Source organism: Microbacterium sp. CH-015, from assembly GCF_049707015.1.
In the GTDB taxonomy this organism is placed as follows: Bacteria; Actinomycetota; Actinomycetes; order Actinomycetales; family Microbacteriaceae; genus Microbacterium; species Microbacterium aurum.
The window spans coordinates 1-55779 of record NZ_JBNAFJ010000007.1; the positions used below are offsets into that span (position 1 = coordinate 1).

Annotated in this window: 54 protein-coding genes, 2 tRNA genes and 2 pseudogenes (1 of these 58 only partly in view); 36 read left to right on the forward strand and 22 right to left on the reverse strand. The window is 70.5% G+C overall.

Going from position 1 to position 55779, the window contains the following annotated elements; translation table 11 throughout:
* From ACPYN4_RS11005 to ACPYN4_RS11015, 3 genes and pseudogenes are all read left to right on the forward strand, one after another.
* Positions 1-1104, forward strand: a pseudogene (locus tag ACPYN4_RS11005) (DNA polymerase III subunit gamma and tau); the annotation flags it as partial.
* A gap of 14 nt (positions 1105-1118) precedes the next feature.
* Positions 1119-1712 carry a recombination mediator RecR gene (recR, locus tag ACPYN4_RS11010; protein ID WP_424446376.1) on the forward strand — a complete coding sequence of 198 codons (594 nt, stop codon included), beginning with the start codon at positions 1119-1121 and terminating at the stop codon, positions 1710-1712.
* Positions 1712-2641, forward strand: coding sequence for a DMT family transporter (locus tag ACPYN4_RS11015; protein ID WP_281653288.1), 930 nt, complete (start codon positions 1712-1714; stop codon positions 2639-2641). Before recR ends, ACPYN4_RS11015 begins: the two co-directional genes overlap by 1 nt.
* 6 nt (positions 2642-2647) lie before the next feature.
* Here the strand turns inward: ACPYN4_RS11015 and ACPYN4_RS11020 are convergent, their stop codons facing one another.
* The gene (locus ACPYN4_RS11020) at positions 2648-2977 is read right to left on the reverse strand and encodes a hypothetical protein (protein WP_424446377.1); all 330 of its coding nucleotides are present in this window, start codon (positions 2975-2977) and stop codon (positions 2648-2650) included.
* A 432-nt stretch (positions 2978-3409) separates the two neighbouring features.
* Here ACPYN4_RS11020 and ACPYN4_RS11025 point away from each other — a divergent pair, with 432 nt between their 5' ends.
* The 6 genes from ACPYN4_RS11025 to ACPYN4_RS11050 all read left to right on the forward strand — a co-directional run bounded on the left by ACPYN4_RS11025 (position 3410) and on the right by ACPYN4_RS11050 (position 10466).
* A complete protein-coding gene (locus tag ACPYN4_RS11025) occupies positions 3410-4711 on the forward strand; it encodes an aspartate kinase (RefSeq protein ID WP_424446378.1) in 1302 nt (433 codons plus the stop codon).
* A 170-nt stretch (positions 4712-4881) separates the two neighbouring features.
* A complete protein-coding gene (locus ACPYN4_RS11030; RefSeq protein WP_424446380.1) occupies positions 4882-5955 on the forward strand; it encodes an aspartate-semialdehyde dehydrogenase in 1074 nt (357 codons plus the stop codon).
* A 242-nt stretch (positions 5956-6197) separates the two neighbouring features.
* Positions 6198-7670: a malate:quinone oxidoreductase gene (locus ACPYN4_RS11035; RefSeq protein ID WP_424446381.1), complete on the forward strand. Its 1473-nt coding sequence runs from the start codon at positions 6198-6200 to the stop codon at positions 7668-7670.
* Positions 7671-7680: 10 nt separating this feature from the next.
* Positions 7681-8283 carry a thymidine kinase gene (locus ACPYN4_RS11040; protein ID WP_076689904.1) on the forward strand — a complete coding sequence of 201 codons (603 nt, stop codon included), beginning with the start codon at positions 7681-7683 and terminating at the stop codon, positions 8281-8283.
* A gap of 141 nt (positions 8284-8424) precedes the next feature.
* Entirely contained in the window at positions 8425-9144 is a 720-nt protein-coding gene (locus ACPYN4_RS11045) for a FadR/GntR family transcriptional regulator (RefSeq protein ID WP_281653159.1), read from the forward strand.
* Between the two features lie 29 nt (positions 9145-9173).
* Complete coding sequence (locus ACPYN4_RS11050) at positions 9174-10466, forward strand: alpha-hydroxy acid oxidase (protein WP_424446382.1); 1293 nt, start codon at positions 9174-9176, stop codon at positions 10464-10466.
* Positions 10467-10640: 174 nt separating this feature from the next.
* Here the strand turns inward: ACPYN4_RS11050 and ACPYN4_RS11055 are convergent, their stop codons facing one another.
* From ACPYN4_RS11055 to ACPYN4_RS11070, 4 genes are all read right to left on the reverse strand, one after another.
* Positions 10641-11405 carry an HAD-IIB family hydrolase gene (locus tag ACPYN4_RS11055; RefSeq protein WP_424446383.1) on the reverse strand — a complete coding sequence of 255 codons (765 nt, stop codon included), beginning with the start codon at positions 11403-11405 and terminating at the stop codon, positions 10641-10643.
* Positions 11406-11478: 73 nt separating this feature from the next.
* Positions 11479-11552: transfer RNA gene (locus ACPYN4_RS11060), tRNA-Pro, on the reverse strand.
* Positions 11553-11568: 16 nt separating this feature from the next.
* Positions 11569-12531 carry a metallophosphoesterase gene (locus ACPYN4_RS11065; RefSeq protein WP_424446384.1) on the reverse strand — a complete coding sequence of 321 codons (963 nt, stop codon included), beginning with the start codon at positions 12529-12531 and terminating at the stop codon, positions 11569-11571.
* Positions 12528-15131 carry a transglycosylase domain-containing protein gene (locus ACPYN4_RS11070; protein WP_424446385.1) on the reverse strand — a complete coding sequence of 868 codons (2604 nt, stop codon included), beginning with the start codon at positions 15129-15131 and terminating at the stop codon, positions 12528-12530. The genes ACPYN4_RS11065 and ACPYN4_RS11070 overlap by 4 nt, the downstream gene beginning before the upstream one ends.
* Positions 15132-15229: 98 nt before the next feature.
* On the opposite strand from ACPYN4_RS11070, the gene ACPYN4_RS11075 reads away from it, so the two are divergent.
* A complete protein-coding gene (locus ACPYN4_RS11075) occupies positions 15230-15448 on the forward strand; it encodes a hypothetical protein (protein ID WP_281653164.1) in 219 nt (72 codons plus the stop codon).
* A 2-nt stretch (positions 15449-15450) separates the two neighbouring features.
* Complete coding sequence (locus ACPYN4_RS11080) at positions 15451-15918, forward strand: RidA family protein (protein WP_239282786.1); 468 nt, start codon at positions 15451-15453, stop codon at positions 15916-15918.
* A 145-nt stretch (positions 15919-16063) separates the two neighbouring features.
* Here ACPYN4_RS11080 and ACPYN4_RS11085 read toward each other — a convergent pair.
* Positions 16064-16348: pseudogene (locus tag ACPYN4_RS11085) on the reverse strand (AMP-binding enzyme); the annotation flags it as partial.
* A 200-nt stretch (positions 16349-16548) separates the two neighbouring features.
* Positions 16549-18420: a hypothetical protein gene (locus ACPYN4_RS11090; RefSeq protein ID WP_424446386.1), complete on the reverse strand. Its 1872-nt coding sequence runs from the start codon at positions 18418-18420 to the stop codon at positions 16549-16551.
* Between the two features lie 100 nt (positions 18421-18520).
* Between ACPYN4_RS11090 and ACPYN4_RS11095 the strand changes: the two genes are divergently transcribed.
* Positions 18521-19138, forward strand: coding sequence for a TetR family transcriptional regulator (locus ACPYN4_RS11095; protein ID WP_239281625.1), 618 nt, complete (start codon positions 18521-18523; stop codon positions 19136-19138).
* Between the two features lie 45 nt (positions 19139-19183).
* Here the strand turns inward: ACPYN4_RS11095 and acs are convergent, their stop codons facing one another.
* A complete protein-coding gene (gene acs, locus ACPYN4_RS11100; RefSeq protein WP_424446387.1) occupies positions 19184-21148 on the reverse strand; it encodes an acetate--CoA ligase in 1965 nt (654 codons plus the stop codon).
* Positions 21149-21570: 422 nt separating this feature from the next.
* On the opposite strand from acs, the gene ACPYN4_RS11105 reads away from it, so the two are divergent.
* From ACPYN4_RS11105 to tmk, 7 genes are all read left to right on the forward strand, one after another.
* On the forward strand, positions 21571-22644 hold the full coding sequence (locus tag ACPYN4_RS11105; protein WP_424446388.1) for a TadA family conjugal transfer-associated ATPase: 1074 nt from the start codon (positions 21571-21573) through the stop codon (positions 22642-22644).
* On the forward strand, positions 22641-23558 hold the full coding sequence (locus ACPYN4_RS11110; protein ID WP_287271094.1) for a type II secretion system F family protein: 918 nt from the start codon (positions 22641-22643) through the stop codon (positions 23556-23558). Before ACPYN4_RS11105 ends, ACPYN4_RS11110 begins: the two co-directional genes overlap by 4 nt.
* A 9-nt stretch (positions 23559-23567) precedes the next feature.
* Entirely contained in the window at positions 23568-23825 is a 258-nt protein-coding gene (locus tag ACPYN4_RS11115) for a DUF4244 domain-containing protein (RefSeq protein WP_287271092.1), read from the forward strand.
* A complete protein-coding gene (locus tag ACPYN4_RS11120; RefSeq protein WP_287271090.1) occupies positions 23822-24157 on the forward strand; it encodes a TadE family type IV pilus minor pilin in 336 nt (111 codons plus the stop codon). The genes ACPYN4_RS11115 and ACPYN4_RS11120 overlap by 4 nt, the downstream gene beginning before the upstream one ends.
* Positions 24157-24474, forward strand: a complete 318-nt coding sequence (locus tag ACPYN4_RS11125) for an Rv3654c family TadE-like protein (RefSeq protein WP_239281632.1) — start codon at positions 24157-24159, stop codon at positions 24472-24474. Before ACPYN4_RS11120 ends, ACPYN4_RS11125 begins: the two co-directional genes overlap by 1 nt.
* A 153-nt stretch (positions 24475-24627) precedes the next feature.
* Entirely contained in the window at positions 24628-27270 is a 2643-nt protein-coding gene (gene topA / locus ACPYN4_RS11130) for a type I DNA topoisomerase (RefSeq protein ID WP_424446504.1), read from the forward strand.
* Positions 27267-27890, forward strand: coding sequence for a dTMP kinase (gene tmk / locus ACPYN4_RS11135; protein ID WP_281653170.1), 624 nt, complete (start codon positions 27267-27269; stop codon positions 27888-27890). The genes topA and tmk overlap by 4 nt, the downstream gene beginning before the upstream one ends.
* A gap of 86 nt (positions 27891-27976) precedes the next feature.
* Here the strand turns inward: tmk and ACPYN4_RS11140 are convergent, their stop codons facing one another.
* Positions 27977-28180 (reverse strand): hypothetical protein, encoded by a 204-nt coding sequence (locus ACPYN4_RS11140; protein ID WP_281653171.1) that lies wholly within the window; start codon positions 28178-28180, stop codon positions 27977-27979.
* Between the two features lie 117 nt (positions 28181-28297).
* Here ACPYN4_RS11140 and ACPYN4_RS11145 point away from each other — a divergent pair, with 117 nt between their 5' ends.
* Both ACPYN4_RS11145 and ACPYN4_RS11150 read left to right on the forward strand, forming a co-directional pair.
* Positions 28298-29452: a DNA polymerase III subunit delta' gene (locus ACPYN4_RS11145; RefSeq protein ID WP_281653172.1), complete on the forward strand. Its 1155-nt coding sequence runs from the start codon at positions 28298-28300 to the stop codon at positions 29450-29452.
* Positions 29449-31029, forward strand: coding sequence for an alpha/beta hydrolase (locus ACPYN4_RS11150; RefSeq protein WP_424446389.1), 1581 nt, complete (start codon positions 29449-29451; stop codon positions 31027-31029). The genes ACPYN4_RS11145 and ACPYN4_RS11150 overlap by 4 nt, the downstream gene beginning before the upstream one ends.
* Before the next feature lie 150 nt (positions 31030-31179).
* On the opposite strand, the gene ACPYN4_RS11155 is transcribed toward ACPYN4_RS11150, so the two are convergent.
* From ACPYN4_RS11155 to ACPYN4_RS11165, 3 genes are all read right to left on the reverse strand, one after another.
* On the reverse strand, positions 31180-31839 hold the full coding sequence (locus ACPYN4_RS11155; RefSeq protein WP_239281637.1) for an ABC transporter permease subunit: 660 nt from the start codon (positions 31837-31839) through the stop codon (positions 31180-31182).
* Entirely contained in the window at positions 31832-32869 is a 1038-nt protein-coding gene (locus tag ACPYN4_RS11160) for a methionine ABC transporter ATP-binding protein (RefSeq protein ID WP_281653174.1), read from the reverse strand. The genes ACPYN4_RS11155 and ACPYN4_RS11160 overlap by 8 nt, the downstream gene beginning before the upstream one ends.
* Positions 32870-32932: 63 nt before the next feature.
* On the reverse strand, positions 32933-33829 hold the full coding sequence (locus ACPYN4_RS11165; RefSeq protein ID WP_281653175.1) for a MetQ/NlpA family ABC transporter substrate-binding protein: 897 nt from the start codon (positions 33827-33829) through the stop codon (positions 32933-32935).
* A gap of 236 nt (positions 33830-34065) precedes the next feature.
* Here ACPYN4_RS11165 and ACPYN4_RS11170 point away from each other — a divergent pair.
* Both ACPYN4_RS11170 and ACPYN4_RS11175 read left to right on the forward strand, forming a co-directional pair.
* Positions 34066-34141 (forward strand) — tRNA-Thr (locus ACPYN4_RS11170).
* A 37-nt stretch (positions 34142-34178) separates the two neighbouring features.
* Positions 34179-34574, forward strand: a complete 396-nt coding sequence (locus tag ACPYN4_RS11175; RefSeq protein WP_239281640.1) for a hypothetical protein — start codon at positions 34179-34181, stop codon at positions 34572-34574.
* A 2-nt stretch (positions 34575-34576) separates the two neighbouring features.
* Here ACPYN4_RS11175 and ACPYN4_RS11180 read toward each other — a convergent pair whose 3' ends face one another.
* The gene (locus ACPYN4_RS11180; RefSeq protein WP_424446390.1) at positions 34577-35470 is read right to left on the reverse strand and encodes an EamA family transporter; all 894 of its coding nucleotides are present in this window, start codon (positions 35468-35470) and stop codon (positions 34577-34579) included.
* A gap of 58 nt (positions 35471-35528) precedes the next feature.
* Here ACPYN4_RS11180 and ACPYN4_RS11185 point away from each other — a divergent pair, with 58 nt between their 5' ends.
* The 10 genes from ACPYN4_RS11185 (at position 35529) to ACPYN4_RS11230 (ending at position 44550) form a co-directional block, all read left to right on the forward strand.
* Positions 35529-37835, forward strand: coding sequence for an MMPL family transporter (locus ACPYN4_RS11185; RefSeq protein WP_424446391.1), 2307 nt, complete (start codon positions 35529-35531; stop codon positions 37833-37835).
* Positions 37832-38416: an isochorismatase family protein gene (locus ACPYN4_RS11190; RefSeq protein ID WP_281653177.1), complete on the forward strand. Its 585-nt coding sequence runs from the start codon at positions 37832-37834 to the stop codon at positions 38414-38416. The genes ACPYN4_RS11185 and ACPYN4_RS11190 overlap by 4 nt, the downstream gene beginning before the upstream one ends.
* On the forward strand, positions 38413-39039 hold the full coding sequence (locus ACPYN4_RS11195) for a DUF2510 domain-containing protein (RefSeq protein ID WP_281653178.1): 627 nt from the start codon (positions 38413-38415) through the stop codon (positions 39037-39039). The genes ACPYN4_RS11190 and ACPYN4_RS11195 overlap by 4 nt, the downstream gene beginning before the upstream one ends.
* Positions 39036-39191 carry a ribbon-helix-helix protein, CopG family gene (locus ACPYN4_RS11200; RefSeq protein WP_281653179.1) on the forward strand — a complete coding sequence of 52 codons (156 nt, stop codon included), beginning with the start codon at positions 39036-39038 and terminating at the stop codon, positions 39189-39191. The genes ACPYN4_RS11195 and ACPYN4_RS11200 overlap by 4 nt, the downstream gene beginning before the upstream one ends.
* Positions 39188-39331, forward strand: coding sequence for a hypothetical protein (locus ACPYN4_RS11205; RefSeq protein ID WP_281653180.1), 144 nt, complete (start codon positions 39188-39190; stop codon positions 39329-39331). Before ACPYN4_RS11200 ends, ACPYN4_RS11205 begins: the two co-directional genes overlap by 4 nt.
* Before the next feature lie 619 nt (positions 39332-39950).
* Entirely contained in the window at positions 39951-41861 is a 1911-nt protein-coding gene (locus tag ACPYN4_RS11210) for a heavy metal translocating P-type ATPase (protein WP_281653181.1), read from the forward strand.
* Between the two features lie 215 nt (positions 41862-42076).
* Positions 42077-42970 carry a metalloregulator ArsR/SmtB family transcription factor gene (locus ACPYN4_RS11215; protein WP_281653182.1) on the forward strand — a complete coding sequence of 298 codons (894 nt, stop codon included), beginning with the start codon at positions 42077-42079 and terminating at the stop codon, positions 42968-42970.
* Between the two features lie 49 nt (positions 42971-43019).
* Positions 43020-43436 carry an arsenate reductase ArsC gene (locus tag ACPYN4_RS11220; RefSeq protein ID WP_281653183.1) on the forward strand — a complete coding sequence of 139 codons (417 nt, stop codon included), beginning with the start codon at positions 43020-43022 and terminating at the stop codon, positions 43434-43436.
* A complete protein-coding gene (locus ACPYN4_RS11225) occupies positions 43433-43843 on the forward strand; it encodes a three-helix bundle dimerization domain-containing protein (RefSeq protein WP_281653184.1) in 411 nt (136 codons plus the stop codon). Before ACPYN4_RS11220 ends, ACPYN4_RS11225 begins: the two co-directional genes overlap by 4 nt.
* Positions 43840-44550: an aquaporin gene (locus ACPYN4_RS11230; RefSeq protein WP_281653185.1), complete on the forward strand. Its 711-nt coding sequence runs from the start codon at positions 43840-43842 to the stop codon at positions 44548-44550. The genes ACPYN4_RS11225 and ACPYN4_RS11230 overlap by 4 nt, the downstream gene beginning before the upstream one ends.
* 217 nt (positions 44551-44767) lie before the next feature.
* Here the strand turns inward: ACPYN4_RS11230 and ACPYN4_RS11235 are convergent, their stop codons facing one another.
* The 4 genes from ACPYN4_RS11235 to ACPYN4_RS11250 form a co-directional block, all read right to left on the reverse strand.
* Positions 44768-45043, reverse strand: coding sequence for a metal-sensitive transcriptional regulator (locus ACPYN4_RS11235; RefSeq protein ID WP_076690046.1), 276 nt, complete (start codon positions 45041-45043; stop codon positions 44768-44770).
* A 285-nt stretch (positions 45044-45328) separates the two neighbouring features.
* Positions 45329-47020: an FAD-dependent oxidoreductase gene (locus ACPYN4_RS11240; protein WP_287271061.1), complete on the reverse strand. Its 1692-nt coding sequence runs from the start codon at positions 47018-47020 to the stop codon at positions 45329-45331.
* Complete coding sequence (gene trxA / locus ACPYN4_RS11245) at positions 47017-47397, reverse strand: thioredoxin (protein ID WP_239281654.1); 381 nt, start codon at positions 47395-47397, stop codon at positions 47017-47019. Before trxA ends, ACPYN4_RS11240 begins: the two co-directional genes overlap by 4 nt.
* A 24-nt stretch (positions 47398-47421) precedes the next feature.
* Entirely contained in the window at positions 47422-47796 is a 375-nt protein-coding gene (locus ACPYN4_RS11250; RefSeq protein ID WP_287271057.1) for a rhodanese-like domain-containing protein, read from the reverse strand.
* A gap of 472 nt (positions 47797-48268) precedes the next feature.
* Between ACPYN4_RS11250 and ACPYN4_RS11255 the strand changes: the two genes are divergently transcribed.
* The 3 genes from ACPYN4_RS11255 to ACPYN4_RS11265 all read left to right on the forward strand — a co-directional run bounded on the left by ACPYN4_RS11255 (position 48269) and on the right by ACPYN4_RS11265 (position 50529).
* Positions 48269-48697 (forward strand): anti-sigma factor domain-containing protein, encoded by a 429-nt coding sequence (locus ACPYN4_RS11255; RefSeq protein ID WP_396655718.1) that lies wholly within the window; start codon positions 48269-48271, stop codon positions 48695-48697.
* A 39-nt stretch (positions 48698-48736) separates the two neighbouring features.
* A complete protein-coding gene (locus tag ACPYN4_RS11260; protein WP_287271054.1) occupies positions 48737-49375 on the forward strand; it encodes a DNA-directed RNA polymerase subunit beta in 639 nt (212 codons plus the stop codon).
* A gap of 269 nt (positions 49376-49644) precedes the next feature.
* Positions 49645-50529, forward strand: a complete 885-nt coding sequence (locus tag ACPYN4_RS11265; RefSeq protein ID WP_287271053.1) for an aminodeoxychorismate lyase — start codon at positions 49645-49647, stop codon at positions 50527-50529.
* A gap of 123 nt (positions 50530-50652) precedes the next feature.
* On the opposite strand, the gene ACPYN4_RS11270 is transcribed toward ACPYN4_RS11265, so the two are convergent.
* The 5 genes from ACPYN4_RS11270 to pstS all read right to left on the reverse strand — a co-directional run.
* Complete coding sequence (locus tag ACPYN4_RS11270) at positions 50653-51492, reverse strand: endonuclease domain-containing protein (protein WP_287271051.1); 840 nt, start codon at positions 51490-51492, stop codon at positions 50653-50655.
* Between the two features lie 309 nt (positions 51493-51801).
* Positions 51802-52581, reverse strand: coding sequence for a phosphate ABC transporter ATP-binding protein PstB (gene pstB, locus ACPYN4_RS11275; RefSeq protein ID WP_287272119.1), 780 nt, complete (start codon positions 52579-52581; stop codon positions 51802-51804).
* Positions 52582-52619: 38 nt separating this feature from the next.
* Positions 52620-53720, reverse strand: coding sequence for a phosphate ABC transporter permease PstA (pstA, locus tag ACPYN4_RS11280; protein ID WP_281652977.1), 1101 nt, complete (start codon positions 53718-53720; stop codon positions 52620-52622).
* Between the two features lies 1 nt (position 53721).
* A complete protein-coding gene (gene pstC / locus ACPYN4_RS11285; protein ID WP_239281666.1) occupies positions 53722-54672 on the reverse strand; it encodes a phosphate ABC transporter permease subunit PstC in 951 nt (316 codons plus the stop codon).
* Positions 54673-54763: 91 nt separating this feature from the next.
* Positions 54764-55779 carry the 3' portion of a phosphate ABC transporter substrate-binding protein PstS gene (pstS, locus tag ACPYN4_RS11290; protein WP_424446392.1) on the reverse strand. 88 nt of this gene lie beyond the right edge of the window, so 1016 of the gene's 1104 nt are visible here — the last part of the coding sequence; its start codon lies beyond the right edge, outside the window; the stop codon is at positions 54764-54766.

Genomic DNA, 55779 nt, shown 5'->3' on the forward strand with positions numbered 1-55779 from the left:
AGCACCTCGGCATCCGTCTCTACGGACACCGCGCCGCCCGCCGCCACCGCAGCGCCCGCGCCTGCCGCGGAAACAGCGTCCGCCGCAGCGCCTGCACCTGCTGCCGCGCCTGCCGCGCACACCGCGTCCGCCACGGCGCCCTCGTCCGCCGCAGCGTCGGCGCCCGTCGCGCCGCCCCCGCCGGTCGTGCCGGCGGGGCCGATCACCCTCGCGCACGTCCGGGACGCGTGGCCCGAGATCCTGCAGCGACTCGAGCCGATCAGCCGCGCATCGTGGATGATCGCGACCGTCGCGACGCCCGTCGCCTTCGCCGACGATGTGCTCACCCTGAGCTTCCAGAGCCAGGCCGACGTCGCGGCGTTCAAGAAGCTCGCCGGCGGCAAGGGGCCGAGCGAAGACCTCCGCGGGGCCATCCGCGACGTCCTCGGCGTCCGGGTGAAGTACGTCGCCCGGCACGACTCCGACGGCGCCATCCCGCCGGACGCCCCCTCGACCGGCCGCGACTCCGGTGGGCCGGATGCCGGTGCCGGCCCGTCTGCTCCGCCCGCGCCCGCCGGTCGCGCCGCCGCGCCGACCGCGCCGACGCCGCACGCCGCGCGACCCGCGGTGCGCGAGTCGGCCGCCGCTCCCGTGACGGAGTGGGCGGTCGCCCGCATCCCCTCCTCGCCCGATCCCGGCGGCCCACCGGCGGCGTCGCAGGAGGGCGCGGCCGACGCTCCCCGCGCGAGCGCATCGGCGCCCGCGCCCGCGGCCGCGCCGGTCCCCGCCGGGCTCGCCGTGGACGACGAGCCCGAAGAGGCGGCATCCGCCACGCCCGTGCTGACGCTGGAACGCGACGGCGACGTGATCCGCGACGAGCCGGTGGTCGATGCCGACGACGACGAGCTGCCGCCGCCGGTCGACGCCGAGGCGCCGGTGCCGCCGCGCGCGCCGGTCGCGGTCGAGCACCGGGGCGGTCAGAGCGGTCGCGCGCCCGGGGCCGCACGGCCGCCGCGGTCCGGCGGCATTGAGCGTGTCGGCGAGGCCGTGGTGCGTCAGATGCTGGGGGCGACCTTCGTGCGTGAAGAGCCCTACACCCCGCCGACGCGATTCCAGGAGCGGTGAGGCGAGAAGGACCCATGTACGACGGCATCGTCCAAGACCTCATCGACGAGTTCGGCCGCCTCCCCGGCATCGGGCCGAAGTCGGCGCAGCGCATCGCGTTCCACATCCTGCAGACGCCCACGTTCGACGTCTCCCGGCTGTCGCACCTGCTGGGTGAACTGCGGGAGCGGGTGCGGTTCTGCGAGATCTGCGGCAACGTCAGCGAGCAGGAGCGCTGCCCGATCTGCCGCGATCCGCGTCGCGACGGCACGCTCATCTGCGTCGTCGAAGACGCCAAGGACGTCTCCGCGATCGAGCGCACCCGCGAGTTCCGCGGGCTCTATCACGTGCTCGGCGGCGCGATCAGCCCGATCGCGGGCATCGGACCCGACGACCTGCGCATCACGCAGCTCATGCAGCGACTCGCCGACGGCACGGTGCAGGAGGTCATCCTCGCCACCAACCCGAATCTCGAGGGCGAGGCGACCGCGACCTACCTCAGCCGGCTGCTGCACACCATGGAGATCCGCGTCACTCGCCTCGCTTCGGGCCTTCCGGTCGGCGGTGACCTGGAGTACGCCGACGAGGTGACCCTCGGCCGGGCCTTCGAGGGCCGGCGCAGCGTGTGATGTCACCGGCCGTCTCCGGCCGCGCGTGGGGTCTCTACGCGCTCATGGCCGTGCTGTGGGGCATCCCGTACCTGTTCATCAAAGAGGCCGTCGACTCCATCTCGCCCGCCGCGATCGTGGCCGGCCGCACGCTGCTCGGGGCGGCCGTGCTGTTGCCGATCGCGCTGCACCGGGGCGCACTGCGGCGGGCGTTGCGGGTGTGGCCCTGGGTCCTCGCGTTCGGCGCCGTCGAGATGGCCGGGCCCTTCCTCCTCCTCGGCCACGCCGAGCAGACGCTCCCCTCCGGGCTCACGGGACTGCTCGTGGCCACCGTGCCGCTGTTCGCCGCCGGCATCGCGCTCGCCCGGGGCGACCGGTCGGTGCTCTCGCCCGCGCGGGCCGTGGGGCTGCTCGTGGGGTTCGCCGGCGTCGTCGTCATCGTCGCCGGCCCGGGCCTCGCCGTCGCGGAGCCCGCGCAGGCGCTCGGCGCCATCGGCCAGGTGCTGCTGGTCGCGCTCCTCTACGCCATCGCGCCGTTCATCATCGCGACCAAGCTCGCGCATGTGCCGTCGCTGGGCACCATCACCCTCGCGCTGCTCGCGGTCGGCGTCGCCTACCTGCCGTTCGCGCTGCTCACCCAGCACGAGATACCCACCCTGCGCAGCGGGCTGTCGCTGATCGCCCTCGGCATCCTGTGCACGGCGCTGGCGTTCCTCGGTTTCTTCGCCTTGATCGGCGAGGTCGGACCCGTCCGGGCGCCGCTGTTCACCTACGTCAATCCGATCGTCGCGATCCTCCTCGGCGTCGTCCTGCTCGGCGAGGCGCTGTCGACGGGCCTGCTCGTCGGGTTCCCGCTGGTGATCGTCGGATGCTGGCTCGCGGCCACCGGCGGCCGACTCAGGCCGCGGCGGCCGGCGGACGGCGAACTTCCGCCGATCGCGGCGGCCTGAACGCCGTCAGCGCAGCACCTCCACGAGGACGACCCGCGAGATCAGCAGGGCAGCCATGATCGCCAGGATCGAGCCTGCCGCGAACACCACGAGTCCCGCCGGCGCACCGGCGATGAGCAGCAGCGCACCGACGAGGTAGGCCGCCGGCGCCGCGAAGCCGAGCGCGGCCTTCAGCGGACGCAACCGGTTCGCCGGGTCGCGGCTCTCCCGGATGCGCAGCGCCGCCTGCACCGGGAACGCCGTGAACAGCAGGGCGATCACGAGAACCGCGACACCGTACGAGGTCGCGCCGATGCCGGGGATGAGACCTATGGCGGATGCCGAGATCGCGAGCACCAGGCCGCCGATCGCGGCGGCCAGCCGGGACGTCAGCGATGTCGCCTTGACGATGTCGGGGATGTTTGACGCTCGCCGCCACGATCACGAGGCCGGCGAGGGCGGCCGTGGCGCCCACCATGGCGACGTTGACGTCGTGCCACTGCTCGATCGCGGCACCGCGTGCCAGATCTGTCGGCGTCATGGTCGGATGCTAGCGCTCGCCGTCACAGGGCGGGGCCGGGTCACGGGGCGGGGCCGGGTCACAGGGCCGGGCCGCGTCACAGGGCGGGGCCGCGTCACAGGGCGGGGCCGCGTCACATGGCGGGGCCGGCATGTCGGCATCCCTACAATGGTGCGGTGGGCGCGGCATCCGTGCGCCCTGCGTGTTCCACCGGCATCCCGCTCCGCCTCGCGCGGCTGCGGAGCCGCACGTCCCCGGGAGTTCCACACGTGGCGCTGATCGTCCAGAAGTACGGCGGGTCCTCCGTCGCCGACGCCGAGAGCATCAAACGCGTCGCCAAGCGCATCGTCGACACCCGCCGTGCCGGGCACGACGTCGTCGTCGCGGTGAGCGCGATGGGCGACACCACCGACGAGCTGCTCGACCTCGCGCACCAGGTCGCGCCGATCTCGGCGCCGCGCGAGCTCGACATGCTGCTGAGCTCGGGGGAGCGGATCTCCATGGCGCTGCTCGCGATGGCGATCCACTCGATGGGCTTCGAGGCGCGCTCGTTCACCGGCAGCCAGGCCGGCATGATCACCGACGCGACCCACGGCGCCGCCCGCATCGTCGACGTCACGCCGATCCGGCTGCGCGAAGCGCTCGACGAGGGCGCGATCGTCATCGTCGCCGGGTTCCAGGGGTTCAACCGCGACACCCGTGACATCACGACGCTCGGCCGGGGCGGCTCCGACACGACCGCCGTGGCGCTCGCCGCCGCGCTCGACGCCGACGTGTGCGAGATCTACAGCGACGTCGACGGCATCTTCACCGCCGACCCGCGGGTCGTGCCGAAGGCCCGCAAGCTCGACGTCGTCTCGGCCGAGGAGATGCTCGAGCTCGCCGCCAACGGCGCAAAGGTGCTGTACATCCGCGCCGTCGAGTACGCCCGCCGTCATGGCGTCATGATCAACGCCCGGTCGACGTTCAGCTCGGGGCAGGGCACCTTCGTGCTCGCTCCCGGCATGTCGTTGCCCGACGGCGTCGCCCTGTCCCGCTCAGAGGAGTCCCCCATGGAAGAGCCCATCGTCGCCGGCGTCGCGACCGACCTCAGCCAGGCCAAGATCACCGTCATCGGGGTGCCCGACGTCCCCGGCAAGGCGGCCGAGATCTTCACGGTGGTCGCCAAGAGTGGCGCCAACGTCGACATGATCGTGCAGAACGTGTCGGCGGCCGCCACCGGGCGTACCGACATCTCGTTCACGCTGCCGAAGTCGGATGCCGCGACCGCCCTGCGGGCGCTGGCCGGCGAGCAGACGCGGGTCGGCTTCGAGAGCCTCGTGCACGACGACCAGATCGGCAAGCTGTCGGTCGTCGGTGCCGGCATGCGCACGCACTCCGGCGTCTCGGCGACCCTGTTCGAGGCGCTGTCGACGGCGGGCGTGAACATCGAGATGATCTCGACCTCCGAGATCCGCATCTCGGTGGTCGTCCGCGGCGACGAGCTCGCCGAGGCGGCGCGCGTCGTGCACACCGCCTACGGCCTCGACGGCGACACCGAGGCCGTCGTCTACGCCGGCACCGGCCGCTGACCCCGGCATCCGCCCCTCGCGCGCGCCGTCGACGCCGCAATCGGTCGCTGAGCGGAGGCGATCTGCCCGGCGGAGGCCGATCTGGCAGGCATCCGCCTCTCCTCGGCCGTTCGCCTGTTCTCGGCCGACGATAGAATCACTCAACCCCTCCCACCGGCAAGGACCCCCTCATGACCCGCATCTCTGACTCAGGACTCTCCGTCGCCGTCGTCGGCGCCACCGGCCAGGTGGGCACGGTCATGCTCGAGATCCTCGCCGAGCGGTCCTTCCCGATCCGCGAGCTGCGGCTGTTCGCCACGGCGCGCTCGGCGGGCACCGCCGTCGACTTCGGCGGCGAGACCATCATCATCGAGGACGTCGCGACCGCCGACCCGGCCGGCATCGACGTCGCCCTGTTCAGCGCAGGCGCCACCGGCTCCCGCGCCCACGCGCCCCGCTTCGCCGAGGCCGGCGCCGTCGTCATCGACAACTCCAGCGCGTGGCGCATGGACCCCGAGGTTCCGCTCGTGGTCAGCGAGGTCAACCCGCACGCTGCCGTGAACCCGCCCAAGGGCATCATCGCGAACCCGAACTGCACGACGATGGCCGCGATGCCCGTGCTGAAGCCGCTCGACGCGGCCGCCGGGCTGGAGCGTCTCATCGTGAGCACCTACCAGGCGGTCTCGGGCTCGGGCCTCGCCGGCGCGCAGGAGCTGCTCGGTCAGGTCGAGGGCGTGCTCGCACAGGGCCACACGCTCGACCTCGTGCACGACGGCTCCGCCGTGGACTTCCCGCAGCCGGAGAAGTACGTCGCGCCGATCGCGTTCGATGTCATCCCGCTCGCCGGCAACGTCGTCGACGACGGCGACAACGAGACCGACGAGGAGAAGAAGCTCCGCAACGAGAGCCGCAAGATCCTCGAGCTGCCGGACCTCCGCGTCGCCGGCACATGCGTGCGCGTCCCCGTCTTCACCGGCCACTCGCTGTCGATCCACGCCGAGTTCCGCGACGACATCACCCCCGATCAGGCGCGCGAGATCCTCGCGTCCGCCCCCGGCGTCGCGCTCGAAGAGGTCCCGACGCCGCTGCAGGCCGCCGGCAACGACCCGAGCTACGTCGGCCGGATCCGCGCCGACCAGTCCGCCCCCGAGGGCAAGGGCCTCGTGCTGTTCATCAGCAACGACAACCTCCGCAAGGGTGCAGCCCTGAACGCCGTGCAGATCGCCGAGCTCGTCGCCGCACGCCTGGGCGCGACCGCCGCCTGACCCGCGGCATCCGCCCCGCCCCGCGGCATCCGCCGCGCCTCGCCGCGCCCCCGCGGCATCCGCCCGCCCACCGCCGCCCGCGAGACACCGTTCGTGCACCGACACACGGGTGCGCAGCGCGCGTCTCGGTGCAGAGCGGGTGTCTCGCCGAATTGAGCGGGGCGAAAGAACCGCGAGAGTTGCCGGGGCAGGATGCCGCGAGTCGCGGGCGCCGGAGAAAACGGCGCCTAGACTGGAACATTGTGAGTGAACCCGTCGACGTCGTCCTGATCGGCGGTGGCATCATGAGTGCCACCCTGGGAACCCTGCTGCACCGCCTGCAGCCGGAGTGGAAGATCGTGGTGCTCGAGCGGCTGAGCGAGGTCGCGCAGGAGTCCTCCAACGCCTGGAACAACGCCGGCACCGGTCACGCCGCCCTCTGCGAGCTGAACTACACGCCCGAGGGCAAGGACGGGTCGGTCGATCCCACCAAGGCGGTCGCGATCAACGAGCAGTTCCAGCAGAGCCGGCAGCTGTGGTCGAGCTTCGTCGAGCAAGGCCTCCTCGACGCACCCAAGACCTTCATCAACGCCACCCCCCACATGACCTTCGTCCGCGGCGAGAAGGATGTCGCGTTCCTCCGTAAGCGCTACGAGGAGCTCAAGAAGCAGCCCCTGTTCGCCGGGATCGAGTACTCCGAGGACTCCCGCGTCATCAACCAGTGGGCGCCCCTGCTCATGCAGAAGCGCAAGAAGGGCGAGCCGTTCGCCGCGACGCGGGTTCCCGGCGGCACCGACGTCGACTTCGGCGCGATCACGCGTCAGCTGTTCGACCACCTCGCCGGTGAGGGCGTCGAGGTGGTCACCAACCGCGAGGTGCGAAAGCTCCGCAAGAACGCGGACGGCACCTGGCGGGTCTCCTACCGCAACGCCCTCGGCAAGACGCCCGGCTCGATCGACGCGCGGTTCGTGTTCGTGGGGGCCGGCGGCTGGGCGATCAAGCTGCTGCAGTCCTCCGGCATTCCGGAGATCTCCGGCTACGGCGTCTTCCCGATCGGCGGGCAGTTCCTGAAGACGAGCAACCCGGCGATCGTCGCGCAGCACAAGGCGAAGGTGTACTCGCAGGCGTCGGTCGGCGCGCCGCCCATGTCGGTGCCGCACCTGGACACCCGCGTCGTCGACGGTGAGGCGTCGCTGCTGTTCGGGCCGTTCGCGACGTTCAGCCCGAAGTTCCTGAAGAACGGCCGCATCACCGACATCGTCGCGCAGGTGCGCCCCGGCAACCTCTGGCCGATGCTCAAGGTCGCCATCGACAACCCCAGCCTCATCACGTACCTCGTCGGCGAGCTGATGAAGAACCACAAGAAGAAGGTCGAGTCCCTCCGCACCTTCATGCCGACCGCGAAGGACGAGGACTGGGAGCTCATCCAGGCCGGCCAGCGTGCGCAGGTGATGAAGAAGGATGCCGACAAGGGCGGCGTCCTGCAATTCGGCACCGAGGTCGTGACCTCCGCGGACGGCTCGATCGCGGGTCTCTTGGGCGCCTCGCCCGGCGCGTCGACGGCGGCATCCATCATGGTCGGCCTGCTGAAGACGTGCTTCCCCGACCGCATCGACGCGTGGGAGCCGGAGCTGAAGAGCCTCATCCCGAGCTACGGCCAGACGCTCAACGGACGGCCCGACGCCGCCCGGGCGACGCTCGCCGAGACGGCGCGCGTGCTCGACATCGACGTCTGATCCTCCGCAGATGGCGAAGCTGTACTTCCGCTACGGGGCGATGAACTCCGGTAAGTCGACGGCGCTGCTGCAGGCGGCCTTCAATTACGAGGAGCGCGGTCAGCATGTGCTGCTCGCCAAGCCCGAGATCGACACGAAGGGCGCCGACCAGATCTCCAGCCGGTTGGGAGTGGCGCGGAGGGTCGATTTCCTCATCGCACCGGATGCCGATGTGCGCGCCCTCGTCGCCGAGCACGCCGCCGGCATCGGCGGGAATGTGGCGTGCCTGCTCATCGACGAGGCGCAGTTCCTGCATCCCCGCCAGGTGGACGATCTGCTGCGGATCGTCGTGGACGACGGCATCCCGGTGCTGGCGTACGGCATCCGCACCGACTTCCAGACCCGCGCGTTCCCCGGGTCGGCGCGCCTTCTGGAGCTCGCGCACAGCCTCGAGGAGTTGAAGACGATCTGCCGGTGCGGCCGCAAGGCGCTGTTCAACGCGCGGCTGGTCGGGGGGAGGTTCGTCTTCGACGGCGACCAGGTCGCGATCGACGAGCTCTCGCACGAGAAGGTCACGTACGAGTCGATGTGCGCGGAGTGCTATCTGCGCGAATCCGGCGGCCGGCTGCACTGACCGACGCGGTCGGACGTCCGGCGGCGTCGCCGGATGTCGCCGCGCGCTCGCGGGTGTTGTATCGTTTCACTCGGACTTATTGCCGGTCCGACCACAGTGCGTTACTGTGGCCTGACCATTACCGCATCGGCAAGGGAACGCATGAGCGACACCACCCCCGCACGCGCCTGGCGCGTCGTGCTCGAGAAGATCGAAGCCGATCTGCTCTCCGGCGCCTTGGGGCCCGGCGATCGGATGCCCCCGGAGCGCGAACTGGCCGCAACCCTCGGCGTCGGCCGGTCGAGCGTCCGCGAAGCGCTGCGGGTGCTCGAGGTCATGGGCCTCATCCGCACCGCGACCGGCTCCGGCCCGACGGCAGGCGCCATCGTGACCGCGACACCGCACGGCGGGCTCGCGCAGCTGCTGCGCCTGCAGGTGGCCGCCCACGGCTTCCCCATCCCGGACGTCTACGAGACGCGGCTGCTGCTGGAGGAGTGGGCCGTAGCCCATCTCGCCGACCTCGAGGGCGCCGACCTCGCCGAGGCGCGTGCGACGCTTGTCGCGATGGATGCCCCGGAGCTGTCGATCGAGGACTTCCTCGCCCTCGACTCGCAGTTCCATGTGCGGCTGGTCGAGGCATCCGGCAACGTCGTCGTCTCGGCGACGATGGCGGGCCTTCGCGAGACGATCGAGAGCTACATCCGCGCGGGCGCCGAGCGCGTGCCCGACTGGACGGCCACAGGTGCCCGTCTGCGGCACGAACACGCCGAGATCCTCCACGCGATCGAGCGCGGCGAGTCTGAGGCGGCGCGCGGCCTCGTGCGCGCGCACATCACCGGCTATTACGCGGATGCCGGGTTGCCGGCGCCCACCGCGGCCTGACACGCCCAGACACCCGAGAGGAACACGACATGGTCCAGCGTCAGCTGCCCAAGATCCCCGAACTGCTCGAGCTGATGCAGTTCAAGAAGCCGGAACTCGACGGCACCAAGCGCCGGCTCGAGGGGGCCCTCACGATCGGCGACCTCCGTGCCATCGCGAAGCGCCGGACCCCCAAAGCGGCGTTCGACTACACCGATGGTGCGGCCGAGGGCGAGCTCTCGCTCGCCCGCGCACGGCAGGCGTTCGAGGACATCGAGTTCCACCCCGACATCCTGCGCCCCGCCGAGCGCGTCGACACGTCCGTCGAGATCCTCGGCGGCCCCTCGGCGCTGCCGTTCGGCATCGCCCCCACCGGGTTCACACGTCTCATGCAGACCGAGGGCGAGGTAGCGGGCGCCGGCGCGGCCGCGGCCGCCGGCATCCCCTTCACCCTGTCGACGCTCGGCACGACGTCGATCGAGAACGTGCGCGCCGCGAACTCGCACGGGCGCAACTGGTTCCAGCTGTACGTCATGCGCGAGCGGGAGATCTCGTACGGTCTCGTCACGCGCGCCGCCGCCGCCGGCTTCGACACCCTCATGTTCACGGTCGACACGCCCGTCGCCGGTGCCCGGCTGCGCGACAAGCGCAACGGGTTCTCGATCCCGCCGCAGCTGACGCTCGGCACGATCGTCAACGCGATTCCTCGGCCGTGGTGGTGGATCGACTTCCTCACGACACCCAAGCTCGAGTTCGCCTCGCTGACGACGACCGGCGGCACCGTGGGCGAGCTGCTCAACGCCGCGATGGACCCCACGATCAGCTACGAAGATCTCGAGGTCATCCGCTCGATGTGGCCCGGGAAGATCGTCATCAAGGGCGTGCAGAACGTCGCCGACTCGAAGCGCCTCATCGACCTCGGCGTCGACGGCATCGTGCTCTCCAACCACGGCGGACGTCAGCTCGACCGCGCCCCGATCCCGTTCCGGCTGCTGCCCGAGGTGGTGCGCGAGGTCGGCAAGGATGCCACGGTGATGGTCGACACCGGCATCATGAACGGCGCGGACATCGTCGCGTCGCTGGCCCTCGGCGCGAAGTTCACGCTGATCGGCCGGGCGTACCTCTACGGCCTCATGGCCGGGGGCCGTCGCGGCGTCGACCGCACGATCGCGATCCTGCGCACCGAGATCGAGCGCACCATGAAGCTCCTCGGCGTCTCGACGATCGCCGAGCTCGAGCCGCGCCACGTCACCCAGCTGCAGCGCCTGACGCCCGTCGCGGGTGTCGGGGCGGCTGCGTCCGCTCCGGCACGCCGCGCGGCCGTGTCCCGCGCGAAGGCCTGACCCTGCCGGCCTCCGGCCTCCGGCGCTCGCGCATCCGGCGGCATCCGGCATCCTGAGTCCGCGAGAGAACAACGGCGCGCCGAGGGGACGGGTATCACCCGTTCTCTCGGCGCCGGGTTGTTCTCTCGGCGAAAGTCAGCGCCCGGGCGGGGGCAGCCCGACCGGGCGGGCGGCTCAGCGCGCGGGGAGGGTGGGGATGAGGTCGGTGAGGAAGGCGGCGGTGTCTTCCCAGCCGTCGACGGCCTGGCAGGCGACGCCCATCGCGAGCACGGGGTAGTCGTTGCCGTGCTCGTCGAGGCGGTCGCCGACGAAGAGCATGTCGTCCAGGGGGATGCCGGTCACGTCGGCGAGCTGGCGCATGCCATAGGCCTTGTCGATGCCGCGGTGCGTGATGTCGACGGAGGTGGAACCGCCCGAGCGCACCTCGAGGTCGGGGATACGGGCGGCGACGGCGTCGCGGAGGGCGTTCTTCTTCTCACCGGTCGGATCCCACGCGACCTTCGCCTCCAGGGGCGCGGTCTGGCCGAGGGCGGAGAAGGTGATCTGCGAGCCGCGGTCCTCGAGGATGTCGCCCCAGGTCTGGGCCTCCCACAGGCCCAGCCGGCGCGCCTCGTCCTCGACGGCGGTCAGGGCGCGGGACTTCTCGTCCTCGGTGAGGGCGTGCGCATAGACCGTCTCGACACCGTCGTCCCGCAGCCGGTAGTACTGCGTGCCGCAGGTGGGCATGAGGTGGAAGCGGGCGCGGGTCGCGGCATCCGTCTGGGGGAGGCGCTCCACGACCTGGCTCTGGAACTGCTGCAGCTGCCCGCCGGAGATGATCGCGACCTCGACCCGCTCCGCGAGCGCGATCAGCAGGTCGCCGATGCGCGGATCGATCGGGCTCTTCGACGGGGCGAGCGTGTCATCGAGGTCGAACGCGACGAGGCGGGGCGCGGGCATCGGATCGGCTCCATTCCGGGGGTTCTGCGACGAAGGGCCCCGGCGGATTCTCTCCGGCGGAGCCCTTCTGCTGTCGGGGTGACAGGATTTGAACCTGCGGCCTCTTCGTCCCGAACGAAGCGCGCTACCAAGCTGCGCCACACCCCGTGGCAACCCTCCGAGTCTACCCCGGGAGGGGCGCTGGGAACGAATCGACGGGGCGGAGGACGATCACGGAGGCTTCGGGGCGGCATCCGAAGCGCACCGGAGCGTAGATCGAGTGCCCGAGCCCGGCGGAGACGTTCAGCGGAACGCTCCTCCCGGCAGCCCGCCAGGTGCTGAGCCCGCGGGCCTGGTCCAGCGGAATGTCGCAGTTCGCGACGAGCGCCGACGGCGAGAACGGAATGCGCACCTGGCCGCCGTGCGTGTGCCCGGCGAAGATCATGTCCGCGCCCAGCTCGATGAAGCGGTCGAGCACGCGCCGGTAGGGCGCGTGCGTCACGCCGAGCCGCAGCGCGGTCGGGGGAGTCCGGCGGCGCCGGGTGGCGGCGATGGCGTCGGGCAGGGCCGCCAGGTCGTCCCAGTCGCGGTGCGCGTCGTCGACACCGAAGGCCTCGAGGCGGATGCCGGCGACCTCGAGCGCGCCCGCGGTGTTGTCGAGGTCGGTCCAGCCGAGCTCGTCGGTGAAGTACGCGTCCATCGCGGGGGTGTCGAGCAGCGTCGCGCGGTGCGCGCGCTGGGAAGGCCCCTGGAAGTAGCGCAGCGGGTTGCGCGCCGAGGGGGCCACGACGTCGTTGGAACCGTGCACGAAGAGGCCGGGGACGCCGCGCAGGGGAGCGAAGGCGGTGCGGATGCCGGTCAGTCCCTGCTCGTGGCCGAGGTTGTCGCCGGTGTTCACGACGAGGTCGGGCTGCGCCGTCTCGGCGAGCCGGGCGATCCAGTCCTGCTTGCGGTGCTGCCAGGGCGCCATGTGCGCGTCGGAGAGGTGCAGCACTGTCAGCGAGGGTGAGCCGGGGGGGAGCACCGCGACCTCGTGCCGCCGCACCGTGAACAGGAACCGCTCGATGCACGTTCCCCACACCGTCGCGCCGACGGCGACAGCCCCGGCCGCCGAGAGGGCGGCCAGGGCTGTTCTGCCTGAGGTCACCGGCGCCCGCCGCAGTTCTTGGCCTGGTACTGGACCGTGATCTGCGTGCTGCGGTTGACGATGGTGCCGGCGGCCGGGTCGGTGCCCGTGACCGTACCGTCGTCAGAGGCGTCGTCCTTCTGCGTGCAGGAGCTCTCGACGAGACCGAACCCGGCGCTGCGCAGCGCCTGCACGGCATCGGCGGGCTTGCCGCTGACGGCGGGGACCGCGACGCCCTGCCCGTTGCTGGGCCGGATCGTGACGGTCGCGCCCGCCGCGGTGCGACCGGCGGCCGGATTCTGCTGGATGACGGTGCCGGCGCCCTCGACCCCGTCTACGGCGTCGCCCACGATCACCGAGAAGCCGGCAGTCTCCAGGGTCTTCGTCGCCTGGTCGATCGTCATGCCGATGACCGAGGGAAGGTTGGTGAGCACCTGCTTGGTCAGCGCCGCGTCGGGAGCGGGGAAGTTGTCGCCGCCGTACTTGGAGTTGGCAGCCCCCTGCATCTTGGGCCAGATCGAGTTGCGGATGCGGGAGAGCTGATAGCCGCTCTCGCGGTGCTCGTTGAGTTTGACCGCACCGGTCGCATTGCCGACCCAGACGACCGTCGCGACCTTCGTGGACGATCCATCCATCCAGGTCTGCTCGTACTGATGGATGCCGGTCTTGCCGAACACGGGGGTGCCATCACCGATCCGCGCGCCGACACCCGTGCCGCTCATGACGCCCACGAGCGTGTAGGCGGCGGTCGAGGCGACCGCCTCGCTGAGCTTGCGCTCACACGTCGTCTGCGGGGTGATGTCCGTCCCGTCGGCGGCCACGGCCTTGTCGATGGACTTCGGCTGGCACAGGATGCCGTTGGCCGCGATCGCGGCGTACGCCTCGGCCATGTCGAGCGGCGCCACCGCCGACGAGCCGAGAACGTTGTACGGGGCGTTGGCGGGGTCGGTCGACCACGACGGGACCTCGGTCAGCGGAGTTCCGTCACCCCAGGTGACCCCCAGCTGGCCGGCGACCTCGTTGGTCGAGCAGACGCTGATCTGCTCGGCCATCGACAGGAAGCCGGAGTTCAGCGAGTCGCGGGTGAAGTTGTAGATCGTCCCGGTGTACCCGTTGTTGCTCTCGAAGTTTCCGATGTGGCCGGGCTGACCGGTGTTGTCGGTCTGAACGGTCTGCGTCGCGCCGTCGCAGGTCTGCACCTTCTTGGGTCCGATGCGCCCGTTGATCGCCTGATTGACGGACTTGCCCTGCTGCAGCCAGTTGATGAGGCTGAACACCTTGTAGGTCGACCCGGCGGAATGGCCGATGCTGCCGCCGTTCTTCTCGCGCACGTTGTAGTTGACGGGGGTGGTGCCGGGGACGTCGCCGGTGGGGCTGTACGGACGGTTCTGCACCATGGACAGGATGCGGCCGGTGCCGACCTCCACCTGAACTCCCGACGAGCCGAGATCCATGTACGACACGGTGGCGGGGACGACGGAGATGGCCTCCAGGCCCGCCTGCTGCAGGTCGGCGTCGAGCGTCGTGTAGATCTTCATGCCGCCGCGGCGCAGGTTCGCCGCGCGCTCCTCGTTCGTCTCGCCGAACGCGGGGTCGCTCTTGATGATCGAGACCACGTACTCGCAGAAGAACTCCGCCCCGGTCGCCGTCTTGCAGCCCTGGTCGCGGTTGACGATGTTCGGCGTGATCGGCTCGGCCTTGGCAGCGTCGTACTCCTCCTGCGAGATCTTGCCGTCGTCGAACATCCGCTGCAGCACGTAGTTGCGCCGGGCGAGGGTGAGCGAGAAGCCGTCGGCCGTCGTGTTGACCGGGTTTCCGGCCTTGTCGGTCGTGGTCCCGGCATCCCCGAGATCGAAGCGATAGGTGTTCGGGGCCTGCACCATTCCGGCGATCGTGGCCGCCTGGGCGATGGTGAGGTTGGCGGCGGTCGTGTTGAAGTAGTGCTCCGCGGCAGCGCCGATGCCGTACACCGTGCCGCCGAAGTTCGTGATGTTGAGGTAGCCGAGCAGGATGTCGTCCTTCGACGACTTCTTCTCCAGCTGGATGGCGTACCGCATCTCCTGGAGCTTGCGCTGGTAGCCCTCCGCGCCGGTGTTCACCGTCGTCGAGGCGTAGCACGCCTGCACCTGCTCCTCGGTCGTCGCCTCCGACTCACAGTTCTGCTGCAGCACGTTCTTGACGTACTGCTGTGTGATCGACGATCCACCGCGGTTCGAGCCGTTGGAGGCGTTGCCGACGAGGGCGCTCAGCGTGCCGATCAGGTCGACGCCGCCGTGAGTGTAGAAGTTCTTGTCCTCACTGGAGATGATCGCGTCGTACATCACCGGGTTCACCTGGTCGAAGGTGACGGGGATGCGGTTCTGGTCGTAGAACTGCGCCATGAGGATGTCGTTGCCGGCGCTGTCCTTGCGGTAGATCTCCGTCGGCAGCATGAGCGGGTCGACCTGCAGGAAGCTCGGCATGTTCTCGAACGTGTCCAGAGCGCTGGTCGCCGCGTAGCCGGACACGGCGATCGCGGGGGTCACGGTCGCGGTCACCAGGATGCCGGCGACGGCGCTCAGACCGACCAGGCCCGCAAGGCCGCCGAGCACGCCGGTGGCCGTCCGTTTGAGTTGAGGCATAGGCTTGATGCTAGGGGAAAACCCTGGGGGAACCCTTGGTGGGCCAGGGTGCGCCTCGCTGTTCCGTTCGACCCGCACCACCCGATTCGGAGTCCCGTATGACCACGTGGGAGTACCTCACCACCCCTCTGCTGATTCACAACACCGCCGCGATCCTCAACAACTGGGGCAAGCAGGGCTGGGAGCTGGTGCAGGTCGTCCCCGGTCCCGAGGGCGGACTCGTCGCGTACTTCAAGCGGCCCGTCACCGCCGCGGGCACGCAGAACGCGGGGCTGGATGCCGCGGCGCAAGCCGCCAAGCAGTTCGAGGAGGCGTGAGCATGGCGATCGCCTCGCGTCTGGCCGAGCTCGGCATCGAGCTGCCCCCCGTCGTCCCGCCGGTGGCGGCCTACGTCCCCGCCGTCGTGCACGGCGACCTCGTGTACACCTCCGGCCAGCTGCCGATGGTCGCCGGCGCCCTGCCGGCGACGGGCAAGGTCGGCGAGGGTCACGGGCTGGTCCCGGCATCCGACGCCAAGGACTACGCCCGCCAGAGCGCGCTGAACGCGCTCGCCGCGGCCGCGGCCGCGGTCGGCGACCTCGAGCGTCTGACCGGCGTAGTCAAGCTCACCGGGTTCGTCGCCTCGGTGCCCGAGTTCACCGGGCAGCCCGGCGTGATCAACGGCGCGAGCGAGGTGCTCGGCGAGATCTTCGGTGACGCCGGGCGTCACGCCCGATCCGCCGTCGGCGTTCCCGTCCTTCCGCTGGACTCGCCGGTCGAGGTCGAGGTCATCTTCTCCGTCGCCTGACGCGGCCCGTCTCGCGAGGTCGCCGGTTCGTCCGCGAGATCGCCGGTTCGTTCGCGAGGTCGCCGGCTCGTTCGCGAGGTCGCCGGCGACCTCGGCGCGCAACCGGCGACCTGGGCGCGCAACCGGCGACCTCGGCGCGAGTGGGTCACTTGACCTGGGCGCTGATCACGCTCATGACGGCCGTGTCGGCGAGGGTCGTCGTGTCGCCGACCTCCCGGCCTTCGGCGACGTCGCGCAGGAGACGCCGCATGATCTTGCCGGAGCGGGTCCTCGGCAGCTCGCCCACGATGTAGACGTCGCGGGGACGGGCGATCGGGCCGATCTGCTCGCCGACCCAGTGGCGCAGCGTGTCGGCGAGGCCCTCGCGGGAGTGCGCGTCGAGGTAGCTCTGCTTGATGATGACGCACGCGACGACCGCCTGACCTGTTGTTGTCAAAGTATGCGTCAGCGATCGGTTCGTTGGGGTTGAGCGGAGCGGGGCGACGTTGTCATTCTCGTCGTCGGGACTGATGCCCGGTCCGGTGAGGAGACCGCGACAAGTCTCGCGGACGATGGGGAGCATCGCCAGCTCGAGCTCGCCCGAGACCGCCCGCGCCGATGGCGTCGGCGGCCTCCGCCCGTGTCACCGCATCAGACGCGCGTACGGCGCCGCGTCCGGAGCGATGAGCCGATCAGTGCGCCCGCTCCGAGCACGAACAGTGCTGCGCCGACCCAGAGCGCCGGGCTCAACTCGCCTCCGGTCGCGGCGAGTTTATTGCGCTGCACGGTCACCGCGGCAACGACGGTGAGGCCGATGTCGTCGAAGCTGAGGATGAGGTGGTGCTCCCCGTCCGTGACGCCGGTGAGGTTGAAGCTGCCGGTGATGGCGGCGCTGTCCCACTGGACAGTGCCGAGCGATACCGGGGTCGATCGCATGTTGCCGATGATCGACGACTGCGAACCCTGCATCTTCGTCAGGAATGAGGACATCAGGTCGAACGCTTCACTGCGCTTGTCGGTCAAGCCGGCCAGTCGCAACATATCCATCTGCTGAGTGTTCGTGACGGCGTCGCGTTCTACGCGCAGCGTTGCGACGAGGTCGGCAGCGGCCGTTCTCACCTCGGTGGAGTCCGACGTCGCCGAAAGGAAAATGTGCGACTCCACGGCCGGGTGTGCGGCCGCGATCGCTGTGGCCAGCGACTCATCAGTCGGCCCGGCGACGTATGCATTCAGTGCCGTGATGGCCGCGTTGAGCGTGACCACGCGGGCGTTGCGTTTCTGCACATCTGTGACCTGAGAGGAAAGCTGCTGGTCGAGCAGCCGGACACGCTGATCCTGGACAGCGCGCAGAGCCCCTTCGAGATCGAACGCGGTGAGCGAGATTTCGTTCACGGTCACGCCGGGCAGCCTGGAGACCACCGGCGACAGCAGCTGGGATGCAGCGGCCGCCTCGTTCGTAGACGGCCGCTCCGCGAGGCCGAGCGCCTGTCCCGAGCCGTTGAGGAGAGGGAATGTGACATTCGGTGTGCCCGCCGCGGCCGCAAGCAGGTCGGCAAGCTCGGGCTCCGAGATGCCGCTGAAAGCGCCGGTGAGGCCGACATCGTCCGGGCGCTGGAAGACCGCGATGTAGGCCTGCTGTACCGGGTCGGTGGAGGGCGTGGGTGTCGGTGTCGGGGTGTCTGTGGGGGTGGGTGTCGGTGTCGGGGTGTCTGTGGGGGTGGGTGTCGGTGTCGGGGTGTCTGTGGGGGTGGGTGTCGGGGTGTCCGTGGCTGTGGGTGAGGGGGTCGGTGCCGCGGTATCCGAGATGAGCGCGAAGGAGCGGGCCACACCGATGAGGCTGGGGCTCTCTTCGCCTCGGGGAAGCGCGAAGGCGAGATTGTCCGACGGCTGCGCATCCGCGAGCGTGAATCCCGTGGCCGGCTCGAAGCGGATGCTGTAATCGTCAGTGGATGTCGTCGGCAATGAGCCTGATCGGAATGTGCCGTCTGCGGCGACGGCGACGCGCTGCACGGCCGTGCCGCCGCTGAGAATGGTGATGCTCGATCCGGAAAGGTCTGAGACGGGTCCCGCATCCGTCGTCGCCGTCACCGCTCCGCCTATCGTGCCGAATGAACCTCCCAGCACGACGGAGACCGGATGGCCCAGGACGGGGTTGAACTCGGTCCGCGCCGTGGAGTCGACGAGGTCACCGATGGCGCCGCGCCAGGATGCCTCGGCGATGTAGCTGGTGTCGGTCGCCGGGACTTCGAGGGAAACGGTTCCGTCGCCGCCCGTGACGCCTGTGGCTATCACCTGCTCGGGGTCGTCGGCGGGATGCACGCTCACGGTCGTGCCGCCCAGCGGCGCCGAGGCCACGTCATCCGAGATCGTCGTCGTGATGAGCACACGTTCGGATTCATCGGCGTTGGCGGTCAACGGCACCGTCACGAGGACGAGTCCGGTGATCGCTGACAGCGCGCCGAGGGTGCGCACGCGTGGCATCCGGTCGCGACGGCGTTGTTCGGTGAGGCGGGGCATGGCCATCCCTTCTGATCGTTCTCTGCTAACTATGGACTAAGTGCAATCTTGCACACAAGTCAAATATCTACGAACGTAGGATGGCCTCCAGATCGAGGGGAGAGTGATGACCGAAGGGCTCAGAGAGCGCAAGATGCGTATCGCACGCCGCACGATGGAAGAAGCGGCGGTCGGGCTCGCCTACGACGACGGCGTGCAAGCGGTGACGGTCGACCGCGTCTGCGCGATTGCGATGGTCTCGCGCAGCACCTTCTTCAACTACTTCCCGTCGCTCGAACACGCGATCTTCGGGCCTGCGTTGACATACGACCTCGCTCTTACCGAGCGCATCCTCGCGGCGCACGAGGACGATCTCGTGGTTGCGGCCTCATTGATCGTGATGGAGTCCGTACGCGGGCAAGGGGATGACGAACTCCTGCGCAAACGATTCGCGCTCTTCGCGCGTGAGCCGGGAACGACGACGACGGTGTCCTGGGCGGCCGGGACGAGTCGCGCCGGCCTGCAGGAGGTGATCAGGAGCTGGCTCGATGAGCATCCGGCATCCGCTCGTCTGGTGGACGCCGACCACACCACCGAGGCGCGGATGATCGTGAACTTCTCCGTCGCACTGGGCGATGAGGTCATGCGGCTGGTCGGCGAGGACGGAGCGGACTTCCCGTTCGACCCTGCGGTGTTTCGCACCGTGCGCGAGCGGATGCAGGTACTCAGTGTCCCCGCGCGGTGAACGCCCCGCACCACGAGCTGCGGCACGAGGCGTTCGACGACCTTGCTACTTCAGCTGCGCGGAGATGACGCTCATCACCGCGGTGTCGGCGAGGGTCGTCGTGTCGCCGATCTCCCGGCCTTCGGCGACGTCGCGCAGGAGACGCCGCATGATCTTGCCGGAGCGGGTCTTCGGCAGCTCGCCCACGATGTAGACGTCGCGGGGACGTGCGATCGGGCCGATCTGGTCGCCGACCCAGCGGCGCAGCGTGTCGGCGAGGCCCTCGGGGGAGTGCACGTCGAGGTAGCTCTGCTTGATGATGACGAACGCGACGACCGCCTGACCTGTCGTCTCGTCGGAGGCTCCCACGACGGCGGCTTCGGCGACGGCCTCGTTCCCGACGAGGGCGGACTCGATCTCGGTCGTCGACAGGCGGTGCCCCGAGACGTTCATGACGTCGTCGACGCGGCCGAGGAACCAGACGTCGCCGTCCTCGTCCAGGCGCGCGCCGTCACCGGCGAAGTAGTACCCCTGCTTCTGGAACTTCTCCCAGTACGTCTCGACGAAGCGCTCCGGGTCGCCCCAGATGCCGCGCAGCATCGACGGCCAGGGCTTCGTGATGACGAGGAGCCCCCCGTTGCCGTTGCCGACGCGGTTGCCATCGTCGTCGACGACGTCGATCGCGATGCCGGGCAACGGCACCTGAGCGCTGCCGGGCTTGGTCTCGGTGACCCCGGGCAGCGCCGACACCATGATCGCGCCGGTCTCGGTCTGCCACCAGGTGTCGACGATCGGCGCCGTCTTGTTGCCGATGATCTTGCGGTACCACATCCACGCCTCGGGGTTGATGGGCTCGCCCACCGAGCCGAGAAGTCGCAGCGACGACAGGTCGAACTTCTTCGGGATGGCCCGACCGAGCTTCATGAACGACCGGATCGCCGTGGGGGCGGTGTACAGGATCGTGACCCGGTACTTCTCGACGAGCTCCCACCACCGGCCGGGGTGCGGGGTGTCCGGCGTTCCCTCGTACAGCACCTGGGTCGCGCCGTTGGCGAGCGGACCGTAGGTGACGTAGGAGTGCCCGGTGATCCAGCCGATGTCGGCCGTGCACCAGAAGACGTCCGATTCCGGGTGGATGTCGTGCACGACCTTGTTCGTGAACGCCGCCTGGGTCAGGTAGCCGCCCGACGTATGCAGGATGCCCTTGGGCTTGCCGGTCGTCCCGGAGGTGTAGAGGATGAACAGCGGGTTCTCCGCCGGGAAGGGTCGCGCCTCGTGATCGGCGGATGCCGCGGGCACCGCGTCGTGCCACCAGATGTCGCGGTCGTCGTCCCACGAGACCTCGTTGCCGGTGCGGCGGACCACCAGGACGTGCTCGACGGTCTCCTGCACGCCTGCGCCGCGGTCGCCGAGCGCCTGGTCGACGGCGGGCTTGAGGGGGGAGACCCGCCCCTTGCGGTAGCCGCCGTCCGCGGTGATGACGACCTTCGCGCCGGCGTCGTCGATGCGCGAGCGGAGGCTGTCGGCCGAGAAACCCCCGAAGATGACAGAGTGGATCGCCCCGATGCGCGCGACGGCGAGCATCGCGGCGACGGCCTCCGGGATCATCGGCATGTAGATCGCGACGCGGTCGCCGTGGCCGACGCCCAACCCTTCGAGCACGTTGGCGGCCCGCTTGACCTCGTCGGTCAGCTCGGCGTAGGTGATGCGGCGCTCGTCGCCGGGCTCGCCTTCCCACAGCAGCGCCACGCGGTCGCCGTTGCCGGCCTCGACGTGCCGGTCGAGGCAGTTGTAGGCGACGTTGAGCTCCCCGTCGGCGAACCACTGCGCGAACGGCGGGTTCGACCAGTCCAGCACCTCGGTGAACGGGGTGTGCCAGTGCAGGCTGCGCGCCTGCTCGGCCCAGAATGCCTCACGGTCGGCATCCGCCTGCGCGTACAGCTCCGCGGTGCCGATGGCGTTCGCGGCGAACTCCGGCGACGGCGCGAACCGGCGGTTCTCGGTCAGCAGGTGGTCGATCTGGCTGCTCATATGCGCGCTCCTTTGCGACGAACGAGGGGTCGGGATACGGGCCCGGACGATGCAGGAAATGTAGCCAGCGGCCGCCGCCGGGCACTACCGCCGATAGTGGGGGATGACCGCGACGATATATCGCCGACGACACGCCCGCTGGAGTGGAGCGCCCCGGCACGGATGCGTATGCTCGGTCGCGGCCGAACATCGATTCTGGCATCGCGTGTCCCGACCACCCCCCATTGCCGGGACACTGCGCGGCGGCATCCCATTCCCCCCGATGGGATGCCGCCCCCTTTTCTCTCCGGGTCCTTTTTTCCCGGGGGCTGTGTTCGGGGTGTGGCGTCATCGCTCTCTCCCCAATCGGCGGGATGGGGCAACTGTCCACCGATCGCCGTCTCGCGGCGCCGCGCCGCCGGCACGCGTCGTAGCGTCGGGGCATGCCCGAGCCGTTCATCGTCCACCGCCGCGTCAGCGCCGCGCCACCCGAGGCGGTGCGGCGCCTCCCGGGGCGCCTGACCGCGACGGGGTCGGCGACGGCGACCGCGCCGGTGTCGGACGTCGGCACGCGGTCGGCGCCGCGGCGGCTGCCCGACCATCCGGCGCTGGAACCGCTGCGCGACGTCCTGAGCGACCCCGAGGTCACGGACGTCTTCATCAACGGCGTCGACGGATTGTTCGTCGACCGCGGCCGCGGCGTCGAGCCGGTCGCCGGCTGGCAGGCGGGGGCCGACGAGCTGCGTGCCCTCGCCGTCGCGCTGATCGGCATCGGCGGGCGGCACCTCGACGATGGCAGCCCGCTCGTCGACGTGCGATGGGAGCACGGCGCGCGCGTGCACGCGGTGCTCCCGCCGGTCGCGTGCTCCGGCGCGGCGATCTCGATCCGCCTGCCGCAGGTGGAGCTGCCCGACCTGGACGACCTCGCCCGCCGCGGCCTGTGCGATGCGGCGATGCTCGATCGGCTCGAGCGCCTCGTCGCGGCGCGGGCCAACCTCCTCATCTCCGGCGCGACCGGGGCGGGCAAGACGACGCTGCTCGCGGCGCTGCTCGGGCGCGTCCCCGCCCACGAGCGCATCGTGACGATCGAGGACGTCGCGGAGCTGCGCGTGCGCCACCCCCACCACGTGCGTCTGGAGGCCCGGCAGCCGAACCTCGAGGGCACCGGCGCCGTGCCGCTTGCCCGGCTGGTGCGCGAGGCGCTGCGGATGCGCCCCGACCGGCTGGTCGTCGGCGAATGCCGCGGCGAGGAGGTGCGCGAGCTGTTGACGGCGCTGAACACGGGGCACGACGGTGGCGCGGGCACCGTCCACGCCGGCAGCATCCGCGATCTGCCGGCCCGGTTCGAGGCGCTCGGCGCCCTCGCCGGCATGGACGAGCGCGCCGTCGCGCGGCAGGTGGTCAGTGCGATCGGGACCGTGATCCACGTCGAACGCGCCGGCGACGGCATCCGCCGCATCGCCGGTCTCGCGCGGCCCGTCCTCACCGACGGGCGGCTGGCGATGGAGGAACAGTGAGCAGGCGCGAGAAGGCGACGGATGCCGGGACCGCGGCCGCCGCGACCGTGCAGCGCCTGGCCGTGCTGCTCGAGGCCGGGATCGCGCCGGAGCGCGCCTGGCAGCTGCTCGCCGAGGCCGGCGATATCGTCGGCTCCCGCGTCGTCGCCGCGCCGCGCGGGACGCCGGTCGGGACGGTGCTCGAGGCGGAGGGCGGCGCGTGGCGCGATGTCGCCGTCGCCTGGCGCGTCAGCGAGACCGTCGGCGCTCCGCTCGCGGCGAGCCTGCGGCGGTTCGCCGAGGCGCTGCGCGACGCCCAGGAGTCGCGTGACGACGTCGCGGTGGCGCTCGCCGATCCTGCCGCCACCGCGCGGCTGGTGGCCTGGCTGCCGCTCGCGGCGGTCGTGCTCGGGGTGGCGCTCGGCTTCGACGTCGCCGTCGTCCTCGCGCAGCCAGCAGGAATCGCCTGTCTCGTCGCGGGCGGGATGCTCATGCTCGTCGCACGCCGCTGGACGTCGCGCCTGGTCGCCCGCGCCCAGCCCGACGATCGACTCGCCGGTGTGCAGGGCGACGTCGTGGCCATCGCGCTGACCGGAGGGGTCTCGGTGGAGCGTGCGCTCGCGGTCGTCGAAGGCGCCGGCGGCGGCGCACCCGACGATGACACCGCTGGCGTGCTCGCCCTCTCCGCCCGCGCCGGGGCGCCTGCCGTCGATCTGCTGCGCGCCGCCGCGGCCGACGCCCGTCGCCGCGCCCGCACCGACGGGCGCCTGCGCGCGGCGCGGCTGGGCGCGCGGCTGCTGCTGCCGATGGGCGTCTGCACGCTGCCCGCGTTCCTCCTGCTCGGGGTCGGTCCCATGCTGCTGTCCGTCCTCGCGGGATCGAACATCGTCCTCACCGCCCCCACCGTCGTGCCCGCAATCCACCCCCTCTATTAAGGAGTCACCATGTCCCTCGTCCGAACCCCCACCCGACGCGCCGCGGCACGCGCTGTGCCCGCCCTGCCGACCCTCACCGCCCGCCGCGCGCGAGCCCTGTACCGTGACCGCCTGCTCTCCGACGAGACAGGTGCCGCCACCGCCGAATACGCTGTGGCCACGATGGCGGCGGTCGCCTTCGCGGGCCTGCTCGTGATGATCATGCGCAGCGATGAAGTGCGCGGCATCCTCACCGACCTCGTCCGCCGTGCACTGACGGTCGCATGAGGCTCCGGCAGGACGACGCGGGCTCGGCGACGGCCGAGTTCGCCGTCGTCGTGCCGGTCGTCGTGCTCGTGATCGCGCTGGCGGCCGGCACCCTGTCGGCCGTCAGCCGGCAGGTCCGGCTCGAGCAGGCGGTCGCTCAGGCCGCCCGGGTCGCGGCGCGCGGGGAGAGCGGGCGCGTCGGCGAGGTGATCGCGGCGATCGCGGGCGGCGCGGTCGCCGGCGTCGGCGGCGAGGGCGACCTCGTGTGCGTCGAAGCCACCCTCTCGCCCGGCGTGCCGCTGCCGCTGCCACCGCTGCGTGCCCGCTCGTGCGCGCTCGCGGACGGGCGCTGATGGCCGGCACCGCGTTGGGCGTCGGCGCGCTGGCGGTCACGGCGGCGCTCGTCGTCGGATGTGGCGCTGTCGGGGCCGCATCCGTCCTCGCGGCACGCGCGAGCGGGGCGGCGGATGCCGCGGCCCTCGCCGCCGCGGATGCCGCCGCCGGCGCCGTCACCGGGGTGCCCTGCGAGCGTGCGCGAGAGGTCGCAACCGCCGCCGGGGCCGACCTCCTGCAGTGCGATCTGGACGCGACCACCGCGACCGTCCGGGTGCAGATCGGCGTCGGACTGCTCGCAGCCCAGGCGCGCGCGCGGGCGGGGCCTGCGCCCTGAGTCCGCGTCGGCGCGCGCCGCGCCCGCGGCGGGGCTCTCAGCATCCTCTGCGTCTGGCGGTGTGTATGGTGTGCATCGGAGAAAGGACGCCACGTGGCAGCTGTCAAGAGCCCGGAGAGAAAGAAGCTCGTCATCGTCGAGTCACCGACGAAGATGCGCTCGATCCAGGGCTACCTGGGGGACGGGTATGAGGTGCTCAGCTCGGTCGGGCACATTCGCGACCTCGCAGACAAGAAGGACATCCCGGCCGAACTGAAGAAGACCTCGGTCGGCAAGTACTCGATCGACATCGAGAACGGGTTCACTCCGCTGTACGTCGAGAGCGAGCGCGGCAAGAAGACGGTCGCCGAGCTCAAACGCGCCCTGAAGAACGCCGACGAACTCCTCCTCGCCACCGATGAAGACCGCGAGGGCGAGGCCATCGCGTGGCACCTGCTCGAAGCGCTCAAGCCGAAGGTGCCGGTCAAGCGCATGGTCTTCCACGAGATCACGAAGGACGCGATCCGCGCCGCCGTCGACAACACCCGCGAGCTCGACCTCGCGCTCGTCGACGCGCAGGAGACCCGCCGCATCCTGGACCGTCTCTACGGCTGGGACGTCTCCGACGTCACCCGCCGCAAGGTCGGCCAGGGCACCTCCGCCGGCCGCGTGCAGTCCGCCGCCACCCGCCTTGTCGTCGACCGCGAGCGCGAGCGGATGGCGTTCGTCTCGGCGTCGTACTGGGACGTCGAAGCCCTCGCCGCGTCGGGCGAGGAGTCCTTCGCCACGCGGCTCGCCCGACTCGACGGTGCTCCGCTGGCCCGCGGCACCGACTTCGACGACGCCGGTCAGCTCAAGAAGGCCGTTGTGGTCCTCACCGAGACGCAGGCGCGCGAGCTCGCCGCCGCGATCGAGGCGAAAGCCGAGGCGACCGTCGCCGCGATCGAGGCGAAGCCGGGCACCCGCAGCCCGAAGCCGCCGTTCACGACCTCCACGCTGCAGCAGGAGGCCGGTCGCAAGCTCTCGATGAGCGCCAAGCACGCCATGGGCGTGGCACAGCGGCTCTACGAAAAGGGCTACATCACGTATATGCGCACCGACTCGACGGCCCTGTCCACGCAGGCCGTCGTCGCCGCGCGCACTCAGGCGGTTGCGCTCTACGGCGACAAGGCCGTGCCGGCCAATCCCCGCAGCTACCGCAACAACAGCAAGAACGCGCAGGAGGCGCACGAGGCCATCCGCCCGTCGGGTGAATCGTTCCGCACCCCCTCGTCCGTCGCGTCGGGCCTCGACCGCGACGAGCTGCGCCTGTACGACCTCATCTGGAAGCGCACGATCGCCTCGCAGATGTCCGACGCGAAGTACGAGACGACGACGGTGACCCTCGAGGCGGATGCCGGGGGCAAGACGGCGTCGTTCACGGCATCCGGCACCGTGTACACGTTCAAGGGCTTCCTCGAGGCGTACGAAGAGGGGCGCGACGAGAAGCGCGGCGAGGCCGACAAGGCCGAAGACCAGTCCCTGCCGCAGATGGCGGTCGGCGACGTGTTGAACCTGCGCGACGTGGAGCCCAAGGGCCACGCCACGAGCCCCAAGCCGCGCTACACCGAGGCCTCGCTCGTCAAGGCGCTCGAGGAGAAGGGCGTCGGCCGCCCCTCGACGTTCGCGTCGATCATCGACGTCATCATCAACCGCGAGTACGTCACCAAGCGAGGCCAGGCGCTCGTGCCGAGCTGGCTCGCCTTCAGCGTGGTGCGCCTGCTCGAGGAGCACTTCGCTGATCTCGTCGACTACGACTTCACGGCGGCGCTCGAAGACGACCTCGACGCCATCGCACGCGGCGAGCAGCAGCGGGTGGCGTGGCTGAACGAGTTCTACTTCGGATCCGAGAACCACGTCGGGCTCCGCCACATCCTCGACAACCTCGGTGAGATCGACGCCCGCGAGATCAACTCGACGCGCATCGGCGACGTCGCCACCCTCCGGTTCGGCCGCTACGGGCCCTACCTCGAGGTGCCGAACGGCGACGACACCACCCGCATCGTCAACGTCCCCGGCGACCTCGCCCCCGACGAGCTGACCCCCGAGAAGGCGCGCGAGCTGATCGAGGCTCCCGTCGCCGGCGACCGGGTGCTCGGTCAGAACCCCGAGAACGGACGCGACATCGTCGTGAAGGACGGCCGCTTCGGGCCCTACCTCGAAGAGGTGCTGCCGGCCGAGCCGGAGCCCGCGCCGGAGCCCGCGCCGGCCGCTGAGGGTGCGCCCAAGAAGCGGACCGCGAAGAAGAAGGTCGAGGCGCCCAAGCCCCGGCGTGCGTCGCTGTTCAAGAGCATGTCGCCCGAGACGATCGACCTCGACACGGCGCTGAAGCTGTTCTCGCTGCCGCGTACCGTCGGCGTCGACCCGGAGTCGGGCGTGCCCATCACGGCGCAGAACGGCCCCTACGGTCCCTACATCAAGAAGGGGACCGACTCGCGCTCGATCGGCAGCGAGGAGCAGATCTTCGACATCACGCTCGAGCAGGCGCTGGAGATCTACGCGCAGCCGAAGTACGCCAACCGCGCGGCGACGTCGCTGAAGGAATTCGAGGCCGACCCGGTCTCCGGCAAGCCGATCCGCATCAAGGACGGCCGGTTCGGGGCGTACGTCACCGACGGCACCACGAACGTGACCATCCCACGCGGCCAGACCGCCGACGACATCACGTTCGAGGTCGCGGTGCAGATGCTCGCCGACAAGCGCGCGAAGGGACCGGCGCCCAAGCGCACGACCCGGCGCGCGACGACGACGCGCAAACCGGCAGCCAAGAAGAAATGACCCGCGGGCTCTGGGTCACCCTCGAGGGCGGCGACGGCTCCGGAAAGACGACGCAGGCGACGCTGCTGGAGGAGTGGCTGCGCGAGCAGGGGCGCACGGTCGTGCGCACGCGCGAGCCGGGCGGCACCGAGGTGGGCGTGCTCGTCCGCGACATCGTGCTGCACCACCGTGGCGAGGTGTCGCCGCGCGCGGAGGCATTGCTGTACGCGGCCGACCGCGCCCAGCATGTCGCGACGCTCGTGCGGCCGGCGCTGGAGCGCGGCGAGATCGTCATCCAGGACCGCTACCTCGACTCGTCCGTCGCGTATCAGGGTGCGGGCCGGGTGCTGGATGCGGGTGAGGTGCGCGACCTGTCGATGTGGGCGACGGAGGGCGCGCTGCCCGACGTGACGGTGCTGCTCGACCTCGACCCCCGGGTCGCGCGGGAGCGGCTGGATGCGGCGGACAAGCCGTTCGACCGCCTGGAGGCGGAGAAGGCGGAGTTCCACGAGCGGGTGCGCGCCGCGTTCCTCGAGCTCGCGGCATCCGACCCGCACCGCTTCCTCGTCCTGGACGCCACCCTCCCCGCGTCCGAGCTCGCCGCCGCCGTCCGCGAGCGCGTCGCCGTGCTCCTCGGCTGAGCGGCCTCGGCGTTCATCCGACGCGAATCGCGACTATGCGGGCCGATAGCCGCACTTTGCGCCGGACGAGCAGCGAGATGCCGGCCTCAACCGGCGGCGTCGACAAGGACCGCGCGATCAGCGCGGCGGGCCACGACGAACAGTGTGACGGACGCAGGGATCAACACCAGAGCGATGGGTGACGTGAAGAAGCTCCCGCTCATGGCGGGCACCACGACGCCGTAGAACACCCCCACCGCGCCGACGAGCACGGCCTGCACGATGACGACGATTCGGATGGTGCGGTCCACGGTCGATCCCTCACGCTATGCCACGCCGGGCGACTCCCCGGTCATCTCGAGTCTGGAGGACGCCCCGGGCGGGGGTCAAGCGTCGCCGCGTCGGCGGCACCGCTTAGGCTGGTCGGCATGACGTCCGTCTCCACCGCCACGCTGCCGTGGGGAGATGTCTGGGGTCAGGACGAGGCGCTGCGACAGCTGCAGGCCGCGGCATCCGACCCCGCTCAGCTCGCGCACGCGTGGCTGATCACCGGGCCCGCGGGTTCGGGGCGGTCCACGCTCGCCTACGCGTTCGCCGCCGCGCTCATCGCCGAGCCGGGCGACGAGGCCGCGATGCGGCAGGTGCTCGCCCGCACCCACCCCGATCTCACGGCGCTGCGGACCGAAGGCGTGATCATCTCGATCAAGGACGCGCGCGCCCTCGTGGAGCGCTCCTACTTCTCACCGTCGCTGGGACGCTACCGGGTGATGGTGATGGAGGACGCCGACCGGATGGTCGAGCGCACCAGCAATGTGCTTCTGAAGGCCCTCGAGGAACCGCCGGAGCGGACGGTGTGGATCCTCTGCGCGCCCAGCGAGGCCGATCTGCTGCCGACGATCCGCTCCCGCGTGCGGACCCTCCGGCTGCACGAACCCGACGTCGCCGACGTGGCGCGCCTCATTCAGGCGCGCACCGGCGCCGACGCGGCGACGGCCGAGCAGGCCGCCCGCCTGTCGCAGCGTCACATCGGCATGGCGGTGCGGCTCGCGACGGATGCCGATGCGCGCGCCCGGCGCGACGAGACGCTGCGCGCGGTACTCGCCGTCCGCGGCGTCGGGGGAGCGGTGGAGACCGCCGCCCGCATCGTGCAGCTGGCGACGGACGACGCCAAGGCCCTCACCGCGGAGCGCGACGAGGCCGAGCGTGAGGCGCTGCTGCGGACCCTCGGCATCGCTCCCGGCGCGGCCGTGCCGCCCGCCGTCCGCGGTCAGCTCGGCGCGTTGGAGGACGAGCAGAAGCGGCGCGCAACGCGCAGTCTCCGCGACGGCATCGACCGGGTGCTCACCGACCTGGAGTCGATGTACCGCGACGTCCTCATGCTGCAGTTCGGCCGTGACGCCGACCTCATCAACCGCGAGCTGAGCGACGAGCTCCGCGCTCTCGCGGCCGCGTGGAACCCCGCGCGCACCCTCGTCGTCATCGACGCGATCGCCCAGACCCGCACCAACCTCGAAGGCAACGCCGCACCGGCCCTCGCCCTGGAGAGCATGCTCGTGACCGTCGCGAGCGGAAGGACCCTGTGAACACGACTCGTCCCCGCCGGAGCCTCGCCCGCCGCGCTCTCGTCGCCCTGGCCGGGGTCGCGATCGCCGTCACGACGCTCTCCGGCTGTCTGTACGCGGCGATCCCCCCGGAGACCGCGGCCACTCCCGCACCCAGCCGGCAGCCCGACCTCGACGGCATTCCCGCGGGGTTCGAGTCGTTCTACACGCAGAGCCTCGATTGGACGCCGTGCAGCGGGACGGATGCCGGCAGCTACGACTGCACGACGGTGACCGCGCCGCTGGACTGGAGCGATCCCGGCGCCGGCTCGCTGGAACTCGCCGTCATCCGCCGCGCCGCCACGAACGGCGATGCCATCGGCTCGCTGCTGACCAACCCCGGCGGCCCCGGTGCCAGCGGCTACGACCTCATCGCGCAGTCGGCCTCCTTCGCGGTGGGCACGGCGCTGTCGGACGTGTACGACGTGATCGGCTTCGACCCGCGCGGGGTCGGGCGCTCCACGGCGGTGCGGTGCTTCGACGCGAAGGCGATGGACGCGTACCTGTTCGACATCCCCGCCGACCCCCGCGGCAGCGACGGCTGGACGGCTGAGCTGACTCACCGCAACAAGGACTTCGTCGCGGCGTGCGAGCAGAACAGCGGCGGCATCCTGCCCTTCATCACGACCGACAACGCGGCGCGCGATATGGATCTGCTGCGCGGCGTGCTGGGAGATGCGAAGCTCAACTACCTCGGCTACTCGTACGGTACGTTCCTCGGCGCGACGTACGCGAAGCTGTTCCCGGAGCGCGTGGGCCGCCTCGTGCTCGACGGGGCGATCGATCCGTCGGTGTCGGGCCTGGATGTCGGGACGACGCAGGCCGTCGGATTCGAGTCGGCTCTGCGCGCCTACATGGCCGACTGTCTCGCCGGACGCGGGTGCCCGTTCACCGGCTCGGTCGACGACGCGATGGCCGACCTCGGCGCGCTGCTGGCGAGCGTCGACAAGACGCCCCTGAAGGCGACCGACGGCCGGATGCTGGGGGCCGATTCGCTCATGACGGGCATCATCGCGGCCCTCTATTCCCAGGACAGCTGGTCGAATCTCACGCAGGCGCTCTCCGATGCGCTCTCCGGTGACCCCGACATGGCGTTCCTTCTGGCGGACTTCTACTACAACCGCACCGACGGCACCTACGGCGACAACTCCACCGAGGCGTTCCGCGCCTACAACTGCATGGACTATCCGCTGGACACCTCGCAGGCCGATCAGGATGCCGCGACCGCCCGCATCGAACAGCAGGCGCCCACGATCGCGCCGTACTGGCAGGGCGTCGACGTGTGCGAAGTATGGCCGTACCCGCCGACCGGGGTCCGGGAGAGGATCACCGCCGACGGCGCCGCCCCCATCGTCGTCGTCGGGACCACCAACGACCCGGCGACGCCGTATGAGTGGTCGGTATCGCTGGCGGCCCAACTGTCCTCGGGTGTGCTCGTCACCCGCGAGGGCGAGGGCCACACCGGCTACAACAAGGGCAACGCGTGCGTCGACACGGCCGTCGAGGCGTATCTCGTGTCCGGCACCGTGCCGCAGGACGGCCTCACCTGCACGTCCTGACCCCTCGCGCCGCGCGGCGCCGGGCGCTGAGCGCTGGGCGCCGAGTGCGCTGGTTCTCGCCGAGTGCGCTCGTTCCGGGTGCGCGATAACGGGCGCGCTCGACGGGAACGGGCCCACTCGACAGCCGCGTGTCGCGCCGCACGCGGGACGTCAGCGACGGAGGATGCGGCGGGCCAGCCCGTTCCCGAGGAACTGCACGGCCTGCACGATCACGACGATGACGAGCACGGCCGCCCACGTCACCCACGGGTTGAACTGCTTGAAGCCGTAGTTGATCGCGAACTCGCCGAGGCCGCCGGCGGCGACGGCGCCGGCCATGGCCGTCATGTCGACGAGCGCCACGACGACGAACGTGTAGCCGAGCGCGAGGGGGCCGAGCGCCTCGCGGGGGATCAGGCGGAACAGGATGCGCGATCGGCTCGCTCCGGCGGCCCGCGCCGCCTCGATGACGCCGGGGCGCACCGTCAGCAGGTTCTGCTCGACGATCCGGCTGATGGCGAACAGTGACGCGATCGTGATCGCGAAGATCGCGAACGGCACGCCGATCCCGGGGATGCCGACCCCGCGGGCGAGGGGCTGCACCGCGGCCAGCAGAATGATGAACGGGATCGGGCGGAACGTGTTGACGATGACGTTCAGGATGCCGAAGACGACCCGATTCGGGAAGAGGCTGCCCGGCCGCGAGGCGTACAGCGCCATGCCGAGGACGAGCCCGCCGAGACCGCCGAGGATGAGCGCAGCGGTCGCGACATACAGCGTCTCGAGGGTCGCCTCCCACAGCTGCGGGAGGAGGTCGATGAGCCTATCCACGGACGGTCTCCTCGGTCAGGTCGGCGAAGGCGGATGCTGCGGAGATCGCCCGGTCCACGGCATCCGTCTCGCCCGTCAGCGCGAGAGTGAGGTGCCCGAACACGCGGCCGCGGATGTCGTTGATGCCGCCGTGCACGACCTCGAACCGCACGCCGTGCGCGGCAAGCGCGGCGAACACGTCGGCCTGCGCCGCCGTGCCCTCGCGCACATCGAGGGTGACGATGCGTCCGGGGTGGCGGCCGCGCAGGACGGCGAGGTCGTCGCCGGTGGGGACGTCTTCGATGATGCTCGCGACGAACCGTGCCGTCGCGGCGTGCTGCGGGGCGGAGAGGATGTCGAAGACGGCGCCCGCTTCGATGACGCGGCCGTGCTCCATCACGACGACGCGGTCGGCGAGGGTGCGGATGACGTCCATCTCGTGGGTGATGACGAGGATCGTCACGCCGAGCTCCGCGTTCACGCGTTTGAGGAGGGCGAGCACCTCCTGCGTCGTGTCGGGGTCGAGCGCGCTGGTGGCCTCGTCGGCGAGCAGGATGCGCGGGCTCGTGGCGAGGGCGCGGGCGATGCCGACGCGCTGCTTCTGGCCGCCGGAGAGCTGCTCGGGATAGTTGCGCGCCTTGCCGGAGAGCCCCACGAACTCGAGCAGCTCAGCGACGCGGGCGCGGATCTCGGCGCGCGGGCGCCCGGCGACTTCGAGCGGGTAGGCGACGTTGCCGGCGACCGTCCGCGAGTCGAACAGGTTGAACTGCTGGAAGATCATGCCGATGTCGCTGCGGAGGCGCCGCAGGTCGCGCTCCCCGAGCCGCGTGATGTCGACGCCGTCCACCTCGACCGTGCCGGAGGTGGGCGTCTCGAGGGCGTTGACCAGGCGCAGCACGGTGGACTTGCCCGCGCCAGAGTAGCCGATGATGCCGCAGATCTCGCCGGCGGCGATGTCGAGGTTCACGTCGTCGACGGCGACGACGGGCTCGGCGTTCTTGGCCGCGGGCGGGAAGGTCTTGGTCACGCCGCGCAGGCGGATGAGGGTCATGGTTCTCCCGGAGACATGCGTGTGCGGCCCGTCCGGTGGGGTCGGGCCGCACACGGCAGGGTGTTACTGGTTCGCGCGGATGTCGTCCTCGGTGTCCTTCAGCGAGGTGAGGAGGTCGGCGACGGGCGTCTTGACGAGCACGGCGGTGCCGCCGGATGCCGCGAGCACGCCGTCCTGGACCGCTGTGGTGTCCTGGTAGATCTTCACGAGCTTCAGGTAGGTCGGGTTCTCGGCATCCTCCGCCTTCGCGGCGAAGATGTTGATGTACGGGAACGCCGACGCGTCGGCAGGGTCGTCCTGCGCGAGCAGCTCCTTGCTCGTCAGGCCCGACTTCGCGACGAAGTCGTTGTTGACGACGGCGCCGGCGAAGTCCGGCAGCGACGAGGCCGTGAAGTCGGCGGCGACGGCCTCGACCGTGACCTTCGAGCCGTCCTCGATGTCGGCGACGGTCGAGAAGATCGAGCCGCCGTCCTTGAGTTCGATGAGGCCCGCGGACTGCAGCACGAGCAGGGCGCGCGCCTGGTTGGACTCATCGTTGGGGACGGCGATGGTCTCACCGGCGGGGATGTCGTCGACGTCGGTGTACTTCGTCGAGTAGAGGCCCAGCGGGTAGATCGCCGTCGCACCGATCGGCACGAGGTCATCGCCCGCGGCGACGTTGTAGGTCGCGAGGTAGATGATGTGCTGGAACTGGTTGAGGTCCAGTTCCCCCGCCGCCAGGGCCGGGTTCGGCTGGTCGTAGGAGTCGAAGTTCACGATCTCGACGTCGATGCCCTCGTCCGCGGCGGCCTCGGTGAACGTCTCCCAGTACGGGTCGCCGGCGCCGACGACGCCGATGCGGACGGTCTCGCTCTGCGCCGCGTCGCCGCTCGCGGCGGGGTCGGACGAGCCGCTCGCGCAGGCGCCCAGCAGCAGGACGAGGGGGAGGGCCAGTGCGGCGGCCAGGGATTTCTTGGACATGTGATGCTCCTCGTGGATCGGGGCACCGCGATGCGCGGAGGATCGTCGTTCGTGCTCGGCTGTCCGCGCTCGCCTCGTCGCGGTGCCTCTTCGACCGTACGCAGGGCGGCGGACGTGTCCGAATCAGGGCGTAACACGACGACACCGGATGTCGCGGCATCCGGTCGAGGCTCGGTTCGCGGCACCCCTGCAGACCCTGTAAGATCGGACATCGTGCACGGCGCTCGCGCCCGCACGCCGCCCTAGCTCAGTCGGCAGAGCATCTCACTCGTAATGAGAAGGTCAAGGGTTCGATTCCCTTGGGCGGCTCCACTTCCTCCTCTCCGTTCCCCTCGCTACAGGCAGACCCATGGATCAGACGGTCGACATCCTGATCGAGGTGTTCACCTGGGTGGGTCTCGGCGGTTTCGTCGCGCTCGCCGTCGTCGCCGTGGGTCTCTGGGCGGCCGATGGCTCCTGGCTGCCCGCTGACGCGGTCATCGACCGCGACGGCGACGGGCCGGTCGCGCGCTGGATCGACGATGACGGCGACGTCAACAGCGCGCCGCTGACGGATGCCGACGCGCAGACCCTCGGCGAGGCCGAACGCGCGACGGTCTGGTACCGGCACGGGTGGCGCGATCGGATGCGGCTGGTCCGTCGCCCGACCTCCCTGCGCACCGTGATCATCTCGGCGGGCGGGATGCTGGCCCTCGGCATCCTGTGCCTGGTCGCCGGCTGGGTGCTCTACTTCGCCCGCGGCTGAGGTCACCCGACCGCGAGCAGGATGCCGGCCGCGAGCGCCAGCACGAGCCCGATCCCCTGCACGGGGGCGATGCGTTCGCGCAGCAGCGCCGCTGCGAGCAGCACGGTGCCGGCGGGATACATCGCCGTCAGCGCCGCGACGACGACGAGATCGCCGCCGGCGCGCAGTGCCCACAACAGGAGGAGGTTCGCCGTCGCGTCGACGACACCGCAGGTGATCGCGAGGAGCCACGCGCTCCGCAGCGGCAGCGGCAGCGCTCCGCTCGCACGCACGGCCGACTGCGCACCGCGGCCCGAGCGGACCGCGCGGACGACGAGCACGGTGGCCAGTCCGCCGGTGAGGACGGCGTTGACGACGCGGTTGAGCACGAGGGGCGCGATCCCCGAGCCCTCGCCCGTCTGGTCGAGCAGGATCAGGAACGCACCGATCGCGAGCCCGGAGCCGACCGCCATGCTCAGCGCCGGCGCGGTGGGCCGGGTGATGCGCTCGCCCGGCAGCAGCGCCACGAGCACGATGGCGACGAGCGCGACGACGAGGCCGGCGGCGCTCCCGGCGCCCAGCCGCTCACCGCCGGCGAGAAGTCCCCACAGCATCGGCGCCGCCGCCGACACGACCGCGGTCACCGGGGAGAGCACGCTCATGGGGCCGCGCGCGAGGCAGGCGTAGAGCAGCCCGATCGCGACCGCGCCCGTCACGCCCGACAGTGCGCCCCACAGCAGGTCGGCCGCGGTCGGCGTGCCCCCGGCGATGGGTACGAGGATGCCGAGAAGCACCGCGCCCGAGCCTGCGGCCACCCCCGTCACGATGAGCGGCCGCAGGCGGCGCGCCGCGAGGCCGCCGAGGAAATCTGCGGAGCCGTACACCAGCGCGCCGACGAACGCGAGGACGGCCGACATCACGCGCGTCAGCCTAGCGAGGTCGCGCGGGAGAGATATTGCTAGATAAGCTAGCGATATGACTTCACGCCGCGACACCCCCACCCGCTGGCTGCGTATCGGCATCCCCGTGATGCTCGTCCTCATCTGGCTCGTCGGCGGGTCCATCGGCGGCCCCTACTTCGGAAAAGTCGATGAGGTCGCCACCAACGACCAGTCGACCTTCCTGCCGTCCTCGGCCGAAGCGACGCAGGTGCAGGAGCGCCTCGCCGACTTCACCGGTGGCGACACCCTCCCGGCTGTCGTGGTCGTCGCGGGCGACGGGACGCTGACCGAGGCGCAGCTGGCCGAGGTCGACGACCTCGCGACGTCGATCGGCGACGTCGAGGGCGTGGGGGAGGTGTCGCCGGCCCTCCCCTCCGAGGACGGCGAAGCGGTGCAGCTGTTCGTCCCGATCGACACCTCCGGCGACGTGGCCGAGACCGCCGAGGCGGTGCGCGCTGCGATCGCCGAGCAGCTGCCCGAGGGACTGCAGGCGTGGGTCACCGGACCCGCCGGGTTCACAGCCGACCTCGTCGAGGGATTCCTCGGCATCGACGGGCTGCTGCTCGCGGTGGCGCTCGGCGCCGTCTTCGTCATCCTCGTGATCGTCTACCGGTCGCCGCTGCTGCCCATCCTGGTGCTCATGACGTCGACGTTCGCGCTCTGCGTCGCGCTGCTGACGGTGTGGTGGCTCGCGAAGGCCGGGGTGTTCGTCCTGAACGGGCAGGTGCAGGGCATCCTCTTCATCCTCGTGATCGGCGCGGCGACGGACTACGCGCTGCTCTACGTCGCGCGCTTCCGCGAGGCGGTCGGGTCGGGGCTGCGCCGGTGGGATGCGACGGTCAGCGCGTGGCGCGGCGCCTTCGAGCCGATCCTCGCCTCGGGCGGCACCGTCATCGCCGGGCTGCTCTGCCTGCTCCTCAGCGACCTCGCGAGCAACCGCGCCCTCGGCCCGATCGCCTCGATCGGCATCGTCTTCGCCGTGCTCTCCGCGCTCACCTTCCTGCCGGCACTCCTCGCCCTCACTGGCCGGGCGGCGTTCTGGCCGTTCATCCCGGAGACCGGCGCCGTCGACATCCCCGACGACCTCGCCTCCAGCGGCGCGCCCGTGCGCGGGTTCTGGGCCCGGCAGGCGCGGCTCGTCGCCCGGCATTCCCGCCCGGTGTGGATCATCACGACCGTCGTGCTGCTCGCGGCATCCGTCGGCGTCCTGCAGCTGAAGGCCGACGGCGTGCCGCAGAGCGATCTCGTGCTGGGTGCCTCCGAGGCGCGCGACGGGCAGGACGTGCTCGCCGAGCACTTCGCGGCGGGGTCGGGCAGTCCCGCGTACGTGATCGTGCCCGAGGATCGCGTCGCCGACGCCGTCGGGGTGCTGGATGCGACCGACGGCATCGACGCGGTCTCGGCGTCGTCAAAGGATGCCCCGTCGGGCCAGGTCGCGGTGGCCGTCTCCGGCGGCGAGCCGGTGTACACCGTCGCAGGACCCCCCACGGCGACACCGGCCGGACCGACCGTCTCAGACGGCGATGTGCTGCTGGTCGCGACGCTGTCGCAGGAGGCCGACTCCCTCGCGGCCGAGGAGACGATCCGCGATCTGCGCGCCGCCTTCGCCGCCGACCTCGGGGAGTGCACCGCGCTCGTGGGCGGGTCGACGGCCATCGACGTCGACACCAACGACACCTCGATCCGCGACCGCACCGTCATCATCCCGGTCATCCTCGTCGTGATCCTGCTGATCCTCATGCTGCTGCTGCGCGCGATCGTCGCGCCGGTGCTGCTGATCCTCAGCGTCATCGTCTCGTTCGGGGCGGCGCTCGGGGTGAGCGCCCTGGTGTTCAACCACGTGTTCGACTTCCCGGGGGCGGACCCCGCCGTGCCGCTGTACGGCTTCGTCTTCCTCGTGGCGCTCGGGGTGGACTACAACATCTTCCTCATGTCGCGGGTGCGTGAGGAGTCGAAGACGCACGGCACGCGCCCCGGCGTCCTGCGCGGCCTCGTCGCCACCGGTGGGGTGATCACCTCGGCGGGCCTTGTGCTGGCGGCGACGTTCGCGGCGCTCGGCGTGATCCCGATCCTCTTCCTGGCCCAGTTGGCGTTCATCGTGGCCTTCGGGGTGCTTCTGGACACGTTCGTGGTGCGGTCGCTGCTGGTTCCCGCCGCCGCGTACGACCTCGGACGGGTCATCTGGTGGCCCTCGAAGCTGTGGCGCCGGGACGGTCAGCGCGGCGGCGGCGAAAACTCCACAAGAACGGTGCACGAAGGCGCGACACGCCGATCCCTGCGGGCGCAGGCCGCCGAATCCGTGGAGCTTTCGCCGGACCCCCGCGATAACCTCGGAGCATGACCCGGGCCCTGTTCATCGTCGACGTCCAGAACGACTTCACGGAGGGCGGCGCGCTCGGCGTGGCCGGCGGCGATGCCGTCGCCGCGGGCGTGTCGCGGCTGCTGGCCGCACGCGCCGGTGACTACGCGCTCATCGTCGCCTCGCGCGACTGGCACGACCCCGAATCCGACAACGGCGGCCACTTCGCCGCCGACGAGCCCGACTTCGTCGACACCTGGCCGGTGCACTGCGTCGCCGGCACGGCAGGGGCCGAGTACGACCCGGAATTCGCGACGGATGCCGTCACCCACCACGTCAAGAAGGGGCAGGGCATCCCGGCGTACTCCCTGTTCGAGGGGACGACGGACGCCGGGGAGAGGGTCGCCGAGCTCCTCACCGCCCACGGCGTCACCGACGTCGACGTCACGGGGATCGCGACCGACTACTGCGTGCGCGCATCGGCGCGGGACGCGATCGAGCACGGGCTGCACGTGCGGATCCTCACAGACCTCGTCGCCGGGGTCGCGGCGGACTCGTCGCAGGCCGCGCTCGCCGAACTCGCCCACGCCGGAGCCGAGCTGGTGACGGCGGACGCCGAGTGAGCGCCGCGGCCGGGTGGTACCCCGACCCGACCGGTGCGCCCGGCGGGCGCTGGTGGGACGGCGCGCAGTGGACCGCGCACACCCTCGCGCCGCCCGTGGCGCCGCGACCGGTGGACGTGCCGCCGCGACCGGTGGACGTACCGACGAACACGGTGTGGATCTGGCTTGCCATCGCCGCCAGCACGCTGCCGCTGGCCTGGCTGCTGTTCCTCGACCCGTCGGGGTACATCTCCGCGACGATGGGGGCAGCCCGCGACGCGGAGGCCGCCTTCGCCGCCTCGGTGGCATGGATGCTGCAGTGCCTCACGGTCGGACTGGTCAGCTGGGTCTTCGTCGGCGCCGCCATCCTGTTCAGCTGGCTGGACTGGCGGGAGCTCCGCCGTCGCGGGGTGCCCCTGCCGTTCCACTGGGCATGGGCGCTTCTCGCGCTGGCCAGCGGGGGCCTGGCCGTCTACATCATCGGACGCACCGTCGTGCTGCGCCGCCGCACGGTGGCGGGAGGGTGGCCGCCGCTCTGGGTCTGGATCGGCACCGTCGTGTTCGCCGTCATCGTCGCGATCACCTGGACGATGACGATCGTCGCGCAGATGCTCGGCAGCCTCCCGATCGGCCTGACCGCGTGAGCATCCCCACCGTCCTGTTCGTCTGCGTGCACAACGCGGGGCGCTCCCAGATGGCGGTGGGATACCTTGCGGCCATCGACGCCCGCGCCGAGCGCGACCACACGTCTCGGTCGGAGCTGATTCGCCGGGCGATCGCCGCGTACGCCGCGTGAACATCCACGATGGCGCGCGCAAGCACGGCATCGACGACGCGGACATCATCCATGCTGCGACGTGGCCTGCGTGGATCGAGCCGCTCGACGACGAGTCACCTGGTCGTCAACGTCGGCTCGGATTCGACATGCAAGGCTGAGATCCCGGACGCTTGCTAGGCTTGAGGTGCCCCTATAGCTCAGTTGGTTAGAGCAACGGACTTCAACACAAAAATGGAGCGCCGGCGTCGAAATACGCCGGATGAACGCCGCTATATGCTGGAACACCCTGAGAGCCCGAGGTACTCGTCCGTGCGAGAGCGCGGGCAGTGACAATCCGAGGGATTGGGCGATCAGCAGGTAACCGAAAGGGAACCTCAGAGACTACACGCGGCGCACCTGACCGGCTCGGCCGAAGGTGAAGATATAGTCCAGACTGCAAGCCGTTTCGGTGGCTGGGGAAACTCAGTGCAGCAGGTTAATCCGTGGGTCCAGGGTTCGAGTCCCTGTGGGGGCACCATATGAGGCCTACTGCAATTCTGAGCCGTTTGCACGGCGGGGGAGAGCAGGGCTGACAAGAAATCATGAAGCAGGCCACCGGAAGCGGTGGCCTGCTTTCTTGTTTCAGATCCCTCGGGAGCCCGCTCGAGATCGTGTTGGCTCTGGTGGTGGAGCAGAACCATGAGGCACCGGACGGAGAACGGGTTGCGCGGATGGCAACGGGGGTAGTGTTGCCTGTCCTTGCTGGAATTGGCGCGTCGACCGGGTGATGCTCGGATCATGCGGTTCCTGCGAGTCTTGGGGCGCTACCCCGTCATCACGGTGACGGTCGTCGTTCTGGCGGCCGTGCTGCTTCTGCACGTCGTCGGCGAAGATGTGTTGGGCAGGTGGATCGCCACGGTGTGTGTGGCCGCGTTCGTCGTCTGGACGCTGGTGGGCATGGTCCGCGACGTCATGCGTGGGCACGTGGGTCTCGATATCCTCGCGGTCGTCGCGATGGTGGCGACGCTTGCCGTCGGCGAGTACCTCGCGTCTCTCATCATTGTTCTCATGCTCTCTGGGGGCGAGGCGCTCGAGGACTTCGCTGCGCGCCGCGCGAAGCGCGATCTCACCGCGCTGCTTGATCGCTCGCCGCGCATCGCGCATGTCATCGTCCATCCCCTCTCGGGGGAGTCCGACGAGGTGCGGGACGTCGCGGTCGACGATGTCGTGGTGGGTGATGTTCTGCTCGTGCGGCCTTCTGAGATCGTTCCGGTGGACGGAGTGTTGTTGTCGGAGAGCGGGTCGTTCGACGAGTCGTCGCTCACGGGCGAGAGTCTTCCTGTGACGCGGGAGGTGGGCGGGGACGTGTTGTCGGGTGCGATCAACGGCACGCGTGCGGTCCACGTCCGTGCGGTGCGTCGCAGCGTTGACAGCCAGTATCAGCAGATCGTCGCGCTCGTGCGCGCGGCGGAGGGTTCGAAGGCGCCGGTGGTGCGCCTCGCGGATCGGTTCGCCATTCCGTTCACTGCGGTCGCGCTCGTGCTGGCGGGCACGGCGTGGCTGATCTCGGGTGACTCTACGCGGTTCGCGGAGGTGCTCGTGCTGGCGACGCCGTGCCCGCTGCTGATCGCCGCTCCGGTCGCGTTCCTCGGGGGGCTCTCCCGCGCCGCGAAGACGGGGGTGATCATGAAGGGCGGCGCCGTGATCGAGCAGCTGGCGCGGGTGCGTTCCGCCGCGTTCGACAAGACGGGGACGCTTACCGAAGGGCGGCCCGACCTCGTCGACGTGCGGCCGGCTCCGGGATTCGGCCACGACGAGCTCCTGCTGCTGGCCGCGTCGGCGGAGCAGTACTCTTCGCACGTGCTCGCCGAGGGCATCCGGCGCGCCGCGGCAACTCGCGGTCTCGAACTGATTGCCGCCGAGGCGGCGAGCGAGGTCGCCACCAACGGCGTGACGGCGGAGATCGACGGGCGCACCGTGGTGGTCGGCAAGCCCGCCTACGTCGCGTCGCTGGCGGCCGACACCGAACGTGTGTCGCTCGGGGCCGGGGAAGCCGCCGCATACGTGGCGGTCGACGGTCGGTTCGCGGGCGTGCTGGTGCTCGCCGACGATCCGCGTCCCGAGTCCGCCGCGGTGATCTCGTGGCTGCGGGAGCAGGGCCTCGAGCGCATCACGATGCTCACGGGAGACACGGCCGCCACCGCTGAGACGATCGCGAAGGACGTCGGGATCGACGAGGTGCACGCCGATCTCCTGCCTCCCGAGAAGGTCCGTCTCGCGGCGCAGCTGCATCCGAGGCCTGTGATGATGGTCGGCGACGGCGTGAACGATGCGCCCGTACTCGCCGCAGCCGACATCGGCATGGCCATGGGGGCGAAAGGTGCGACGGTGGCGGGGGATGCTGCGGACATCGTTATCCTGGTCGACTCGCTCGCGAAGGTCGCCGATGCCGTCTCGATCGGCCGGCACACGCTGCGCGTCGCGCTCACCGCCATCTGGATCGGTATCGGCCTGAGCGTCGGCCTCATGATCGTCGCGATGACGGGTGTGATTCCCGCCGTCGCCGGTGCCCTCACACAGGAGCTCGTCGACCTCGCCACGATCCTCTACGCTTTGCGCGCTCTCGGTGGCCCGCCCAGCGGACTCACCTCCGCTCGGCCGTCGCGTCAAGAGCGAAGCAACGAGACCACACCGCGAGCCGACCTGTGACGACACCACCTACGCACACGAGAGGGAGCGGGACACCGCCCGCCGCGCCGATGATCACCACGGCCCAGGGCCGCGTCTTCCAGCCCGCCAGAAGTGCCTGCGCCCAGCTGCGCGTGAGCAAGGGGTTCCAGAACGACTTGGCGGATCCAGTCCGGCATCCTGCCTGTTCCGCACGCAACGGCCGCCGATCCTCTCGGGCGGATAGACTGCGGTCTATGCATTTGGTGGTGGAGGTCCCGGTGCTGGCGGTCCTCGCGGACCCCACTCGCGCCCGGATCGTCCAGCTGATCCGTGATGCCGAGGGTGGTCGGGCGATGGTGAGCCGGCTCGCGGAGCAGCTCGGGCTGCGTCAGCCCACGGTCAGCCACCATTTGGCCGCGTTGCACGCCGAAGGTCTCGTGGTCCGGGAACCGGAGGGGCGGCGGGTCTGGTACTCGATCAACCCCGATGAAGCCGACCGAATCACCGCGCTCCTCGGCGCCCCCGCCCTCGCGGCGGAGGAGCCGGACTGGGAGCGAGTGGTCAACGACCTCGCTGCTCGCTACCACGGTGTCTTCAACCGTGAGACTGTCGCTCGCACCCTCGCCGACTCTCGCGATCTGCTCGCCGCGCGCGGCACCACCTCGCTGCTGGCTTCGCGGGCGGCGGCGTTCACTGCGGCGCGCCTGGACGACCTGCACCGGGTCGAACAGGCGTCGACGGGGACGCCGACGGTGCTGTTCGTCTGCGTCCAGAACGCCGGCCGCTCCCAGCTGGCCGCAGGAGTCCTCCGCCAACTCGCCGGCGACAAGGTCATCGTCCGCACCGCCGGATCCGCCCCCGCGGCCGAGGTCCGCTCCGCGATCGTGACCGCTTTGGACGAGATCGGCGTCACGCTCGGCGGGGAGTTCCCCAAGCCGCTGACCGACGACGCCGTCAAGGCCGCGGATGTCGTGGTCACGATGGGCTGCGGCGACGCCTGCCCGGTCTATCCCGGCCGTCGCTATCTCGACTGGGATCTCGCCGACCCCGTCGGCCAGCCGCTCAGCGTGATCCGGGAGATCCGCGATGACATCGACAGCCGCGTCCGCACCCTCCTGGCGGAGTTGATCGGCCCCTCCGTCATTTAACTGATAGATGGTGGTCTATGCTTTCTGATGAGAGGAAGCGAGACCCGTCATGAGTGAGAAGCCCACTGTTCTGTTCGTCTGTGTCCACAACGCCGGGAGGTCGCAGATGGCCGCCGGCTACCTGCAGCACCTGGCCGGGGATCGGGTCGAGGTGCTGTCGGCTGGGTCCGAGCCGAAGGATCAGATCAACCCGGTCGCTGTCGCCGTGATGGCCGAGGAGGGCATCGATATCGCAGGCGGCACGCCGAAGTTGCTCACTGTCGATGCGGTGCGCGAGTCGGACGTGGTGATCACGATGGGCTGCGGGGATGCCTGCCCGATCTTCCCCGGGAAGCGCTACGAGGACTGGCTGCTCGACGACCCCGCCGGGCAGGGCATCGAGTCCGTCCGGCCGATCCGGGACGAGATCCGCTCCCGTGTCGAGGCGCTGATCGCCGAGCTGCTGCCCTCGGGGAGGGCGGCATGAACGCGCAGCGCGGCCAGGAGGGGCTGCTCCCCCCGGATTCGGTGCTGCACCGAGCCGCCGAACGCCTCGCGCAGCAGTTCGCCGGGATGGTGAGCGAGGAGACCGTCGAGCGGGTGGTGTTCGAGTCCTACGCCGCCCTCGCGCGGACCGCGAACGTCTCCACGCACCCGCCTACGGTTGCGGAGACGTTCGCCCGCGACCGGCTGGTCGCCCTGGCGCAGTCGCGCGGGATGATCGGCAAGCCGGTGCCGGAGATCCTCTACGTCTGCGTGCAGAACTCCGGCCGCTCGCAGATGGCCACCGACCTCGACCTGGACGGCATCCGCACGGTCCGTGACGGGATCCGCCAGCACGTCCAGCAGCTGCTCACCGAGCTCACGCCCGACCTCACGGCTCACCGGTCGTGAGGCGGCTCTCGCTCTGGCGGCGCAGCCTCGCCGAGTTCCTCGGCACGGGGCTGCTGGTGACGGTCGTGGTCGGATCGGGGATCGCCGCGGAGCGCCTCTCCACCGATCCGGGCCTGCAACTGCTGGAGAACTCGATCGCCACCGCGCTCGGCCTCGGCGTCCTGATCCTGCTGCTCGCCCCGGTCTCCGGCGCGCATTTCAACCCCGTGGTCTCTCTCGCCGACACCCTCCTCGGCCGCAGAACCGGCACCGGGCTGCCCGCACGCGAACTATCGGTCTATCTGCCGGCGCAGCTCGCAGGCGGGATCGGCGGCGCGATCCTGGCCAACGCGATGTTCGCCACCCCGACCGCGATCTCCACCACCGACCGCGCCACCCCCGCCACGTTCCTCGCCGAGATCGTCGCCACCGCAGGGCTCGTGCTCCTGATCATCGGGCTCAGCCGCACCGGCCGGCCCGCACCGGTGATCGCGACGGCGGTCGGCGCCTATATCGGCGCTGCCTACTGGTTCATCAGCTCCACTTCGTTCGCCAACCCCGCCGTCACCATCGGCCGCATCTTCACCGACACCTTCGCCGGCATCGCCCCCAGCTCGGCGCTCCCGTTCCTCGGTGCCCAGATTCTCGGTGCGGGCGCGGCGATCGGCATCTCCCTGCTGCTCTTCCCTAGTGTCCAGGAGACCAGAGCCGGGTCGCAGCCGTCGTAGCCTCCACGCTCGACTGTCCGAGATCGCCCGCGTTCATCGTCCGAACAGCTTCGCGAAGAACCCGGTACCTTTCTCGCCCTGGTGGCCCTGGCAGCGCTGGGCCGCCGGTACGCCGCGCATGACCTGGTCGACGTGCTGACCGCATCCTGACCAGGTGGTCTTGCCGCACTTTCGGCAGGCGACGGCGTAACACAAGGGTTTCTCCTTCGTTCGGTGCTCAGGCGAGCATGAGGAAGAGCTTCTCGAGCTCTTCGGTCGTCAGGCCCTGCTGGTCGCGGGCGGCGTCAGGGTCTGCGATGCAGTCCTTCATCGCGGTGGAGACGATCGCGAAGCCGGCACGGTCGAGCGCGCTCGACACCGCTGAGAGCTGGGTCACGACCTCGCGGCAGGGGCGTTCGTTCTCAACCGCCGCGATGACGGCATCGAGTTGGCCGCGGGCGCGGCGCAGGCGGTTGACGATGCGCTTGTGCGCGTCGGCGTCGGTGGTGCTCATGAGTGGGATCCCTTCAGGGCCGGGGGTGGGTGTCGATGGGCTGGCGTGCCTCGTCGCAGCCGAGCGTATTCGTCGGCGTGTGTGCATCGCGGCGGTTCAGTAGTTGTGTGGGGCACTAGCTAGCCGGTGATCGCGCCGATCGCCAGGAACGTTGCGCACACCCCGGCGGGGATCGCGCACCAGGGCTGGTCGAGCGAGTTCAGCGAGAGCGCCGCGAGGAAGATCCCGGCAAGTGCCATCAGCACCCGTTCTGACCTGCTGCGTGAGCAGGATGCCGCAGCGAGCCTACGCATCCGCGAGCACTCCTGGCCGCTCCAAGACCTCGTTCTGCCGCGCGCCGAGCCAGGCCCGCAGCGTAAGCATGCCGCCCGACAGCGAGGCGGAGTCGAAGCACGCCTGCACCAGCACGCGGTGGGCGATCGCCGATCGCACGCCCGATTGGCACATGACGCGCACGGCCCGGCCGGCCGCGGCGGCGCGTACTTCGTCGAGGCGGTCCCGCAGCTCGGTGTGCGGGACGTTGAGCGAGCTCGGCACGAACCCCGTGGCGTACTCGGCGGGGGTGCGGACGTCGAGGATCAACGCGTTCTCCCGCGCCTCGTCGAGGTCTTCCGGGTACCAGAGCCGCAGCGTGCCGGTGAGGACGTTCTCGCCCACCATGCCGGCGAGGTTGACAGGATCCTTGGCCTGCCCGTATGGCGGCGAGTAGGCGAGGTCGAGGTCGATGAGATCATCGACGCGCAGGCCCGCGCGGATCGCGGTCGCCAGCACGTCGATGCGCTTGTCCACCCCCTCGGTGCCGACGGCCTGGGCACCGAGCAGCGCACCGTCGGCGGTGCGGATGTGCACGACGAGGTGTACCTGGGCGGCGCCGGGGAAGTAGCCCGCATGCTGGTTCGGGTGCAGGTGCAGGGTGCGGTACTCGATGCCCGCGGCATCAAGCGCTGCGCGGTTCGCGCCGGTGAGGGCGGCGGTGAGTCTTCCGACCCGCACGATCGCCGTGCCGACCGGGTGCGGAAGAGCTCGCGCGTCGTCCGGTCGCAAGATGTCGTCGGCGATCAGGCGTCCGGCGCGGTTCGCGGGTCCCGCGAGGGCTACCGGGCGACGGATGCCGGTGACAGCGTCGACCGACACCGTCGCGTCGCCCGCGGCCCACACTCCCGGGGCGGAGGTGCGGCCGTGCGCATCCACGACGATCGCGCCCCGTTCACAGGTGATGCCGGCCGCCTCGAACGGCGCCGTGTCTGGCCGTACTCCGACTGAGAGCACGATGATGTCGGCCGCCAGCCGCGCGCCGTCGGCGAGTACGACCACGTCGGCATCGTCGCCGTGCTCAACGCTCGCGGCGGCGATCCCCGTACGCACCTCGACTCCGAGCTCGCCCAGTTCCTGCGTGATCAGCCATGCCAGCTCTGTCTCCAGCGGCGGCAACGGGTGCGGGGCTAGCTCGACCACCGAGACCTCCAGGCCCTGCCTGGCCAGCGCCTCGGCCGCCTCGATCCCGATGAAGCCCGCACCGAGTACGACGGCCCGCCGTGCGCCGGCGAGCACCTCGTCGCGGAGGGCCACGGCATCCTCCACCGTGCGCAGCGTGCGCACCCGGGGCGAGTCGAGCCCCGGCAGCGGTGGGCGCAGAGCGGACGCACCCGGCGAGAGCACGAGCGCATCGTAGGACAGCTCGTAGGTACCGTCCTCCGTGCGCACCGACACGGTCTTCGCGGAGATGTCGACGGCCGTCACCTCGCTGCCGGTGCGCACGTCCAGAGCGAGAGCGGCGCGAAGCGACTGCGGTGTCTGCACCAGCAGCGACCGCTCCTCGGTGATCTCGCCGCCGACGAAGTAGGGCAGACCGCAGTTCGCGAACGACACGTGCGCGCCGCGTTCGAGCACCACGATCTCCGCGCTCTCATCGAGCCGGCGCGCGCGGGCCGCGCAGCTCATGCCTCCGGCGACACCGCCCACGATCACGATCCTCATCGCACAGCCTCCCGCTCCACCTTCTGTGCCGCGACCTGTGCGCGCACGGCATCCATGTCCAGGCCCCGCACGCCCGCGATCACCCGGTCCAGCTGCGGTGCACCGAGGGCACCGGGCTGTGAGAACACCAGCACCCCCTCCCTGAACACCATGAGGGTCGGGATCGACGAGATATGGAACGCCGCCGCGAGCTCGCGCTGCGCCTCGGTGTCGACCTTGCCGAACACGATGTCGGGGTGCTGCCCGGCCGCCTTCTCGAAGACGGGCGCGAACATCCGGCACGGGCCGCACCACGCAGCCCAGAAGTCGAGGAACACGATGTCGTTCTGGTCGATGACGTCGTGGAACCCCCGGATGGCGATCTCTCGGGTGGTCATGTCGGGCCTTTCGTGTCAGGGTCGTCAGTCGACGACGGCGAGTCCGGTCGCGGTCGCGGCGTCGGAGAGGCCGCCCGCGTCGTGAACGGAGGTGAAGCCGGCCTGCTCCATCAGCGCGACGGCGCGGGCGGAACGGCTGCCGGACCGGCAGTAGACGAGGTAGTCGGCCGTCGGATCGAGCGCCTCGAGCTCGGTCTCGAAGCCGGCGGCGCTGACGTCGAGGTTGACGGCACCGTCGAGATGCCCGGCGGCGTACTCGGCGGGGGTGCGCACGTCGACGACGGTGGTCCCGGTCGTCACCTCGATCGATGTCGTCGCCGGCGCACAGGCCGCGACGGTTCCCGCTGCCAGCAGCAGGAGCGGGATCACCAACAGCCGGATGGGGCGCGGCCTGCTCACGCGACGCCCGCAAGGTCGTGTCCGGGGCAGCGGTCCGCCTCGGGCACACCCCACAGCGCCTCCTCAACGTGCTGGCCGCAACCGGCCCACGTCGCCTTGCCGCATTCTGCACACGTCACCCTGCTGCACATCGCCCACTCCTTCGATCAATAAACCCCTGGGGGTATATCGACTATACACCCGGGGGTATGCGATCGAGACCATGTTGTGTGTCTGCCAGACTGGGGCTCAGGTGTATTCCTGACGTATGTCTCTTTACGGCGCAGAGGCCGGCGCTAACGCGAAGCGGTGCGGCAGCTGCGGAAAGTTCAAGCCGCGCGTCGAGTTCAACCGAAAGCGCTCCCGGGTCGACGGCTTGCAAGAGGTCTGTCGAGAATGCAATCGCGCGTCATCGCGACGGTACTAAGAGCAGAATCGCGAGAAGCACGTCCGCGTCAGTGGGCGCCGCACGTGGGCGCGCGGCGTCTTCGCCCTGGCCGCCTGCCTCGTGCTGCTCGTCGGCATCGGGTGGGGGACCGGTGTCATCGCGAAGCTGTGGAACACGCCTGCGGCGGTCACCGCCCTGGACGAGATCGAGCGCGCCCCCGACGCGGCGTCAGCCGCCGTCGACTTCGACGGCGGCCAGGCGACGGCGCACTGGTCGCAGAGCGTCGGAAAAGTCGTGCTGGTGGCGGAGGGGCTCCCGCAGCTGCCCACCGACCGCACGTTCGAGCTGTGGTTCGTGCGCGGCGACGAGCCGGTGCCGGCGGGCACGTTCGACGCCGACGGCGGCGCGGCGACGGCGGAACTCACGGGTGCGATGCAGCCCGGCGACACCATCGCGGTCACGGTCGAACCCGCCGGCGGTTCACCGAGCGGCGCGCCGACGACCGCGCCGATCATCGCCATCCCGACCGTCTGAGCCGGCCCGCCCGCCGGGGTGCGCAGGTACCCTTGACGGGTGAGTGACCAGCCGCGCGACTACCACCGTCCGGTGCAGCGTCCCGCGGACACCTTCGACCGCCGCTTCGGATCGACCGATCCGGCGGACGTCTCCCGGGTCGCGCACGCCACGGCATCCGCTCTGCTGACGCGCGTGCGCGACGAGCCGACGGATGCCGTCATCGAGCGCCTCGTGACCTTCACCGACGCCCACGGCATCGACACGATCGCCGAGCTCTGGTCCCACTCGCCGGCGAAGTCGCTGCCCGGGACGCTGTGGCGGCTGTACCTGCTGCAGCTCATGGTGCGCGACGACGCCCGCACCGCGGCGCTGCTGTACGAGCGGGGTCGCGCAGTGCTGCGCTCCGCAGACGACGTCGTCGCCGGCGCGCCCACTCCGGCCGGTCCCGAGGAGCTCACCGCGCTCGTCGACGAGATCCTGCGAGGCGTTTTCCGCGGCGACTTCGCCGTCGCGCTCGATCGCGCCGCATCCTTCTGCCGCGTCGAGGCGGCAGGCTCGGCCGACCTCGCCGACGACTACGACGCGACCGAGCCGGAACGGGCGAGCGCCTTCACGACGCGGGCGCTGCGGCTGGACACCTACGCCACCGACCTCCGCGCGAGCGCGAGTCTGTGGCGCCGGGACTCGCTGACCTGAGGGGTGCTGCGCAGGCGAGGCGTTCCGCGGTGCGACGTTCGGCGGGTGTGAAAGTGCCGGGCCGCAGAACGCCCGTTGACGTGGCCGCTGCGCAGGCGAGGCGTTCCGCGGTGCGACGTTCGGCGGGTGTGAAAGTGCCGGGCCGCAGAACGCCTCTCGGCGCGTGGCCGCTCGCAGCGGCGAAAGATGGAGCCCGGGGTTACTGCGGCCCGACTGATCCAGTGTAACGTGCGCGGCCGGCGGGGCATTCCCGCGCCTAGGCTCAGATCATGGCCCTGCACTTCGCGCTGATGATCGACCCCGCGGCATCCGACGATGCCCGCACCGACTTCTCCGAGACGTTCACCGCCGTGGACCCGGCGGCCCCAGCGCTGACGGTCGGGGAGCTCAGCACCCAGCGCGGCGACGGGATCTTCGAGTCGATCGGCGTCGTCGACGGTCACGCGCAGGAGGTCGAGGCGCACCTGAGCCGGCTCGCGCACTCCGCGCAGCTGTGCGACCTGCCGCAGCCGAACGCGCGTCAGTGGCGGGAGGCGGTCACGCGCGCCGCAGCGGAGTGCGGACCGGGCGAGGCCGTCATCAAGCTCATCCTCAGCCGGGGGATCGAGCACGGCCCGACGCCGACGGCGTGGGTGACGGCGGCCACCGCCGCCGACAACACCCGGGCTCGCACCCGCGGCATCCGCGTCGTGACGCTCGACCGGGGCTACACGCTCGACGCGCCCACGCGCGCCCCGTGGCTGCTGCTGGGCGCGAAGACCCTCTCGTACGCCGTGAACATGGCGGCGTTGCGCGAAGCGCACCGCCGCGGCGCCGACGACGCGATCTTCACCACGACCGATGGGTTCGTGCTCGAGGCGCCCACCGCCTCGCTCATCCTCCGGCGCGGCGGTACGTTCGTCACGCCCGCCCCGCACGGCGGCATCCTGCACGGGACGACCCAGCTGAGCCTGTTCGACCACCTCGCCGCCGAGGGATACGAGACGGTGTACGAGAACGTCCCGACATCCGCTCTGCACACCGCCGACGCGGCGTGGCTCGTCTCCAGCGTCCGCCTGGCCGCCCCGATCACCGCGATCGACGACGTCGACGTGCCGGTCGATGCCGAGCTCACCGCCGCCGTCAACGCCTACCTGCTGAGCCCCCGCGACTGACCGGCACGGCGGTGCGCCGGCGCGGCGCGCGGTGCGCTCGCTCTCGTCAACGGCGAGGGATCATGTGCGACACGCCGGTATCTCGGCGCGACACTCCGGGAGACCGGGGCGATCCCCTGCCGTTCAGACTCGGCCGACCCCAGCGCCCTCGAGGGTGCTCAGCGCGCCCAGGATCGCCGCCTCGACCAGCTCCCAGTCGTGCACGATCATCGCGTAGTCGAATCGGAGCGTGATGTAGCCCCATGACGCGGCGTGCGCGTCGCGCACGAGATCCTTATGTCGGTGTGACGGGCTGCCGTGGTTGTCCACGCCGTCCGCTTCGACGAGAAGGCGCTCGCCGATGAGAAGGTCGACGCGTCCGACCGCGAAGACCTGCCGTTGCGTCCGCACCCGCAGTCCGCGGCGGCGCAGCCTCCACCGCAGCAGCGACTCGAGGCCGCTGTCCGCGTCGTTGCGGGCGAGCGCGAGCGCTTCGCGGATCGCCGCGTTGGAGTGCATGCGCAGCCAGCGCATGCCGCTGGTGCCGAGCATGCCCGCTGCCAGCGCCGACTCCAGCACGACGAAGAACTCCTCGATCCCGAAGCACCGGTAGATCTGCAGGAGCATCCGGGGAAGGGACGGGGCGGATGCCGGGGCGCCGCGCGGCCCGTCATCCCAATGCTCGACGCAGGCGCAAGCCTGCGATGGGTGGTAACTGCGCTGGCCGCTGCACAGCCAGACGTGCGCGCGATGGTCGGCGGTCAGCACCCACAGTCCGAGGTGTCGTGCCGCCGTGATGCAGGCGGCACGGCCGCCGTGCTCGGCCACGGCGCGCAGCGCAGGGCAGATCGTCGGTGCGACGTACACCCCGCGTCGGGCACGGAACAGCGTCCCGTCGGCGATCCGCGCGGTCAGTATCGTCCCGGAGACGCCGTCGGCACGCAGGCCGGACGTGGTGAAAACGGAAGCGCGGGCATCACACATGCGGCCCATCGTGGCGGTGCCTCGGTCATCCCGGAGGCGCGTGCGCAGCATCCGTGGACAGTCGCCGGAAAACGCGAGTTGTGGAGAGGGCGATGACGCCGGGCAGGCAGAGGCCAACTGCAAGGGATCGTCAGCGACACGCCGCGATGCCTCGGCGCGAGGCGGCGTGTCGCGCAGAATCCCTTGCAGTTAGTACGGCGGATGCCGCGGCGCGCGCCGACGCCGCGCGCCTGCCCCGGCATCCGCCCCCCGGCCGCCCCCGGCCGCCCCCCGGCATCCGCCCCCCGGCATCCGCCCCCTGCGCCGCGCTTACCCGAAGCGGCCGGAGACGTAGTCCTCGGTGGCCTGTACGGAGGGCGTCGTGAAGATCGTGTTCGTGTCGTCGTACTCGATGAGCTTGCCGGGCTTGCCGGTGCCGGCGATGTTGAAGAACGCCGTCTTGTCCGAGACGCGGGATGCCTGCTGCATGTTGTGCGTCACGATGACGATCGTGTACTCCTGCTTGAGCTCCTGGATGAGCTCCTCGATCGCGAACGTCGAGATCGGGTCCAGCGCCGAGCACGGCTCGTCCATCAGCAGCACGTCGGGCGAGACGGCGATCGCGCGCGCGATGCACAGGCGCTGCTGCTGACCGCCGGAGAGGCCCGATCCGGGCTTGTCGAGGCGGTCCTTGACCTCGTTCCAGAGGTTCGCGCCCTGGAGAGACCGCTCGACGAGCGCATCGGCGTCGCTCTTGGAGATGCGCCTGTTGTTGAGCTTGACCCCCGCCAGCACGTTCTCCTTGATCGACATCGTCGGGAACGGGTTGGGGCGCTGGAACACCATGCCGACCTGACGGCGCACGAGCACGGGGTCCACGCCCGGCCCATACAGGTTGTCGCCGTCGAGCAGCACTTCACCCTCGACGCGGGCACGGGGGATGACCTCGTGCATACGGTTCAGGGTGCGCAGGAACGTCGACTTGCCGCATCCGGACGGGCCGATGAAGGCGGTGACGGAGCGGGGCTGGATCTCCAGTCCCACACCCTCGACGGCGAGGAAGTCGCCGTAGTAGACGTTGAGGTCGTTGACTTCGATGCTCTTGGACACGATGGTTCCTAACGGGGCGGATGCCGGTGGGCGGCCGGTCAGCGGCCGGTCTTCGGGGCGAACACCTTCGCGACGATGCGCGCGATGAGGTTCAGTGCCATGACGATGAGGATGAGGGTGAGGGCGGCGGCCCACGCGCGGTCGACGTAAGCCTCGGGCGGAATGCCCTTGTAGGCGTACTGCGAGTAGATGTAGACGGGCAGCGTCTGCATGCGCCCGTCGAACAGGTTCTGGTTCATCGCGTCGGTGAACCCGGCGGTGATCAGCAGCGGTGCCGTCTCGCCGATGACGCGGGCGATGGCGAGCATGACACCGGTCGTGATGCCGGCGATGGAGGTCGGCAGCACCACCTTCACGATCGTCAGCCACTTCGGCACGCCGAGGGCGTACGAGGCCTCACGCAGCTCGTTCGGCACGAGGCGCAGCATCTCCTCGCTCGAGCGGACCACGACAGGGATCATCAGTACCGAGAGCGCGACGGCGCCGGCGAAGCCCATACGGACACCCGGCCCGAAGATGAGGGCGAACAGCGCGTACGCGAACAGACCCGCGACGATCGAGGGGATGCCGGTCATCACGTCGACCAGGAAGGTGATGGCGCGGGCGAGGCGCTTCTCCTGCCCGTACTCGATGAGATAGATGGCGGTCATGAGGCCGATCGGCACCGAGATGATCGCGGCGGTCAGCGTGATCAGCAGTGTGCCCCAGATCGCGTGGACGGCGCCGCCGCCCTCGCCGACGATGCCGCGCATCGAGCTGGAGAAGAACGTCGCGTCGAACCGTGCGATGCCGTTGCTGATGACGGTCCAGCCCACCGACACCAGCGGCACCATGGCGATGGCGAAGGCGCTGGAGACGATGCCGGTGACGAACCGGTCGAACGCGCGGCGCGCGCCTTCGACGATGCGGGAGATCGTGTAGATCAGCACCAGATAGGCGATGACCGAGAGGATGAGCCAGCCGGCGATGGAGAACTCGCCGCCGGCGGCGGCGCCGAGCACCCCGTAGATGGCGCCGAAGACCGCGAGGGAGCCGACCAGCAGCGCCCAGGGCGCCCAGCGGGGCAGGTGACCGGAGGTCAGCGGGATGTGCGCGGGGGCGGCCGGGCGGACCGGTGCGGGAGCAGGGGCGGTGGTCATGTCAGTTCGCTCCCGAGAATTCCTTGCGGCGGCTGACGATCCAGCGCGCCACCGCGTTGACCGCGAAGGTGACGATGAAGAGGATGAGGCCGGTCGCGATCAGCACGTTGATGTTGAGGGCGTAGGCCTCGGGGAACGTGAGGGCGATGTTGGCCGCGATGGTCGAGGGGTTCTGCGAGGTCAGCAACTGCAGGGTGAGCACGTTCGTGGCCGAGAGGACCATCGCGACCGCCATCGTCTCGCCGAGGGCCCGGCCGAGGCCGAGCATCGAGGCCGAGACGATGCCGGAGCGCCCGAACGGGAGCACCGCCATGCGGATCATCTCCCACCGGGTGGCGCCGAGGGCGAGGGCCGCCTCCTCGTGCAGCACCGGCGTCTGCAGGAAGATCTCGCGGCAGATCGCGGTGATGATCGGCACGACCATCACCGCGAGGACGAGAGCGGCCGTGAGGATCGTGCGGCCGGAGTTGAGCACCTGACCGGAGAAGAGCGGGATCCACCCCAGGTTCTCGTTCAGCCACTTGTAGGTGGGGACGACCGAGGGGGCGAAGACGAGGATGCCCCACAGGCCGAAGACGACCGAGGGGACCGCGGCGAGCAGGTCGACGATGTAGCCGAGACCCTGCGCGAGACGGCGCGGCGCGTAGTGGGTGATGAACAGGGCGATGCCGAGCGAGAGCGGCACCGCCACGAGCAGGGCGAGGAACGCCGCCCAGATCGTGCCGAACAGGAGCGGGCCGACGTAGTCCCAGAAGTTCGTCGTCAGCAGCGACGCGCTCTGGCTGTCGGCGCCGAAGGCCGGCAGCGACTGGACGATGAGGAAGATCGCGACGGCGGCGAGGGTGACGACGATCATCGAGCCCGCGAAGACCGCGGTGCCGGAGAACCACAGGTCGCCGGGGCGCTGCTTGGCGGCGATCCGCGGAGGAGCGTCGGCGGTGGATGCTGTCATCGCACTCTCTCTGGTGAGGGAACTCGGGTGGGGTGGTGCAGGTCACGGGCCGGGCGGCATCCCGCGGAAAGCGGGATGCCGCCCGAGCGCGTTACTTGATGAGGGCGATCGCCGCGAGCGACTTCTCGCGCAGGTCGTCCGAGATCGGGGCGCTGCCGGCGTTGGTGGCGGCGGTCTCCTGACCGGCCTCGCTGACAGCGGTCTCGAAGAAGCCCTTCACGAGGGCCGCGACGTTCTCGTCCTCGTACTGCTCGCACGCGATCAGGTAGCTGACGAGGAACACCGGGTAGGCGCCGGCCTCGGTCGTCGTGCGGTCGATCTTGAAGGCGAGGTCGCCCTCGGTGCGGCCGTCCTCGATGGCGGAGGCGTCGAGCGTCTTGGCGGCGCCCTCGGCGGAGTGCTCGACGAACTCGTCGCCGACCTTCACGGCCACCGACGAGATGCCACCGGCCTGCGACGAGTCGGCGTAGCCGATCGAGCCCTCGCCGGCCTTGACGGCCTCGACGACGCCCGAGGTCTTCTCCGCGGCCTCACCGACGACACCGGCGGGCCACTCCTCGACGGAGCCCCACGTCCAGATGTCCGCGGCGTTGGCCGACAGGTAGTCGGTGAAGTTGCCGGTCGTGCCCGACTTGTCCGAGCGGTGGACCGGGTTGATGGGGAGGTCCGGCAGGGTCGCGTCGGCGTTGTCGGCCGCGATGGCCGGGTCGTTCCAGTTGGTGATCGTGCCGGCGAAGATGCCCGCGACGGTCGCGGCGTCCAGGTTCAGCGCGTCGACGCCGGGGACGTTGAAGATGATCGCGATCGGCGAGATGTAGGCGGGGATCTCCACCAGGCCCGAGTCGGCGGCGCACGCGCCGAAGCCGCCCTCGGCGATCTCGTCGGTCTTGAACGCGCGGTCGGAGCCCGCGAAGTTCACGGCGCCGGCGAGGAAGGACTCGCGGCCCGTGCCGGAGCCGGCCGGGTCGTAGTTGATGACCGCGTCGGGGTTGGTCTCGTTGAACAGCGCGGTCCACGACTGCACGGCGACCTGCTGCGACGAGGCGCCCTGGCCGTTGAGGGTGCCCGTGAGGCTGGGGGCCTGCGATTCGGTGGCAGTCGGGGTGG

Excerpts from the sequence above, each read along its gene's own strand:
- trxA (WP_239281654.1), bottom strand. The coding sequence starts at position 47,397 with ATGACCACCCGAGAGATCGCCATCCGGGGGTTCCACGACGTCATCGAC.
- ACPYN4_RS11190 (WP_281653177.1), top strand. The coding sequence starts at position 37,832 with ATGACCCGGGCCCTGTTCATCGTCGACGTCCAGAACGACTTCACGGAG.
- acs (WP_424446387.1), bottom strand. The coding sequence starts at position 21,148 with ATGAGCAGCCAGATCGACCACCTGCTGACCGAGAACCGCCGGTTCGCG.
- ACPYN4_RS11105 (WP_424446388.1), top strand. The coding sequence starts at position 21,571 with ATGCCCGAGCCGTTCATCGTCCACCGCCGCGTCAGCGCCGCGCCACCC.
- ACPYN4_RS11270 (WP_287271051.1), bottom strand. The coding sequence starts at position 51,492 with ATGTGTGATGCCCGCGCTTCCGTTTTCACCACGTCCGGCCTGCGTGCC.
- recR (WP_424446376.1), top strand. The coding sequence starts at position 1,119 with ATGTACGACGGCATCGTCCAAGACCTCATCGACGAGTTCGGCCGCCTC.
- ACPYN4_RS11210 (WP_281653181.1), top strand. The coding sequence starts at position 39,951 with ATGCGGTTCCTGCGAGTCTTGGGGCGCTACCCCGTCATCACGGTGACG.
- topA (WP_424446504.1), top strand. The coding sequence starts at position 24,628 with ATGCGCTCGATCCAGGGCTACCTGGGGGACGGGTATGAGGTGCTCAGC.
- ACPYN4_RS11220 (WP_281653183.1), top strand. The coding sequence starts at position 43,020 with ATGAGTGAGAAGCCCACTGTTCTGTTCGTCTGTGTCCACAACGCCGGG.
- ACPYN4_RS11095 (WP_239281625.1), top strand. The coding sequence starts at position 18,521 with ATGACCGAAGGGCTCAGAGAGCGCAAGATGCGTATCGCACGCCGCACG.
- ACPYN4_RS11050 (WP_424446382.1), top strand. The coding sequence starts at position 9,174 with ATGGTCCAGCGTCAGCTGCCCAAGATCCCCGAACTGCTCGAGCTGATG.
- ACPYN4_RS11125 (WP_239281632.1), top strand. The coding sequence starts at position 24,157 with ATGGCCGGCACCGCGTTGGGCGTCGGCGCGCTGGCGGTCACGGCGGCG.
- ACPYN4_RS11120 (WP_287271090.1), top strand. The coding sequence starts at position 23,822 with ATGAGGCTCCGGCAGGACGACGCGGGCTCGGCGACGGCCGAGTTCGCC.
- ACPYN4_RS11180 (WP_424446390.1), bottom strand. The coding sequence starts at position 35,470 with ATGTCGGCCGTCCTCGCGTTCGTCGGCGCGCTGGTGTACGGCTCCGCA.
- ACPYN4_RS11080 (WP_239282786.1), top strand. The coding sequence starts at position 15,451 with ATGGCGATCGCCTCGCGTCTGGCCGAGCTCGGCATCGAGCTGCCCCCC.
- ACPYN4_RS11215 (WP_281653182.1), top strand. The coding sequence starts at position 42,077 with ATGCATTTGGTGGTGGAGGTCCCGGTGCTGGCGGTCCTCGCGGACCCC.
- pstA (WP_281652977.1), bottom strand. The coding sequence starts at position 53,720 with ATGACCACCGCCCCTGCTCCCGCACCGGTCCGCCCGGCCGCCCCCGCG.
- ACPYN4_RS11240 (WP_287271061.1), bottom strand. The coding sequence starts at position 47,020 with ATGAGGATCGTGATCGTGGGCGGTGTCGCCGGAGGCATGAGCTGCGCG.
- ACPYN4_RS11030 (WP_424446380.1), top strand. The coding sequence starts at position 4,882 with ATGACCCGCATCTCTGACTCAGGACTCTCCGTCGCCGTCGTCGGCGCC.
- ACPYN4_RS11235 (WP_076690046.1), bottom strand. The coding sequence starts at position 45,043 with ATGAGCACCACCGACGCCGACGCGCACAAGCGCATCGTCAACCGCCTG.
- pstC (WP_239281666.1), bottom strand. The coding sequence starts at position 54,672 with ATGACAGCATCCACCGCCGACGCTCCTCCGCGGATCGCCGCCAAGCAG.
- ACPYN4_RS11090 (WP_424446386.1), bottom strand. The coding sequence starts at position 18,420 with ATGGCCATGCCCCGCCTCACCGAACAACGCCGTCGCGACCGGATGCCA.
- ACPYN4_RS11225 (WP_281653184.1), top strand. The coding sequence starts at position 43,433 with ATGAACGCGCAGCGCGGCCAGGAGGGGCTGCTCCCCCCGGATTCGGTG.
- ACPYN4_RS11265 (WP_287271053.1), top strand. The coding sequence starts at position 49,645 with ATGGCCCTGCACTTCGCGCTGATGATCGACCCCGCGGCATCCGACGAT.
- ACPYN4_RS11160 (WP_281653174.1), bottom strand. The coding sequence starts at position 32,869 with ATGACCCTCATCCGCCTGCGCGGCGTGACCAAGACCTTCCCGCCCGCG.
- ACPYN4_RS11070 (WP_424446385.1), bottom strand. The coding sequence starts at position 15,131 with ATGCCTCAACTCAAACGGACGGCCACCGGCGTGCTCGGCGGCCTTGCG.
- ACPYN4_RS11075 (WP_281653164.1), top strand. The coding sequence starts at position 15,230 with ATGACCACGTGGGAGTACCTCACCACCCCTCTGCTGATTCACAACACC.
- ACPYN4_RS11040 (WP_076689904.1), top strand. The coding sequence starts at position 7,681 with ATGGCGAAGCTGTACTTCCGCTACGGGGCGATGAACTCCGGTAAGTCG.
- ACPYN4_RS11045 (WP_281653159.1), top strand. The coding sequence starts at position 8,425 with ATGAGCGACACCACCCCCGCACGCGCCTGGCGCGTCGTGCTCGAGAAG.
- tmk (WP_281653170.1), top strand. The coding sequence starts at position 27,267 with ATGACCCGCGGGCTCTGGGTCACCCTCGAGGGCGGCGACGGCTCCGGA.
- ACPYN4_RS11115 (WP_287271092.1), top strand. The coding sequence starts at position 23,568 with ATGTCCCTCGTCCGAACCCCCACCCGACGCGCCGCGGCACGCGCTGTG.
- ACPYN4_RS11175 (WP_239281640.1), top strand. The coding sequence starts at position 34,179 with ATGGATCAGACGGTCGACATCCTGATCGAGGTGTTCACCTGGGTGGGT.
- ACPYN4_RS11015 (WP_281653288.1), top strand. The coding sequence starts at position 1,712 with ATGTCACCGGCCGTCTCCGGCCGCGCGTGGGGTCTCTACGCGCTCATG.
- ACPYN4_RS11185 (WP_424446391.1), top strand. The coding sequence starts at position 35,529 with ATGACTTCACGCCGCGACACCCCCACCCGCTGGCTGCGTATCGGCATC.
- ACPYN4_RS11165 (WP_281653175.1), bottom strand. The coding sequence starts at position 33,829 with ATGTCCAAGAAATCCCTGGCCGCCGCACTGGCCCTCCCCCTCGTCCTG.
- ACPYN4_RS11055 (WP_424446383.1), bottom strand. The coding sequence starts at position 11,405 with ATGCCCGCGCCCCGCCTCGTCGCGTTCGACCTCGATGACACGCTCGCC.
- ACPYN4_RS11145 (WP_281653172.1), top strand. The coding sequence starts at position 28,298 with ATGACGTCCGTCTCCACCGCCACGCTGCCGTGGGGAGATGTCTGGGGT.